Annotated in this window: 49 protein-coding genes, 2 tRNA genes, 2 other RNA genes and 1 pseudogene (2 of these 54 cut by a window edge); 27 read left to right on the top strand and 27 right to left on the bottom strand. The window is 63.9% G+C overall.

What is annotated here, in order from left to right; genetic code table 11:
* The 3 genes in view from XaFJ1_RS09775 to XaFJ1_RS09765 are tightly spaced (at most 32 nt apart) and all read right to left on the bottom strand, a layout consistent with a single transcriptional unit that may run on beyond the window.
* On the bottom strand, nt 1–1,148 hold the 5' end (the start) of the coding sequence (locus tag XaFJ1_RS09775; protein ID WP_155393678.1) for a fimbria/pilus outer membrane usher protein. 1,213 nt of this gene lie to the left of the window's left edge; the window shows 1,148 of its 2,361 coding nt (coding positions 1–1,148); the start codon lies at nt 1,146–1,148; the stop codon falls past the left edge of the window.
* Nucleotides 1,111–1,851, bottom strand: coding sequence for a fimbrial biogenesis chaperone (locus tag XaFJ1_RS09770; RefSeq protein ID WP_049887182.1), 741 nt, complete (start codon nt 1,849–1,851; stop codon nt 1,111–1,113). The genes XaFJ1_RS09775 and XaFJ1_RS09770 overlap by 38 nt, the downstream gene beginning before the upstream one ends.
* Before the next feature lie 32 nt (nt 1,852–1,883).
* Nucleotides 1,884–2,387, bottom strand: a complete 504-nt coding sequence (locus tag XaFJ1_RS09765) for a Csu type fimbrial protein (protein ID WP_012916505.1) — start codon at nt 2,385–2,387, stop codon at nt 1,884–1,886.
* Nucleotides 2,388–2,614: 227 nt separating this feature from the next.
* Here XaFJ1_RS09765 and map point away from each other — a divergent pair, with 227 nt between their 5' ends.
* The 6 genes from map to asnB all read left to right on the top strand — a co-directional run bounded on the left by map (nt 2,615) and on the right by asnB (nt 10,778).
* Nucleotides 2,615–3,391: a type I methionyl aminopeptidase gene (map, locus tag XaFJ1_RS09760; RefSeq protein ID WP_012916504.1), complete on the top strand. Its 777-nt coding sequence runs from the start codon at nt 2,615–2,617 to the stop codon at nt 3,389–3,391.
* Nucleotides 3,392–3,420: 29 nt separating this feature from the next.
* On the top strand, nt 3,421–6,027 hold the full coding sequence (locus XaFJ1_RS09755; protein WP_045757326.1) for a [protein-PII] uridylyltransferase: 2,607 nt from the start codon (nt 3,421–3,423) through the stop codon (nt 6,025–6,027).
* Complete coding sequence (dapD, locus tag XaFJ1_RS09750; protein ID WP_045756922.1) at nt 6,027–7,007, top strand: 2,3,4,5-tetrahydropyridine-2,6-dicarboxylate N-succinyltransferase; 981 nt, start codon at nt 6,027–6,029, stop codon at nt 7,005–7,007. The genes XaFJ1_RS09755 and dapD overlap by 1 nt, the downstream gene beginning before the upstream one ends.
* A 139-nt stretch (nt 7,008–7,146) precedes the next feature.
* Nucleotides 7,147–7,503 (top strand): Spx/MgsR family RNA polymerase-binding regulatory protein, encoded by a 357-nt coding sequence (locus XaFJ1_RS09745; RefSeq protein WP_012916501.1) that lies wholly within the window; start codon nt 7,147–7,149, stop codon nt 7,501–7,503.
* Between the two features lie 173 nt (nt 7,504–7,676).
* Nucleotides 7,677–8,807, top strand: a complete 1,131-nt coding sequence (dapE, locus tag XaFJ1_RS09740; RefSeq protein WP_012916500.1) for a succinyl-diaminopimelate desuccinylase — start codon at nt 7,677–7,679, stop codon at nt 8,805–8,807.
* A gap of 279 nt (nt 8,808–9,086) precedes the next feature.
* Nucleotides 9,087–10,778 (top strand): asparagine synthase B, encoded by a 1,692-nt coding sequence (gene asnB, locus XaFJ1_RS09735; RefSeq protein ID WP_012916499.1) that lies wholly within the window; start codon nt 9,087–9,089, stop codon nt 10,776–10,778.
* A 333-nt stretch (nt 10,779–11,111) separates the two neighbouring features.
* Here the strand turns inward: asnB and XaFJ1_RS09730 are convergent, their stop codons facing one another.
* A complete protein-coding gene (locus XaFJ1_RS09730) occupies nt 11,112–12,155 on the bottom strand; it encodes a right-handed parallel beta-helix repeat-containing protein (protein ID WP_012916498.1) in 1,044 nt (347 codons plus the stop codon).
* Between the two features lie 315 nt (nt 12,156–12,470).
* Here XaFJ1_RS09730 and bfr point away from each other — a divergent pair, with 315 nt between their 5' ends.
* Nucleotides 12,471–12,962, top strand: coding sequence for a bacterioferritin (gene bfr / locus XaFJ1_RS09725; protein ID WP_012916497.1), 492 nt, complete (start codon nt 12,471–12,473; stop codon nt 12,960–12,962).
* 97 nt (nt 12,963–13,059) lie between these two features.
* Here the strand turns inward: bfr and XaFJ1_RS09720 are convergent.
* From XaFJ1_RS09720 to XaFJ1_RS09710, 3 genes are all read right to left on the bottom strand, one after another.
* Nucleotides 13,060–13,135, bottom strand: a non-coding RNA gene (locus XaFJ1_RS09720) — sX9 sRNA.
* 61 nt (nt 13,136–13,196) lie between these two features.
* Nucleotides 13,197–15,440: a DNA topoisomerase IV subunit A gene (gene parC / locus XaFJ1_RS09715; RefSeq protein WP_012916496.1), complete on the bottom strand. Its 2,244-nt coding sequence runs from the start codon at nt 15,438–15,440 to the stop codon at nt 13,197–13,199.
* Nucleotides 15,441–15,768: 328 nt separating this feature from the next.
* Nucleotides 15,769–18,174 (bottom strand): penicillin acylase family protein, encoded by a 2,406-nt coding sequence (locus XaFJ1_RS09710; protein WP_230596776.1) that lies wholly within the window; start codon nt 18,172–18,174, stop codon nt 15,769–15,771.
* A gap of 251 nt (nt 18,175–18,425) precedes the next feature.
* On the opposite strand from XaFJ1_RS09710, the pseudogene XaFJ1_RS16195 reads away from it, so the two are divergent.
* From XaFJ1_RS16195 to XaFJ1_RS09685, 6 genes and pseudogenes are all read left to right on the top strand, one after another.
* Nucleotides 18,426–18,761, top strand: a pseudogene (locus tag XaFJ1_RS16195) (transposase); the annotation flags it as partial.
* A 269-nt stretch (nt 18,762–19,030) separates the two neighbouring features.
* Nucleotides 19,031–19,477, top strand: a complete 447-nt coding sequence (locus XaFJ1_RS09705) for a MarR family winged helix-turn-helix transcriptional regulator (RefSeq protein ID WP_012916494.1) — start codon at nt 19,031–19,033, stop codon at nt 19,475–19,477.
* Between the two features lie 8 nt (nt 19,478–19,485).
* A complete protein-coding gene (locus tag XaFJ1_RS09700) occupies nt 19,486–20,970 on the top strand; it encodes an efflux transporter outer membrane subunit (RefSeq protein ID WP_425476758.1) in 1,485 nt (494 codons plus the stop codon).
* A gap of 10 nt (nt 20,971–20,980) precedes the next feature.
* A complete protein-coding gene (locus tag XaFJ1_RS09695; RefSeq protein ID WP_012916492.1) occupies nt 20,981–22,162 on the top strand; it encodes an HlyD/EmrA/EmrK family protein in 1,182 nt (393 codons plus the stop codon).
* Between the two features lie 7 nt (nt 22,163–22,169).
* Entirely contained in the window at nt 22,170–23,744 is a 1,575-nt protein-coding gene (locus tag XaFJ1_RS09690) for a DHA2 family efflux MFS transporter permease subunit (RefSeq protein ID WP_012916491.1), read from the top strand.
* Between the two features lie 207 nt (nt 23,745–23,951).
* A complete protein-coding gene (locus tag XaFJ1_RS09685; protein ID WP_012916490.1) occupies nt 23,952–25,454 on the top strand; it encodes a GDSL-type esterase/lipase family protein in 1,503 nt (500 codons plus the stop codon).
* 186 nt (nt 25,455–25,640) lie between these two features.
* On the opposite strand, the gene XaFJ1_RS09680 is transcribed toward XaFJ1_RS09685, so the two are convergent.
* Nucleotides 25,641–25,988 (bottom strand): helix-turn-helix transcriptional regulator, encoded by a 348-nt coding sequence (locus XaFJ1_RS09680; protein ID WP_012916489.1) that lies wholly within the window; start codon nt 25,986–25,988, stop codon nt 25,641–25,643.
* Nucleotides 25,989–26,238: 250 nt separating this feature from the next.
* On the opposite strand from XaFJ1_RS09680, the gene XaFJ1_RS09675 reads away from it, so the two are divergent.
* Nucleotides 26,239–26,436, top strand: coding sequence for a hypothetical protein (locus XaFJ1_RS09675; RefSeq protein ID WP_012916488.1), 198 nt, complete (start codon nt 26,239–26,241; stop codon nt 26,434–26,436).
* A gap of 75 nt (nt 26,437–26,511) precedes the next feature.
* Here XaFJ1_RS09675 and XaFJ1_RS09670 read toward each other — a convergent pair.
* A tRNA-Leu gene (locus tag XaFJ1_RS09670) sits at nt 26,512–26,596 on the bottom strand.
* A gap of 89 nt (nt 26,597–26,685) precedes the next feature.
* Nucleotides 26,686–27,123 (bottom strand): VirK family protein, encoded by a 438-nt coding sequence (locus tag XaFJ1_RS09665; protein WP_012916487.1) that lies wholly within the window; start codon nt 27,121–27,123, stop codon nt 26,686–26,688.
* 356 nt (nt 27,124–27,479) lie between these two features.
* Between XaFJ1_RS09665 and XaFJ1_RS09660 the strand changes: the two genes are divergently transcribed.
* From XaFJ1_RS09660 to rlmB, 3 genes are all read left to right on the top strand, one after another.
* Nucleotides 27,480–27,564, top strand: a tRNA-Leu gene (locus XaFJ1_RS09660).
* Nucleotides 27,565–27,698: 134 nt separating this feature from the next.
* Nucleotides 27,699–30,134 (top strand): ribonuclease R, encoded by a 2,436-nt coding sequence (gene rnr / locus XaFJ1_RS09655; protein ID WP_012916486.1) that lies wholly within the window; start codon nt 27,699–27,701, stop codon nt 30,132–30,134.
* A 188-nt stretch (nt 30,135–30,322) separates the two neighbouring features.
* A complete protein-coding gene (gene rlmB / locus XaFJ1_RS09650; RefSeq protein ID WP_012916485.1) occupies nt 30,323–31,069 on the top strand; it encodes a 23S rRNA (guanosine(2251)-2'-O)-methyltransferase RlmB in 747 nt (248 codons plus the stop codon).
* Between the two features lie 171 nt (nt 31,070–31,240).
* Here rlmB and XaFJ1_RS16380 read toward each other — a convergent pair whose 3' ends face one another.
* From XaFJ1_RS16380 to pstS (XaFJ1_RS09595), 11 genes are all read right to left on the bottom strand, one after another.
* Nucleotides 31,241–31,369: a hypothetical protein gene (locus tag XaFJ1_RS16380; protein ID WP_268988871.1), complete on the bottom strand. Its 129-nt coding sequence runs from the start codon at nt 31,367–31,369 to the stop codon at nt 31,241–31,243.
* Between the two features lie 186 nt (nt 31,370–31,555).
* The gene (gene rnt / locus XaFJ1_RS09640) at nt 31,556–32,209 is read right to left on the bottom strand and encodes a ribonuclease T (RefSeq protein WP_012916484.1); all 654 of its coding nucleotides are present in this window, start codon (nt 32,207–32,209) and stop codon (nt 31,556–31,558) included.
* 74 nt (nt 32,210–32,283) lie between these two features.
* Nucleotides 32,284–33,030 carry an HvfC family RiPP maturation protein gene (locus XaFJ1_RS09635; RefSeq protein WP_012916483.1) on the bottom strand — a complete coding sequence of 249 codons (747 nt, stop codon included), beginning with the start codon at nt 33,028–33,030 and terminating at the stop codon, nt 32,284–32,286.
* Nucleotides 33,023–33,874: an HvfB family MNIO-type RiPP peptide maturase gene (locus XaFJ1_RS09630; protein ID WP_012916482.1), complete on the bottom strand. Its 852-nt coding sequence runs from the start codon at nt 33,872–33,874 to the stop codon at nt 33,023–33,025. The genes XaFJ1_RS09635 and XaFJ1_RS09630 overlap by 8 nt, the downstream gene beginning before the upstream one ends.
* A 4-nt stretch (nt 33,875–33,878) precedes the next feature.
* On the bottom strand, nt 33,879–34,220 hold the full coding sequence (locus XaFJ1_RS09625) for an HvfA family oxazolone/thioamide-modified RiPP metallophore (RefSeq protein ID WP_012916481.1): 342 nt from the start codon (nt 34,218–34,220) through the stop codon (nt 33,879–33,881).
* A 180-nt stretch (nt 34,221–34,400) separates the two neighbouring features.
* Nucleotides 34,401–35,111: a phosphate signaling complex protein PhoU gene (gene phoU / locus XaFJ1_RS09620; RefSeq protein WP_012916480.1), complete on the bottom strand. Its 711-nt coding sequence runs from the start codon at nt 35,109–35,111 to the stop codon at nt 34,401–34,403.
* Between the two features lie 124 nt (nt 35,112–35,235).
* Nucleotides 35,236–36,063, bottom strand: a complete 828-nt coding sequence (gene pstB, locus XaFJ1_RS09615) for a phosphate ABC transporter ATP-binding protein PstB (protein ID WP_045757323.1) — start codon at nt 36,061–36,063, stop codon at nt 35,236–35,238.
* A gap of 19 nt (nt 36,064–36,082) precedes the next feature.
* The gene (gene pstA, locus XaFJ1_RS09610; protein ID WP_012916478.1) at nt 36,083–36,952 is read right to left on the bottom strand and encodes a phosphate ABC transporter permease PstA; all 870 of its coding nucleotides are present in this window, start codon (nt 36,950–36,952) and stop codon (nt 36,083–36,085) included.
* Between the two features lies 1 nt (nt 36,953).
* Nucleotides 36,954–37,928, bottom strand: coding sequence for a phosphate ABC transporter permease subunit PstC (gene pstC / locus XaFJ1_RS09605; RefSeq protein ID WP_012916477.1), 975 nt, complete (start codon nt 37,926–37,928; stop codon nt 36,954–36,956).
* 232 nt (nt 37,929–38,160) lie between these two features.
* Complete coding sequence (gene pstS / locus XaFJ1_RS09600) at nt 38,161–39,261, bottom strand: phosphate ABC transporter substrate-binding protein PstS (RefSeq protein ID WP_012916476.1); 1,101 nt, start codon at nt 39,259–39,261, stop codon at nt 38,161–38,163.
* A 249-nt stretch (nt 39,262–39,510) separates the two neighbouring features.
* Complete coding sequence (gene pstS, locus XaFJ1_RS09595) at nt 39,511–40,524, bottom strand: phosphate ABC transporter substrate-binding protein PstS (protein ID WP_012916475.1); 1,014 nt, start codon at nt 40,522–40,524, stop codon at nt 39,511–39,513.
* Nucleotides 40,525–40,780: 256 nt separating this feature from the next.
* Here pstS (XaFJ1_RS09595) and XaFJ1_RS09590 point away from each other — a divergent pair, with 256 nt between their 5' ends.
* Nucleotides 40,781–42,031, top strand: coding sequence for a porin (locus XaFJ1_RS09590; RefSeq protein ID WP_045756919.1), 1,251 nt, complete (start codon nt 40,781–40,783; stop codon nt 42,029–42,031).
* A 107-nt stretch (nt 42,032–42,138) separates the two neighbouring features.
* Here XaFJ1_RS09590 and nth read toward each other — a convergent pair whose 3' ends face one another.
* Genes nth through XaFJ1_RS09575 form a run of 3 tightly spaced genes read right to left on the bottom strand, consistent with a single transcriptional unit; the run spans nt 42,139 to nt 44,001 of the window.
* Nucleotides 42,139–42,828, bottom strand: coding sequence for an endonuclease III (gene nth / locus XaFJ1_RS09585; protein WP_012916473.1), 690 nt, complete (start codon nt 42,826–42,828; stop codon nt 42,139–42,141).
* Entirely contained in the window at nt 42,825–43,205 is a 381-nt protein-coding gene (locus XaFJ1_RS09580; RefSeq protein WP_012916472.1) for a hypothetical protein, read from the bottom strand. The genes nth and XaFJ1_RS09580 overlap by 4 nt, the downstream gene beginning before the upstream one ends.
* A 13-nt stretch (nt 43,206–43,218) precedes the next feature.
* Entirely contained in the window at nt 43,219–44,001 is a 783-nt protein-coding gene (locus tag XaFJ1_RS09575; protein WP_012916471.1) for an enoyl-CoA hydratase-related protein, read from the bottom strand.
* A gap of 162 nt (nt 44,002–44,163) precedes the next feature.
* Between XaFJ1_RS09575 and XaFJ1_RS09570 the strand changes: the two genes are divergently transcribed.
* The 4 genes from XaFJ1_RS09570 (at nt 44,164) to XaFJ1_RS09555 (ending at nt 47,673) form a co-directional block, all read left to right on the top strand.
* Entirely contained in the window at nt 44,164–44,865 is a 702-nt protein-coding gene (locus XaFJ1_RS09570) for an FKBP-type peptidyl-prolyl cis-trans isomerase N-terminal domain-containing protein (protein WP_012916470.1), read from the top strand.
* 114 nt (nt 44,866–44,979) lie between these two features.
* A complete protein-coding gene (locus XaFJ1_RS09565; RefSeq protein ID WP_012916469.1) occupies nt 44,980–45,780 on the top strand; it encodes a CoA pyrophosphatase in 801 nt (266 codons plus the stop codon).
* Nucleotides 45,777–46,658, top strand: coding sequence for a sulfurtransferase (locus XaFJ1_RS09560; protein WP_012916468.1), 882 nt, complete (start codon nt 45,777–45,779; stop codon nt 46,656–46,658). The genes XaFJ1_RS09565 and XaFJ1_RS09560 overlap by 4 nt, the downstream gene beginning before the upstream one ends.
* Nucleotides 46,659–46,761: 103 nt before the next feature.
* A complete protein-coding gene (locus XaFJ1_RS09555; protein WP_155393741.1) occupies nt 46,762–47,673 on the top strand; it encodes a DUF1684 domain-containing protein in 912 nt (303 codons plus the stop codon).
* A gap of 78 nt (nt 47,674–47,751) precedes the next feature.
* On the opposite strand, the gene XaFJ1_RS09550 is transcribed toward XaFJ1_RS09555, so the two are convergent.
* A complete protein-coding gene (locus XaFJ1_RS09550; protein WP_012916466.1) occupies nt 47,752–48,330 on the bottom strand; it encodes an N-acetylmuramoyl-L-alanine amidase in 579 nt (192 codons plus the stop codon).
* Nucleotides 48,331–48,352: 22 nt separating this feature from the next.
* Between XaFJ1_RS09550 and XaFJ1_RS16190 the strand changes: the two genes are divergently transcribed.
* From XaFJ1_RS16190 to rlmKL, 5 genes are all read left to right on the top strand, one after another.
* Nucleotides 48,353–48,844, top strand: a complete 492-nt coding sequence (locus tag XaFJ1_RS16190; protein WP_012916465.1) for an MOSC domain-containing protein — start codon at nt 48,353–48,355, stop codon at nt 48,842–48,844.
* A complete protein-coding gene (locus XaFJ1_RS09540) occupies nt 48,841–49,368 on the top strand; it encodes a YqiA/YcfP family alpha/beta fold hydrolase (RefSeq protein ID WP_012916464.1) in 528 nt (175 codons plus the stop codon). The genes XaFJ1_RS16190 and XaFJ1_RS09540 overlap by 4 nt, the downstream gene beginning before the upstream one ends.
* Nucleotides 49,365–49,886, top strand: coding sequence for a GNAT family N-acetyltransferase (locus XaFJ1_RS09535; protein ID WP_012916463.1), 522 nt, complete (start codon nt 49,365–49,367; stop codon nt 49,884–49,886). The genes XaFJ1_RS09540 and XaFJ1_RS09535 overlap by 4 nt, the downstream gene beginning before the upstream one ends.
* A gap of 148 nt (nt 49,887–50,034) precedes the next feature.
* Nucleotides 50,035–50,111, top strand: a non-coding RNA gene (locus tag XaFJ1_RS09530) — sX9 sRNA.
* A 205-nt stretch (nt 50,112–50,316) separates the two neighbouring features.
* Nucleotides 50,317–52,497, top strand: a complete 2,181-nt coding sequence (gene rlmKL / locus XaFJ1_RS09525; RefSeq protein WP_012916462.1) for a bifunctional 23S rRNA (guanine(2069)-N(7))-methyltransferase RlmK/23S rRNA (guanine(2445)-N(2))-methyltransferase RlmL — start codon at nt 50,317–50,319, stop codon at nt 52,495–52,497.
* 21 nt (nt 52,498–52,518) lie between these two features.
* On the opposite strand, the gene XaFJ1_RS09520 is transcribed toward rlmKL, so the two are convergent.
* Both XaFJ1_RS09520 and XaFJ1_RS09515 read right to left on the bottom strand, forming a co-directional pair.
* Nucleotides 52,519–53,562, bottom strand: coding sequence for a response regulator (locus XaFJ1_RS09520; protein ID WP_012916461.1), 1,044 nt, complete (start codon nt 53,560–53,562; stop codon nt 52,519–52,521).
* A 45-nt stretch (nt 53,563–53,607) separates the two neighbouring features.
* Nucleotides 53,608–55,733, bottom strand: the 3' portion of a protein-coding gene (locus XaFJ1_RS09515) for a CHASE domain-containing hybrid sensor histidine kinase/response regulator (RefSeq protein ID WP_012916460.1). Its footprint extends 1,987 nt past the window's final position; 2,126 of the gene's 4,113 nt are visible here — the last part of the coding sequence; the start codon falls outside the window, past its right edge; it ends in the stop codon at nt 53,608–53,610.

Genomic DNA, 55,733 nt, shown 5'->3' with positions numbered 1-55,733 from the left:
ACCCCAGCGCCGGCTTCGGCGTGGGCTTCGGCGGTGAGTTGTGGACTGAGGCCACGGCGCCAGCTGGCGCTGCCGACAGTGTCGCTGGCATAGGAGAAATTGGCGCTACCGTACCCTTGGCGGACGCGGCCCAGTGCCAGCGACCAGTCGTTCAGGCTGGTGGCAAGCAGTTGCTGCGTGGCGTAAAACGGGAAGGAGATCGAACGCGTCCGGCCGTAGGCGTCGGTGATGACCACCTGCGCATTGCCGGCGCCGTCCACGCCTGGCGCGGCCGATAGCTGGAATCTGCCGGCCGGCAGTTGCGCGCCGTATTGGCGGATGCCGTTGACGTACAGGTCCAGGCTCGATGGCACAGTGACCTCGCCGAGGAATTCCGGCAGGGGCGAGGTCACGCGGTATGGCTGTAGGCCGAAGTCGCTGCCGACCCGCAGCCCGCCCAGGCGCAAGGCGCGGCTCCAGTTGGTGCTGCTGCTCAGGGTATCGCCCAGCACCACGCTGGTCATGCGGTCGGGGAGCGACCATTGCCATTGCGTGTCCAGGCGGATCGCCTGGTTGTGCCAGTCTTGCTGGGGGTCGTGGGTCAGCCGGCCGACGAACGATTGCCGCAACAGACCACGACCGAGCACGCCATTGCCCAGCCCGAATGCGCGTACTTCGCCACTGGCGGTGAGATTGCTGGCATCGCCTTGGTGGCTGGCGTACAGGTCGTAGTTGAGCAGGGCGCCGGGAGAACTGGTCGCCGGTAGCGCGGGTGTGTTGCCTTGCGCGTCGATGTGGGTCACTGGCGCGTCGAGCAAGGCCACCGGTGCGTCGATGGCCAACTTTTGCAGACTAGCATCGTACTGGAAGCGCACTCCTTCCAGATCGCTCAATGACAGTGTCGCCGCGCTGTCGCTGGCGTCCACGCGCAGGCCGAGTTGGCGCAGGGTAGCGACGTTGGTACGTAACTGCGCGCCGTCGCGTTGAAATTGGAATAGGCCAGGTTTGCGGGTCTGGTTCACGGTGACTTCCAGATACAGCGTTTCCTGGGAGGGCGGGGTGCTACTGGGCTGGGCGACGGCGACGTCGATCGCGGCGGCGGCGGCGCAGGCACACAGTGCCAGCAGCACCTCAAGGAGCCGCTGCATCCAATGCAAACGGCTGCGCAAGGGGGGCTCCGTTGATCTTTGCTTGGAACGTTCCTTTCGCGTGCGCGAGCGTTGCCGGTAGCGGCCAGCGCTTGTGCTGGCCCGGCAGGATGTAACCCGCCAGGCCATTGGTGATCGCGATATGGCGGCCATCGCTGGCGACGAAGTCCAGGTCCACCACTTGCGCGTGTTCGTTGCCTTGGTTGGCGACTTCCAGCATCTGGGCGGCCCCATCGTGGATCAGCCGCGCATGCAACACGGGTGCGACACTGGCGACCGGCTTGACGAAGATCGGCAGCGAATAGCGCAGGATGAATTGCAGGCCGGTGTTGCTGCCGGTGTCGGCATCCTTTGCCGGCAATTCGTCCACCAAGATGCGATACGTTTCCTCGGTGGCGTTGGGCGCAGCATCCAGGCGGATGATGCGTACTAGCTGCTGCGAATGCGGTTCCAGTTCAAGCATTGGTGGACTGATCGCGATCTTGTCGCTGGGGTCGAGCAGGTCTTCGCCATTGCGTTGGTGCCAGCGAAATGCCCGCACCTGCGCATGCAGCGGCTTATCGCCGCTGTTGCTGAGCCAGATACCTTGAGCGGAGTCTGCGGCGGCCAGCGTCACCGAGGTCGGCGCCACCTGCAGGCTGGATGCCGTGCAGGTGGCAGTTGCCGTCAGCCACAGGAGCCCGATGGCCGGCAGGCGCAACATGGGATGCGATGGCGAAAACATGCAGGCAGGCGCTCCGATGAGTCACTACTTACTTACCAGGTGACGGTGGCAGTGACGATGTCACTGTACGAATCGGCAGGATAGTTGGTGCTGGCGACTTGGCCGTAGACGGTGACCGGCTGCACATTGCCGTTGCCGGTGCCGGCCTGGGTATCCAGGCCAACGGTCGAGCCCCAGTTCTGGGTCATCGCCGAGTCGCGGTACAGCGCGTATGGGACCCGTGAGGTGTTGCTGGCATTGGCGCTGCCCATGGTGCGCGTGAGTACCGTCGCACCGGTGGTGCTGCCGGCATTGAGTGCGATGTTGTAAGGGGTGCCTGAAGTGCAACGCACGTTCAAGGTGCCGGTGCTGGTGATCGAGGTCTGGGCCGAGTTGACGCTACCGAAGTTGACGTCGGTCGGGGCGGTCTGGATGTTGCAGACGCTGTTGATCTGGATCTTGACGTTGAAGGTGCGCGAATCGGTCTGGGCCGATGCCAGGCCGGTGGTGGTGGTGAACAGCACAGCGATGGCGAGGGCACGGTGAAAGGCTTGCATGGCACGGTTCTTTGGTGAAATGACGGATGACCGCCGGTGCCCGTTAGGAAGCAAAATGTGCGCCATTACGCTCGTTTTTAGATACTGATCGTGATCGTGGGTTTGATGTATGTCGCGCTTTCTTCTGTTTATATTTGTGAGGATGCGCCTCCTGCTACGCGGGTGCCGAAAAACCGCCGGACTCACGCTGCCCGTTCAGGAAGCGTCGGATGAGCGATAATGGGCACATGACCGTCAATCTGAAATCTCCCCAGGACATCGAGAAGATGCGCGTCGCCGGCCGCTTGGCTGCCGAGGTGCTCGACCTCATCGGGCCGTATGTCAAGCCGGGCGTCACCACCGCCGAGCTGGATCGGCTCTGCCACGACCACATCGTCAACGTGCAGCAGGCGGTGCCGGCCAACGTCGGTTACCGTGGCTACCCGAAGACCGTGTGCAGCTCGGTCAACAACGTGATCTGCCATGGCATTCCCAGCGACAGCAAGGTCTTGAAGGACGGGGATATCGTCAATATCGACGTCACCGTGATCAAGGACGGTTGGCATGGCGACACCAGCCGCATGTACTACGCCGGCACGCCGTCGGTGATGGCGCGGCGCCTGGTCGAGACCACCTACGAAGCGATGTGGCGCGGCATCCGCGCGGTGAAGCCGGGCGCCACGCTGGGCGACATCGGCCATGCGATCCAGCAGTACGTCGAAAACCAGCGTTTCAGTGTGGTGCGCGAGTACTGCGGGCACGGCATCGGCAAGGTCTACCACGACGAGCCGCAGGTGTTGCACTACGGTCGTCCCGGCGAGGGGCTGGTGCTGAAGTCGGGCATGACCTTCACCATCGAGCCGATGGTCAACGAGGGCTCGCGCCATACCCGCGTACTGCCGGACGGCTGGACCGTGGTGACCAAGGACCGCAAGCTTTCGGCGCAATGGGAGCACATGGTGGCGGTCACCGAGGATGGGGTGGAAGTCCTCACCCTGTCGCCAGGCGGCCTCGGCGCGCCGTGACCCTATTGTCGGTCGGTGCCGATGCCATCATGCCGGGTGCCGGCGTGGACGACGCAGCGTGGGCGCTGGCGATCCGGCAATTGCTGGCGCAGGCCGATGCGCGGCTGAGCAAGCGCTTCGATCAGGGCGAGGAGATCGATCGCTTGCTGGCGCTGCGCGCGCGCGCGCTGGATCACGTCATCCGTGATGCCTGGCGGCGTTGCGTGCCGCCCGAGGCGGGGCTGGCCTTGTTCGCGGTCGGCGGCTACGGCCGCGGCGAACTGTTCCCGCGTTCGGACATCGACCTGCTGGTGTTCGGCGAATGTGCTTGCCATGGGGTGCATGAACAGGCACTGGCGCGGCTGTTTCCATTGCTCTGGGATGCCGGCGTGCCGGTGAGCCATGCGGTGCGTTCGGCCGTGCAATGCACGGCGGCTTGTGCGGACCAGACCGTGCTGACCGCGCTGATCGAAGCACGTCCGTTGCTGGCCGATGCCGCAGCCACGGCGGCGTTGGCGGCAGCGATCGCGTCCCAGCCACGCTGGCCGCCGCGCGTATTTTTCCAGGCCAAGCGCGAAGAATTGCAGGCTCGCCACCAGCGTTTCGGCGACACCGCCGACAATCTGGAACCGGATATCAAGGACGGCCCCGGCGGGTTGCGCGATCTGCACACCCTGGGTTGGATGGCGTTGCGCGTCTTCGGCGTGCGCGACCTGGAGCAGCTGGTCGGGTTGGGCCATGTCGGTGGCGACGAGGCCGCGGCCTTGCGTCGCGAACGCTGTGAACTGTCGCGGCTACGGTATGGCCTGCATCTGCTGGCCAACCGACCGGAAGAGCGCTTGCGCTTCGACTATCAGAAGGCCTTGGCACAGCGAATGGGCTTTTCCGACGATCCCGAGAGCCTGGGAGTGGAGAAGATGATGCAGCGCTTCTATCGCAGTGCGGCGATCGTGCGCCGGATCAGCGACAGGTTGCTGCAGCGTTTGGAGGAACAGTTCGACGGCGAAACGCAGCCGCAGCCGCTCGGGGGTGGATTTTCGCTGCGTCGCGGATATCTGGCCGCCGATGCCGAGAGCTGGCCGCAGGCCGATCCGGTGCAGGTGTTCGCGTTGTTTGCAACCTGGGCCGCGCATGGCGAGGTGCGCGGCCTGCATTCGCTGACCGCGCGCGCGCTGGCTGAGTCATTGGAGTTCCTGCCGTCCTACGACAGCGCCAGCGCGCTGGCGCGCGAGCGTTTCATGGCGCTGTTGCGCGGTCCACGTGCGGTACAGACGCTGACCCGGATGGCGCGTCTGGGCGTGCTTGGGCAGTGGATCCCCGCGTTCGCGCAGGTGTCCGGACGCATGCAATTCGACCTGTTCCATGTCTATACGGTCGATCAGCACACGCTGATGGTATTGAATAACATCGAGACGTTCGCCAGTGCGCGCGCTGACGAGCGTTTTTCGATCGCACGCGAAGTCTGGCCGCGCTTGCGCAAGCCAGAGTTGCTGTTGCTGGCCGGTCTGTTCCACGACATCGCCAAGGGGCGTGGTGGCGATCATTCCGAACTAGGGGCGGTGGATGCGCGTGCGTTTTGCGCCTGTCACGGCCTCATTGCCGCCGACACCGAACTGGTCGCCTGGTTGGTGCAGCAGCATCTGCACATGTCGGTGACCGCACAAAAGCAGGACATCACCGACGCGCAGGTGATCCATCGCTTTGCCACTCTGGTGGGCGACCGCGAGCGCTTGGATTATCTGTATCTGCTGACCTGTGCCGACATCGCCGGTACCAGCCCCAAGCTATGGAACGCGTGGAAGGATCGCTTGCTGGTGGATCTGTATTTCGCCGCGCGGCGCGCGTTGCGCGAGGGTCTGGAGCATCCGCTGCCGGTGGCGGAACGGTTGCAGGAAGCGCGCGATGCCACGCGTGCGCTGATGCACTTTCAGGGGCACGACGATGCCATCATTTCGCGTCAGTTCGCCGGGATGCCGGACGAGAGTTTCCTGCGCTTTCGTCCCGAGCAACTGGCTTGGCAGGCCACCTCGCTGATGGAGGTGGAATTGGGCGGCACCCTGGTCCGGGTGCGTCCGGTCACGCCCGACGATGCTGCGCTGGAAGTATTCGTTTATTCGCCCGATCGCGACGGTTTGTTCGCCGGGATCGTGATGACCTTGGGCCGGCTCGGCTACGGCATCCACCGTGCACGCCTGCTCGACGCACCGCAAGGGGCGATCTTCGACACTTTCGAGGTCGTGCCGGGTGATGCGTTTGCCAGTAACGACACCGTGCAACTGGAAGCGGCGCTGCGCGAAGCGCTGGCCGGGGACCTGACGCGGTTGCGTCCGGCGCGGCGTGCGGTGCCGCGGCAACTGCGGTATTTCCGTTTTCCGCCGCGCATCGAGTTTCCCGACAGTCTGGACGAGCGCCTGACCCGTTTGAGCCTGATCGCACCGGACCGTCCTGGTTTGCTGGCGGACGTGGCGTTGGTGCTGCGCTACCAGCGTTTGCGCGTGCATGACGCGCGCATCGCCACCTTCGGCGAGCGCGTCGAGGACATGTTTCACATTACCGACGAGTACAACCTGCCGTTAACCGAAGCATCCCGCCAAGCGCTGCATGCCGCGTTGCAGGCATGCCTGGATCCCGATACCCCGCCTGGAGAAGTCCACTGATGGCTACCAAGAAGTCCGCTGCCAAGAAAAAGCCCGTTGCCGCGAAGAAGACGGCCAAACGCGCCACTGCCGCCAAGCGCGCTGCGCCCAAGTCGGCGTCGAAGTCCGCATCTAACATCGCGCATGCCAAGCAGGTCGCGACGCCCAGTGTCGATGAGCTGAAGTTCATGATCGACAGCGCCTTCGAACGTCGCGCCATGTTGACCCTGGACGAGATCGAGGGCTCGACCCGGCCTGTGGTCAATCGTGTCATCGATGGCTTGGAGACAGGCGAATTCCGTGTCTCCGAACCGGATGGACACGGTGGCTGGAAGCTCAACGAGTGGCTGAAGAAAGCCGTGCTACTGTACTTTCGGGTCAATGAGATGGCGGTGGTCGAGGCGCAGCCGGCGCCGTTCTGGGACAAAGTGGAATCGCGCTTCGCCGGTTACCACGAAGCCGAATTCCGCAAGGCCGGGGTGCGCGTGGTGCCTGGCGCGGTTGCGCGACGCGGCAGTTACTTCGGCAAGGACGTGGTGCTGATGCCCAGTTTCACTAACATCGGCGCACACGTGGGCGAGGGCACCATGGTCGATACCTGGGCGACGGTCGGTTCCTGCGCGCAGATCGGCAAACATTGCCATTTGTCCGGCGGCGCCGGCATCGGCGGTGTGCTGGAGCCGTTGCAGGCCAGCCCGACCATCATCGAGGACCACTGCTTCATCGGCGCGCGCTCGGAAGTGGTGGAGGGCGTGGTGGTCGGCCATCACAGCGTGATCGGCATGGGCGTGTTCATTGGCCAGAGTACGCGCATCTACAACCGCGCCACGGGCGAGATTTCCTATGGCTACGTTCCGCCATACAGCGTTGTGGTGTCTGGCCAGTTGCCGGCCAAGGACGGTTCGCATTCGCTGTACTGTGCGGTGATCGTCAAGCAGGTCGATGCCAAGACGCGTAGCAAGACCAGCGTCAACGAACTGTTGCGCGGCCTGGCCGACTGAGGCCACCGCTTCGGCAATGGCGCGTCGCAGCGGATGTGTGTGGACGGCGGTGTGCGAACCTGTATCGCGGCGCGTTTGTCCTCACCCCAGGCACCTGATGTGTTGTAACAAGCGCGGCGCGCAAGAGTGAGATTTCGAGATGACGACGATCTACGGATTGAAAAACTGCGACACCTGCAAGAAGGCGATCAAGTGGCTGGAGCGTTTCGGCATCGCCCATACCTTCGTCGATTACCGCGCCAACACCCCCACGCCCGACACCCTGCTGGAGTGGGCGGGCAAGGTCGGAGGCTTCGACGCGCTGGTCAACAAATCCTCGACCACCTGGCGGCAACTGCCGGAAAACAAGAAAACGCCGGGTTCCGATGCCGAGTGTAAGCTGCTGTTGCGCGAATATCCGCAACTGATCCGACGGCCGCTGGTGCTCACTGCCGATGGCCGGATCAGTCAGGGCTTTTCCGATCATGCGTTCAAGCAGCGTTTTGGCGTCGGGTGAAGACGCAATGCGCGTGTGGTTGCGGCGTCTGAAGTGGGCCTTGGATCAACGCGCCGCCTGCCTGCCCATGTATGCGCAAATCGTTTGCGCGCAGCCGCGATGCTGCATGTTTCCATCTCTCTGCGGCGGATGGCTAAAGCCACGCAACGCCGCGCTTATCGTGATGACCGACCATGTCCGATGTGATTGAACTTGCCTGCGACCTGATCGCCCGCCCCTCGGTGACGCCGGAGGATGCCGGCTGCCAGGAACTGATCGCACAACGGTTGGCGCATGCCGGCTTCGCCATCGAACGCCTGCGTTGCGGTCAGGTCGATAACCTGTGGGCGACCCACCGCGGTGGCGACGGTCCTGTCCTCGTGCTGCTCGGTCATACCGACGTGGTGCCGCCTGGACCTCGCGAGGCCTGGACCAGCGATCCGTTCGTGCCGCAGATGCGCGACGGCGTGCTGTACGGCCGCGGTGCCGCCGATATGAAAGGCAGCGTGGCCGCATTCGTGATCGCGTGCGAACAGTATGTCGCGGCGCATCCGCAGCACCCTGGCACGCTGGCGGTACTGCTGACCAGCGACGAGGAAGGCCCGGCGATCGACGGCGTGCGCCACGTGGCACGCCTGTTCGCGGAACGTGGCGAACGCATTGACTGGTGCATCACCGGCGAACCTTCCTCCACCGAACGGCTCGGCGATCTGTTGCGCGTCGGGCGCCGTGGCAGCCTGTCTGGTACGTTGACGGTGCGCGGCGTACAAGGCCATGTGGCCTATCCGCACAAAGCGCGCAACCCGATTCATCTGGCCGCCCCAGCGCTGACCGAACTGGTCGCGCGGCATTGGGACGACGGCTACGAAAGCTTCCCGCCGACCAGCCTGCAGATTTCCAACGTGCACGCCGGGACCGGCGCCAACAATGTGATTCCCGGCGAGTTGCAGGTCGCCTTCAACCTGCGCTACACCCCGCATTGGGATGCTGCGCGGCTGGAAGTGGAGATCGCCGCGCTGCTCGAACGCCATGGCCTGGACTACAGTGTGCAGTGGCATCGCAGCGGTGAACCTTTCTATACCCCTGAAGGCACCCTGCGCCGAGTAGCGCGTGAAGTACTGGGCGTTTTCGCCGGCGCGCCGCCGGAAGAGAGCACCGGCGGCGGCACCTCCGATGCGCGCTTCATCGCGCCATTGGGGGCGCAGTGCATCGAGGTCGGTCCGGTCAACGCCAGCATCCATCAGGTGGACGAACATGTGCGTGTGGCCGACTTGGAAGCGTTGCCGGGGCTCTACCTGCGCTTGATCGAACGGTTGCTGTCGTAACAGTTGCACTGGCTTGCGCACCGGGTTACGTTCGATGAATGAACGCGCTGACTGCCTTCCGCCCGATTCGCGCCAACGCTCGCAACCATGCGCTGGCGAATAATCCTACGTGGCCGATGCGGGTCTGCGACTAGGCGTTACCAGTAACATCACGCCCAGCCCTCAGAAAACCCGCATCGGCCGATGCGGGTTTTTTTTGTGCGTGCATGACCTTTTGCAATCACCCGGTGCGCCATGGCCGGGGACAATCCTCACCGGCCCCACGATCAGGAGTTTCCCATGTGTTCGATTTTCGGCATCTTCGGCCTGCAACCGGGCGACGATTTGCAGGCATTGCGTCGGCAGGCGCTGGATTGCTCGCAACGGCAGCGCCATCGCGGTCCTGATTGGAGCGGTGTGTATGTCGACGCGGGTGCGATCCTGGTGCATGAGCGCCTGGCCATCGTTGATCCGGCTGGTGGCGCGCAGCCCTTGCTGTCCGATGACGGCCAGTTAGCCCTGGCGGTTAACGGTGAGATCTACAACCATCGCGAACTGAAACAGCAACTGACGCAGCCCTATGCGTTCCAGACCGGTTCGGATTGCGAGGTGATCAACGCGCTGTACCGCGAGCAGGCACCAGTCGCGTTGCTCGACCGGCTCAATGGTATCTTCGCTTTCGCGTTGTGGGACAAGGCCGCAGGCCGCGTGCTGATTGCGCGCGATCCGATGGGCGTGTGCCCGCTGTACTGGGGCCATGACGCGCAGGGGCGCTTGCGCTTGGCCTCGGAGATGAAATCGCTGGCCGACAGTTGCGCCGACGTCGCCCAATTCCCGCCAGGCCACTACTACGACAGTGCCAGTGGCACGTTGGTGCAGTACTACCGCAGGCCGTGGCGCGATTACGCCGCCGTGCAGGGCGTGGAGGTGAGCAAGCAGGCACTGCGCGAGGCGTTCGAGCGCGCCGTGCATCGCCAATTGATGACCGACGTGCCCTATGGCGTGTTGCTGTCCGGCGGCCTGGATTCCTCGCTGGTGGCGGCGGTGGCCGCGCGCTTTGCGCGCAAGCGGATCGAGGAGAACGACCAGGCCGAGGCCTGGTGGCCGCGCCTGCATTCCTTCGCGATTGGCCTAAAGGGATCGCCCGATTTGGCCGCTGCCGCGATTGCCGCCGAGGCGCTGGGCACCGTGCATCACGGCTTCGAATACACCTTCGAGGAAGGTCTTGATGCGCTGCCGGAGGTCATTCGGCATATCGAGACCTACGACGTCACCACCATCCGCGCTTCCACTCCGATGTTCCTGTTGGCGCGGCGGATCAAGGCGATGGGAGTGAAGATGGTGCTGTCCGGCGAGGGCAGTGACGAAATTTTCGGTGGCTATTTGTATTTTCACAAGGCACCGAACGCGCGCGAGTTCCATGAAGAGCTGATCCGCAAACTCGACGCGTTGTACAACTACGATTGCCTGCGCGCCAACAAGTCGATGATGGCCTGGGGCGTGGAGCCGCGCGTGCCGTTTCTGGATGTGGAATTTCTGGAGGTGGCGATGCGCATGGACGCCCAGCACAAAATGGCGGGCACCCGCGCCGATGGCAGCAAGCGCATCGAGAAGGCGGTGTTGCGCGAGGCGTTCGAGGGCTATCTGCCGGAGTCGATCCTGTGGCGGCAGAAGGAGCAGTTCAGCGATGGCGTCGGGTATGGCTGGATCGATGGGTTGAAGGCGCATGCCGACACGCAGGTCAGCGACCGCGAACTCGCCGCGGCCGATAAGCGCTTCTCGGTGAATCCGCCGCAAACCAAGGAAGCCTATTACTACCGTAGTCTGTTCGAACGCGCTTTCCCCACGCCAGCGGCAGCCGAGACCGTGCCCGGCGGCAAGTCGATTGCGTGCTCCTCGCCAGCGGCGATTGCCTGGGACGCGAGTTTCGCTTCGATGGCCGATCCCTCCGGGCGGGCGGTGGCCGGCGTGCACGAACAGGCGCTGACCTGATCGATGCGGCGGGGCGTGCCGTGCCGTGGTATTCCCCGCCTGCCGTTCGAACCGACGCGATTGTGCGCGAGGGCCTATAGAGTGCCGATCGCACAAGGAAGCACATTATTTTGTCGGAACGGACAGATTGGGCGATCATGCATCCGCGATTGGCCGTGTTTCTACGGGCCAGTTGCAAGGGAAAGGATCAAGTCGATTTCAATCATCGTCGCTGAGGCATCCGTTTCCGGAGATTTCCCTGATTCTGGAGAGGAATGCCCTTCGATAAGGATCCTGGTTATGCGGAAAGCATAGCGGAACAAAAATGGCTTGATCGCCATGGCTTTCCAGCGGTTATTCGAATCGCATGCAGTGCCCGTAGCGTTCGGGTTGGATGTCCACGCCGGAGGCTTCGCCTTCGTTGTTGCGCCATAGGTTCCGGTGGAAGTCGGTACCTTTGCAGTTGGCGGCGCGGTCCACGCCGACCGTGTAGGTGTGCGGATTGCCGCGGAAGATGTTGTGTTCGAAGGTGTTGTCCTGGCTCATGCTGTTGTCCCAGCACAGGATCTCTGGCGTGCGATGGCGGATCGAACAGGTCAGGTAGAGGCCCGCGCCCTTGTTATTGAGGAATTGGTTGCCGGTAAACAGGTTGCCTCGTGCATCTGCCAAGTACACGCCCTGGCTGCCATTGCGCTCCAGGCGGTTATTCCGGATTTCGCTGTCTTCCAGGTGCTCGGTGGTGATGCCGGCGGCGACATTGTCATGAATCGTGTTGTCGAGTAGTTTGATCTTGGCGCTGCGGTTGAACGACACCCCGTCCCAGGTCGCGCCGGAGATGTCGTTGTGGGCGATCAGTAGGTCGTGGCTGTCGTATTCGCTGAGCAGGCAGGCGCTGCGGCATTTGCTCACCCGCAGATGGGTGAGCTGGATGTCCTGTCCGTTGCGTACCACCACCAGGCTGTTGCTCAGGTACGGGAGTTCGGGCATGAATTCCTTCTGGGCGTCGCCGCCGACGATCTGCAATCGGGTGATCTGGACGTCGCGGATCGGCCGCAGCGGGCGTTCGTGCTGATAGTCGCCGAGCACGATGGTCGGTTGTTGCACGCCATCGCGCATGCGTAGCACCGTCGCATCGCCCTGGCCGCGCAGGCGCAGACCGTTGCGCTGGATCGACAGCAGTTTGTTCAAGTGGAACTCGCCGGCGCTCAGGCAGAGCGTTGCTGGTTTGCCATCGTTGGGTAGGCGGTCGATCACGGTCTGCAGATCGTTGCCGGGTTCTGCGCGCACGCTGCAATCGGTATCGGCCTCGGCCTCGGCGCGAGACGGCGCAGCGTGGGCGGCAGACGCGAGGGCCGCAGCCAGCGGCAGCAGCAGGGTGAGCATGGGGCGATGCTTCATCGGGTGCGGACTCCACGTGGGGTAGGAGAGGCGGGGTTGTCGGTGTACGCTACGTTACCGGCATGGTGGTAGGGCGTCATTGTCGTGCCGGTGAGCTTAATATCAGCGTGTGGAGCGTCGGTGGAGTCTAGACGCTGCGCGTGTCGTGCTTACGTGGTGGTGGACGCAGGCTGTGCGCTTTATCACGTATGGATGCGATGGCGCGCAGACCGGCAGTGCCATCTATGGAGTCGGGATGTGAATGATTCCGATTGGAACGTGGCAGCGCCGTCTCGTGCATTATGGCGGCTTCAATCGAAACCATGGAGCCCGCTCATGAAGGGACACCCCGACGTCGTTCACTGCCTCAAGGAATTGCTGCGCGGTGAACTAGCCGCGCGCGACCAGTATTTCATTCACTCGCGGCGCTACGAAGATCAGGGCCTGCTGGCGCTGTACGAGCGCATCAATCACGAGATGGAAGAGGAGACCGAGCATGCCGATGCGCTGCTGCGGCGCATCCTGTTCCTGGAGGGCGACCCGGACATGCGTCCGCTCGCGTTCGAGCCCGGTCGCACGGTCGAGGAAATGTTGGAAAAGGACTTGAAGGTCGAATACGAGGTGCGCGCGAATCTGGCTGCGGCTATGAAGTTGTGCGAGCAGCATGGCGACTACGTCAGCCGCGACGTGCTGCTGGCGCAATTGCGCGACACCGAAGAGGACCATGCCTGGTGGCTGGAGCAGCAATTGGGGTTGATCAAACGCCTGGGCCTGGCGCTGTACCAGACCGCGCAGATCGACGCGCGCACCTCCGGCAACGATGCCTGAGCGCGATGCCTCCCGTGCGCGGGAGGCATCGCACATGTGGCCGGATCGTGTCGATGCGCGGCCCTGGCTTGCGCGTTCCTGCTTTCCGGCGAATCGCTACTAACAAAGCGTCGCCAGCTGCTGTCGGGTGGGCGCGTACAGCGCGCAGAAACCGCAGTACACAGCGGGTACATGAGGATTCCGAGTACTGCCCACGCCCGTCCGGCGGCGACGCAGTCGTTTTGTCAGCTACTTTTATTCCACCGCCAGCTCGTCCACCTTTTGCCAGCCACGCGGCAGCAGGCCGCCGCGGCTGGCGCGCGCGCCCAGATAGGCGTCCAGGTCTTTGAACGACAGCGACATGGTGCGCTGGCCGCTCTTCACCAGCAGGGTGTTGCCCGGCGTCACCGCCGCGATCGCCACCACTCGCTCGGTGCCGAGCTTGGCCTTGGGGATGTCGATGATCTTGTTGCCTTTGCCCTTGTCCAGCTCGGGCAGGTCGGCGACCGGGAAGGCCAGCAGATGGCCGGCGCTGGTGACCGCGACGATGCGGTCGGTGTCTGCATTGCCAACCGTGGCTGGAGCCAGCACTTTGGCGTTCGGGGTCAGGTTGAGCATGGCCTTGCCGGCCTTGTTACGGCTGGTCAGGTTCTCGAAGCGGGTGATGAAACCGTAGCCGTGCGAGGACGCCAACACCACTCGGGTGTCGTTTTCGCCGGTCGCCAGCGCTTGGAACGCCGCGCCGGCCGCGGGCGAGAAGCGCCCGGTCAACGGTTCGCCGTTGCCGCGCGCCGAGGGCAGGGTATGCGCCAGGGTCGAATAGGCGCGGCCTTCCGAATCCAGAAACGCCACCTGCTGGGTGCTGCGACCGCGCACCGCCGCCAGCAGGCTGTCGCCGTCGCGGTAGGCGAGGCCGGCCGGGTCCACGTCGTGGCTCTTGGCCGCGCGAATCCAGCCCTTCTCCGACATCACGATGGTCATCGGTTCGCTCGGTACCAATTCGGTCTCGTCGATGGCCTGCGCTGCTTCGCGCTGCACCAGCGGCGAGCGCCGCGCGTCGCCGAACTTCTTGGCGTCGGCGATCAGTTCGTCCTTGATCAGCTTCTTGAGCTTGGTCTTGCTGGCCAGCACCGCCTGCAACTGCTCGCGCTCCTTGGCCAGGGCGTCCTGTTCGCCGCGGATCTTCATCTCTTCCAGCCGCGCGAGCTGGCGCAGGCGGGTTTCCAGGATGTAGTCGGTCTGTTCCTCGCTGAGTGCGAAGCGCGCGATCAACGCCGGTTTCGGCTCGTCTTCGCTGCGGATGATGCGGATCACTTCGTCCAGGTTGAGGAATGCGACCAGCAGGCCTTCCAACAGGTGCAGGCGCCGTTCCACCTTCTCCAGGCGGTGATTGAGCCTGCGAACCACGGTGTCGCTGCGAAAACGCAGCCATTCCTCCAGCAGGGTCTTGAGGTTCTTGACCTGCGGGCGGCCGTCCAGGCCGATCACATTGAGATTGATGCGGTAGCTGCGCTCCAGGTCGGTGGTGGCGAACAGGTGGCCCATCAGGTGTTCTGCGTCGACCCGGTTGGAGCGCGGCACCAGCACCACGCGCACCGGATTGGCGTGGTCGGACTCGTCGCGGATGTCTTCCAGCCAGGGCAGCTTCTTGGCGCGCATCTGTTGCGCGATCTGCTCGATCACCTTGGACGGCGAGACCTGGTAGGGCAGCGCGGTGACCACGATGTTGGCGTTTTCCTTCTCGTAGGTGGCGCGGGCGCGCACGCTGCCGTGCCCGGTTGCGTATATCGTGCGCAGGTCGGCGATTGGGGTGATGATCTCGGCGGTGCTCGGATAGTCCGGTCCACGCACGTGTTCGCACAGATCGGAGATGCTGGCGTCGGGGTCGTCGAGCAGGCGGATCAGCGCGCTGACGATCTCGTTGAGGTTGTGCGGCGGTACGTCGGTGGCCATGCCCACGGCGATGCCGGTGGTGCCGTTGAGCAACAGGTGCGGCAGCCGCGCCGGCATCCAGGTCGGTTCGTCCATGGTGCCGTCGAAGTTCGGCGACCAGTCCACCGTGCCCTGGCCGAGCTCGCCGAGCAGCACTTCGGCGATCGGGGTTAGCTTGGATTCGGTATAGCGCATGGCCGCGAACGACTTCGGATCGTCGGTGGAGCCGAAATTGCCCTGGCCCTCGATCAGCGGATAGCGGTAGGAGAACGGCTGCGCCATCAGCACCAACGCTTCGTAGCAGGCGCTGTCGCCGTGCGGGTGGTACTTACCGATCACGTCGCCGACGGTGCGTGCGGACTTCTTCGGCTTGGCCGCCGCGTTCAGGCCTAGCTCGCTCATCGCGTAGACGATGCGCCGCTGTACTGGTTTCAGGCCGTCGCCGAGAAACGGCAGGGCGCGGTCCAGTACGACGTACATGGAGTAGTCCAAGTAGGCGCGTTCGGCGTATTCGCGCAGCGGTAACTGTTCGAAGCCATGGAAGACGGGGCGGGGAAGATCGGTCATGCGCAGCAAACACCTTAGTAAGGGAAGGCGGCGAGGGACGCCGCAGAGCAACTGGTCGATTATCCGGATGCGGCCGTTAATGCCAAGCCGTGCGTGCGGTTGCCGCGGGTCTTTGATGGCCAGAGCGCGTGCCGGTGCAGGCCGTATGGTCGCGACGAAGTGGGTATTGCCGGGGTTGTGAGCCGGATCCATGCAGCGAGATCGGCGCTGCTGGTGTTGCCGCTAGGCAGGCGCATAGTCTGTGAAACGCCTAGGCCACTGGTGACCCAGGCGCTGATGTGAGGGGCGCAAGGTCTTCCCTTGCTGACGCTTGCCGCCGGGTTCAGCCCTACGGTTGGAGTTGCAGTGTGTACACGGTGGGGCCGGGCAAGAACGGCGTGGGTTTGCCCAGTACCCAGGCATCGTGGCCAGCGCCCCAGAACGGCGAGAGCGGGTCGCCGCTCTGGCCACCAGGCATCTCTGTGATGCCTTGTTCTTCGTGGCCAGGTGACACCACCATGCGCTCGGACGCGCCGAAGTCGGGAGTCTGTACGCGCGGCATGTTGGTGTCGCCGGGCAGCTTGTTGGCAGGCATGCACAGCAACGGCTGCAATATGGTCGGCAACGCCGCCGCCAGCGGATGACAGATCGCCGCCTTGTTATAGCTGCTTTGATCCAGTGGCCCCAGCCTTCTCAAGGTATCGCGGACCTGCATTGCCGCATCCTCCAAGAGCGCTTGCCAATTGGCATAGTGCCGCGGCAGCAAATTCATCGGTCGTTGTTGCAACAGTGGCCACGTCACGCCTTCCAATTGCGACAGATCAGGTTCGATGTAGTTCTTACCCAGCGCAACTTGTGCCGGAGCAGTGAGGCCATCGGCGATGCGGCTGTTTACGGCGTTGCGCCAATTGCTCACGATCCAGTAGCTGACCGAATCGATGGATGCGGCACCATTCCAGTTGGCTGCCGCAGTCGCAAGTGCCTGCAATGCCGGATGCTGGGCATCGCTGCGCGCGCCTTCGCTTTGCAGCAACTGCCACCAGCGACGTAGGAACAAGGCACGGTCGTCGAGTTGGATGCCGAGCATGTCGCTTTCGACGAAGTGGTCGCTGGCGAGCAGATCGTTGCGGATCTGCTGTGCACGTGCGCCTAGCGCATAGCCGCCGTCGCCTAGCCGGCGCAGTTTCGAGCCGTCGACTGTACGCGCGTTGGCGGTCCAAAGGCGGTCGCCGACCGGGTCGACGAGGCGTGGCGACAATCTGGTGGAAATATCCCACGGCGGGCAGTCGTAAGCGCTACCGGTACTGGCGGTGTTATGCACCAATTCGTTGGCCGGGGAGCAGTGGTTGCGTACGGGTAGCGGGCCAAGCACGCGCCAGGCGATGTGTCCGGCGCTGTCGCTCACGATCCAATTCAGCGCGGGTATTGCTATGTCTTCGCCATTTTTCAATGCTTCATCAAGATCTTGGGTGCGGGCGAGATTGGCGATATTCAGGTTCAGCGCGCCTGGCAGTTGTGCGACCCAGCGCAGCGCCAGTGCGCTGCCGTCCTGGTTCTGGTACAGGATGGGGCCATAGCGGGTGTCTTGTACATTCAGTGTCACTGGCGCTGCGCCGGCCACGTTGATCGTCTCCACGTGTGTGGTGACCGGCTCGCAGGCAGTACTGGGGTTGCTGTAGGTACAGGGCTTGATCCGGTACCAGTCGGCGGTGTCTGCGTAACTATTGGTGAAGCCCCAGGCGATGTGTTTGTTGCTGCCGATCAGTATTGCTGGCACACCCGGCAAGGTGAAGCCGGTGACATCGACCCGTCCACCGGGTGCCTTCGGGTCCGCATAGCGTAAGCGAGCGCGGAACCAGATGTTCGGCACGGTCAGGTTCAAGTGCATGTCGTTGGCAAGAATGGCTCGACCGTCATTCGTCAGGTGCCCACTGACCGCCCAGTTGTTGCTGCCTGGGGCGTTCGGCTTGGAAAGCCTGGTGTGGCCGACTGCGCTGGTGTCAGGTGCTGGCAGTGTGCGCAGGTCAACCTTTGACGGCCCAGGCAATACTGCGTCGCCGCGCGGGGCGCCTTCCAGCGGTGCGTCCCAAGTGCTGCCGTCGTGACGTAACAGCGCCAGCAGGGCCGGTGGCAGCACGGCTTGCATCCGTGCCAGTGCCAGTTCGTCCAAGTTTTGGCTGTCCTGTAGTAAAAAGTACATCGCAGCGGCGCTCAGTTGCGAATCCTCTGTCTGCCACGCGCGTGGGACCTGTTTGAGTAGCAGGTAGGTCCATGGTGGCCGCTTCAGGTTGCTCAGGCCGCGGTTGACACCATCTGTGTAGGCTTGCAGTTGTGCCAGGCGATCACCGGCGAAGTTGCTGAGTTGGGCTTGTGCGCGTGCACGCATGCGATGCACACGGCTCTGTTCATCGCTAGCCAGCTGGCTGGGGCCAATGAGTTCGGCCAACTCGCCGGCTGTTGAGCGGCGTAGCAGATCCATGTCGAAATAGCGCTCTTGCGCATGGACGTAGCCGAGCACGCGCATGGCATCGGTTTCGTTAGCAGCATCGATGGTGACAACGTCCTGGGCATCACGGCTGATGGTCGCCGGTGCGGATAGGCCGGGCAGCGTCAGGCAGCCGTCTAGCTTTGCATGGCCACCTTCCAACAATCCCGATTCGAAAAGTCTTGAGTCCAGGGGGCTCGCTGAGAGTGCAGTGCTCAGGAGTAACGACAACACCAGTCCAATCACCGTGGTTTTCTTATTAACTTTCACAGCGACTCATCTCCGATGATCAGTAAGGCATAGGTGAGTATTTATAAATTAAAGTGGCTGGGCCTGGAGGTAGACATTGCAGCTCCTTTCTTTAAATAATGTCAGCGAGTTGCACAGGCCGCTCATTCGCAGCATCTTGCACGGTGTTGTGGCGGCAATTGCCAATATGTGGCAAGGCCAAGAGCGGCGAAAAAATTTTTGAATGCTGTATCTCAGATGGAAAATTGTCAATATCAAAGCGCAAATGAGGTATATATCCCAATTTTAAAGCGCAACGCATTGAATCGCTGATTCGGCAAATCAAGCCTTATTCCCAAGGTCGTGCGACTTCGGGTCAGTGATTGGCAGTCCCGCAACGGCATCGTCTATGTCTTGCGCACCGGCATCGCGTGGGAGGAGCCGTCTCTGAAGCGTGGTGATGGCAGCGGCATGATCTGCTGGCGGGCGGCTGCGTGATCGGCAAGCCAGCGACGTGTGGCATCGTCTGCATCATGGTGTTGCTGACCGAGCTACGTCGCGCCAAGAAACTTGATCTGAGCCGAGCGAGTTCGGACGCCGCCTCAGTTGCCTTGACCCCCGATCAGCCGATAGCGCTAGGAAAACGGCTGCGCCATTAGCACCAATCCCTTCGTCGCAGTGGCTCTGGTCGGTTATCCGGATGCGGCTGGTAATGCCAAGCCGTGCGTGCCGCGTGGCCGGCTGTGGGCGATCCATGACACGGGTCGAGCCAGGCGTGGCGGCCCCCATGTGTCGGGATGGGTCTCCCATGCGGCGGCATAGCCTGCTTTCATGGAATGCTTAATTTCATAAGCAATATTTTCTTGACAAATATTTTTATGTGAAAATAATTGACCCCATGAGCACCTTCTCCTCCCCTGACCGTCCCTCGTTCGGCTTGCTCCTGCGGCAGGTGCGCGATGCTCTGATGCGTCGCTTGGATGCCGGGATGGCCGAGTTACAGCTCGGTTTAGGTGCCAGCCATTACATCGGCATGAAGGCTTTGGCCCACATGTCGCCGTGCAGTGCCAACGCCTTGGCTCAGGCAATCGACCAGAACCCCAGCGCGGTCACCCGCCTACTGGACAAGTTCGAGGAACTTGGATGGGTGCGCCGCGAAGCACACGCGCATGATCGGCGTGCCTTGCGTATCGTCCTAAATGATGACGGCCGCGCCATGTGGGAGCAACTCAGGCTGCGTGGCGACGAGGTCATCGCCAGCGCGTTGGGCGACCTTTCCGCTGAGGAGCGTGAGCACCTCACTTCGCTGTTGATCCGCGTTCGCGATTCTCTCAATTCCTTATGAATATGCTCATGAAGCCATCCATCACGTCCCCTCGTCTGCGTTCGCTGGTGGTCGCGGCACTTCCCCTGGCGCTGGCCGCATGCGCCAGCAGTCGTGGGCTGGAACCCCTTGGCCACCGGCTCGATGCCGATCGCCAGTTGCATCTCGATCAGACCTTGCATACCGACGTCCTGGCGCCTGCGCCGTGGCCGCAGCAGGACTGGTGGAAGGCGTTGGGCGATCGGCAACTCGACGCGCTGATTGCCGAAGCCCTGCAGGGCACGCCGAGTCTGGAGGCGGCCGACGCGCGCCTGCGTCTGGCGCAGGCGCAGGCCGGTGCCGCCGATGCCGATCGTGGCGCCAAATTGTCGCTGTCGGCCGGTTACACCGGGCTGCAACTGCCTAAGGACTTGGTCGGCGACAAGATCGGCGGCAAATACCTCCACGACGAGCAGGCGCTGCTGGATTTCAGCTACGGCGTCGACTTGTGGGGCGGCAAACGTGCGGCGTGGGAGGCGGTGGTGGATCAGGCGCATGCGGCGCAGGTGGATGCGCAGGCCGCGCGTCTGGAGCTGTCCGCCGCTGTTGCCCGTGCGTATGTGCAACTCGGTTACGCTTGGCAGTTGTACGACCTTGCCGGTGCGGAACTGGCGCGCGCCGATCGCAGCCTGAAACTGGTGCGACAGCGGCGCGATGCCGGGATCGACAGCACGTTGCAACTGCGTCAGGCTGAGGCGCGCCTGCCGGTGGCGCGCCAGCAGCAGCAGGCGGCGCAACAGCAGATCGACGAAGCACGGATCGCGCTGGCTGCCTTGCTCGGCCGTGGTCCCGATCGCGGGTTGCAGATCCAGCGCCCGCGCCTGCTCGACCCACAGGCGGTGTCGCTGCCGTCGGTGCTGCCGAGCGACCTGATCGGCCGTCGTCCCGACGTGGTCGCCGCGCGCTGGCGGGTCGATGCCGCTGCGCAGGGGATTCATGCGGCCAAGACGCAGTTCTACCCCAGCATCAATCTCACGTTTCTTGGCGGCCTTGTCTCGAGCAACCCGAGCGACTTCTTCAAGAGCGGGTCGGTGCTGGGCATTCTCAGTCCTGGGGTGAGCCTGCCGTTGTTCGATAGCGGCCGATTGCGCAGTCGGCTTGCCGAACGCGATGCGCAGTACGACCTGGCGGTGGCCAATTACAATCAGGCGCTGGTGGCAGCGCTGCGCGAAGTGGCCGATCAGGTCAGTGCGGCGCGCTCGCTTGCGCAGCAGGCCCAGCAGCAGGCGCAGGCGGTGGACACCGCGCAAGCCGCCTTCGATCTGGCCCAACAGCGCTACCACGCCGGCATCGGCAACTATCTGGACGTGCTCAGCGTCCAGCAGCAATTGTTCGAGGCGCAGCAGCGTCTGGCCTCGCTGCAGACAAACCGAATCCTGGTCTCGGTGCGCCTGAATCAGGCGCTGGGCGGTGGTTACGAAGCCACTTCCGCTGCCGATGCACCAAGGTCTTCTTCCGCTTCTTCGCATTCCTGAGATCGTTGCAATGAATCAGACAACCACTCCCGCTTCCTCAGTCGTCGCCTCCAGCCGGCGCGGCAAACTGCTGCGCGGCCTGGCCGTCGTCGTGGTGCTGGCGCTGATCGTCTTCGCGATCTGGTATTTCTGCATTGGTCGCTGGTACGAGCACACGGACGATGCTTACGTGCAGGGCAATCTGGTGCAGATCACACCAATGGTCGCCGGTACCGTGGTGCGGATCGACGCCGACGATGGCATGCGCGTGGAGCGCGGTCAGCCGCTGGTGACGCTCGATCCGGCCGATACCGAGGTGGCGCTGCAGCAGGCCGAGGCCAATCTGGCGCGCACTGTGCGTCAGGTCCGCGGCTTGTACCGCTCGGTCGACGGCGCACAGGCCGAACTGTCCGCGCAGCAGGTGATTTTGCAGCGCGCCCGCGCCGACGTCGCCCGCCGTACCGGCCTGGTGGCCAACGGTGCGATCTCCGCCGAAGAACTGGCGCATGCCCGCGACCAGTTGGCCGCCGCCGAAGCGGCCGTCAGCGGCTCGCGCGAAACCTTGGCGCGCAGCAGCGCGTTGATCGACACCACTGGCATCGATCAACAACCCGACGTGCAGGCCGCTGCCGCGCAGATGCGTCAAGCCTTCCTCAACAACGCGCGTACCGCCATTCTGGCGCCGGTTTCCGGCTACGTGGCGCGGCGTTCGGCGCAGGTCGGCCAGCGCGTGCAGCCTGGTACCACGTTGATGGCGGTGGTGCCGCTGAATCAGGTCTGGGTGGATGCCAATTTCAAGGAAACCCAGCTCAAGCATATGCGTCTGGGCCAGCCGGTGGACATGGAGTCGGACGTGTACGGCAGTGCGGTGGTCTACCATGGCACGGTACAGAGCCTGGGAATTGGCACCGGCAGTGCGTTCTCGTTGCTGCCGTCGCAGAACGCCAGCGGTAATTGGATCAAGATCGTGCAGCGCGTGCCGGTGCGCATCGCCATCGATGCCAAGCAACTGGCGGAGCATCCGCTGCGCATCGGCCTGTCGATGAAGACCGAGGTCGACATGCACCAGCAGAACGGCAATGTGCTGCCGATCAAGCCGGCTGCCGGCCCGCTGTTGGGCACCGATGTTTACGCGCAACAGTTGCAGCAAGCCGACGCGGCGGTCGCGCAGATCATTCGCGCCAACCTGCCCGCTGTCGCCAAGGCGAATTGAGCCCGCCATGTCCAACCAAGCTGCCGCTCCTGCCGCGCCCGGGATGCCGGGCGCACCGGGCGCCGGATTCCGCCCGGCCAGCGTGGCGTTGTGCACGTTTGGCCTGGCCCTGGCCTCGTTCATGCAGGTGCTCGACACCACCATCGCCAATGTGTCCTTGCCGACGATCGCCGGCAATCTCGGCGCCAGTTCGCAACAGGCGACCTGGGTCATCACTTCGTTCGCGGTGAGCAATGCGATCGCGCTGCCGTTGACCGGGTTCCTCAGCCGCCGGTTCGGCGAGACCAAGTTGTTCGTGTGGGCCACGTTGGCCTTCACCATGGCCTCGTTGCTGTGCGGCCTGGCGCAGAGCATGGGCATGCTGGTGGTGTCGCGTGCGTTGCAGGGTTTCGTCTGTGGCCCGATGTATCCGATCACCCAGAGCCTGCTGGTTTCCGTGTATCCGCGCGAAAAGCGCGGGCATGCGCTGGCGCTGCTGGCGATGATCACCGTCGTGGCGCCCATCGCGGGGCCGATTCTCGGTGGCTGGATCACCGATAACTACAGCTGGGAGTGGATTTTCTTCATCAACGTGCCGCTGGGCATCCTCGCCGCGACGGTGGTCGGCGGGCAGTTACGCGACCGTCCCGAACCGGTCGAGCGTCCGCGCATGGACTATGTCGGCTTGATTACCCTGATCATCGGGGTGGGATGTCTGCAGGTGGTGCTCGACCTGGGCAACGACGAGGACTGGTTCAACTCGACCATGATCGTTGTGCTGAGTGCGATTTCGGTGGTGGCGCTGGCAATATTCGCGATCTGGGAGTTCACCGACAAAGATCCGATCGTCAACTTGCGTCTGTTCCGTCACCGCAACTTCCGCAGTGGCACCATGGCGCTGATCGTGGCTTATGCGGGATTTTTTGCCGTGTCGCTGCTGATCCCGCAGTGGTTGCAGCGCGACATGGGCTACACCGCGATCTGGGCCGGCCTGGCCACCGCACCGATCGGGATCCTGCCGGTGATCATGACCCCGTTCGTCGGCAAGTACGCCTCGCGTTTCGATCTGCGCCTGCTTGCCAGTATCTCCTTTGTCGTCATGGCGATCACCAGTTTCATGCGCTCGGATTTCAATCTGCGCATCAGCTTCGAAAGCGTGGCCGGTGTCCAGTTGTTGATGGGGATCGGGGTGGCGCTGTTCTTCATGCCGGTGTTGCAGATCCTGTTGTCGGATCTGGACGGGCGCGAGATCGCCGCCGGCTCCGGTTTGGCGACGTTCCTGCGGACCTTGGGCGGTAGCTTCGCGGCCTCGTTGACCACCTATCTGTGGGCTAAGCGCACGCAATTGCACCATGCACATATGACCGAGCATATCTCCGCATATTCGCCCAGCACGCAGGAACAGATACAAGCGATGGGGGGGGGCAGTCTGCAAAACGGTGCGGCGCTTCTCAACAACAGCATCAATCATCAGGCATCGCAGATGGGGTTCAACGACATCTGCTATCTGTTGGGCTGGGCGTTCTTGGCGATCATCTTCCTGGTGTGGCTGGCCAAGCCGCCGTTCGGTGGTGGGGGCGGAGCGGCGGCGGGAGGCCACTGAGGGCGGTTGCCCGCTGCGGTGCGTCGTCTCCTGCGTTGGCGTTGGCGATGACGCTGCCGTGGCGTTTGGCTGCATGGCGCATCGATGGCCGGCATGCAGGCGCGCGGTTGCGTGTCCAGTCGTCCTCTTGCACGCTGCTGTGCTTGCCGTTGCCGTGGGCGATGAAACAGAATGCGGTTCCCTCCGCATGCGTTGGCAGGTTCGGATATGCAGCGTTTTCTGCACGCCTTGTGCTGTTGTTTCGCACATGTCCGGCCGTGGCGCGCCTGCGCATACGTGCTGTCACTGACCGTGGTCATCGTTGCCGGCGCCAGCGTATCGCAAGCATCCATCGTCGCTGCGGCCACGCCGACCGAGCGCGTGGACGCCGCCGGATGGATGCAGCACCACCGGCAGATCCTCGCGCAGGTACGCGCGCATGCGCAGACTCCGCTGCTGCTGATCGGTGATGCCATCTTCCGCAGCAGCGGTTCGGATGCTGCGGGTGCATCGGGCTGGCAGAGGTTTTACGGGGTGCGCGGTGCGCTCGATCTGGGTGTCGATGGCGATGCCGCCGAACATGTGCTGTGGCGCTTGCAACACGGTGAACTCGACGGCATCCAGCCCAAGGTGGCGATGTTGTTGCTACGGACTGCCGCGGACGATCGCGACATGCGCAGCGCCGACGACACCGTGCTCGGGATCGATGCGCTGGTGGCCACGCTGGAACAACGCTTGCCGAAGACGCGCATCCTTTTGCTTGGACTGCTGCCCGGCAGTGGGTCGGCGCAGGCGCGTGCGCGCGTGGACGAAGTCAATCGCATGCTGGCCGTGCGCTACGGCGAGCATCCGCGCGTGACCTATCTGGATGTCGGCGCGGCACTGTCCGCGTCCGCGTCGCAGCTCACCGAGTCGCTGCGTGCATCGGCTGCTGTGGCACCGTTCGCGACGCCGCAGGCGCAACAGCGTCTGGCCGAAGCGATCGAGCCGACCCTGGCGCGTCTGCTCGACGAACCGCCGCAGATTCCGCTGAGCGCGATGAGCGACCTCAATACCGCGCTGATCCCGGTGCCGTGGTTGGAGCAGGATTCCTACGACTGGTACGCGCGCCACCATGCCGTGCTTGCGCAGGGCAGGCGGTTGCAGCCGCAGATCGTGTTGCTGGGCGATTCGATCACGCATTTCTGGGGCGGACCGCCGTTGGCGACTCGGGTCGGCGGGGCGCAGGCCTGGCGGCGGACCTTCGGGAGCGCGCGGGTGCTGAACCTGGGGTTTGGCTGGGACCGCACCCAGAACGTGCTCTGGCGTCTGCGTCAGGGCGAGCTGGACGGGCTGGCGCCGCGTTGGGTGGTGATCAATATCGGCACCAACAACCTTGCGGGTACCGATCATGCGCGCACCAACACGCCGCAGGAAACCGCCGACGGCGTCGCCGCGGTGGTGGCCGAGGTGCGGCGCCGGCTGCCGCACAGCAAGATTGTCCTGATGGCGATCCTGCCGCGCGGCTTTGCCGCCGATGGGCCGCTGCGTGCGCCGATCCTGGCGACCAACCGTTTGCTGGCCGCGCGCTTCGGCCACGATGCGCAAGTGCGCTGGCTCGACATCGGTGCGCGTTTTTTGCAGCCCGATGGCAGCTTGCCGGCGGCGTTGATGCCCGACAGCACCCATCCCAGTGAGGATGGCTATCGCATTTGGGGCGATGCGTTGCGCGCGGTCGGTGTCGGCGGCTGAGCACACCTCGGTGCGTGGCGCATGGCCACTCGCGCCGGCTCACAGCGTGGCCAATAAAACGTCGCGAATCGTTGTCGGGTTGCCACGGGCACCGCACAGGGGCCGCAGTGTACAACGTGGCACACGAGGATTCGCCGCGCTGTCCGGGTCCGCCCGGCGGCGCCGCGGTCGTTTTGTCAGCGACTCTCAGCCTTTGTCGGGTTTGAGCAGTTCCAGCACCGCTTCGCGACGGCGGGCCGGCATGTTGCGGTAACGGGTCAGCAAGGCTTGCTCGTGCGGATCGCGCGCTTGCAGGGCGTAATCGGGTGAGGCCTCCTGTAGCCGCGCGCTCGGCACATGCCCGCAGACCAGGTCGTCCAGCGAGCGCTTCAGTACCACGCGCAGCATCGGCAGTAGCCGGAAGCTGGGTGTCTCGCGATCGTTTTCCCAGGCCGAGATCGACGACTTGGTCACGCCCAGGGAAAAACCCAGTTGCTCCTGGGTGAGGCCGGCGGCTTTTCTGGCTTCGCGCAAACGGTCGCCGAAGCTTTTCATCGCGGTGGCCCTTGCATAGACGACGGGCTTACCAAGATATGGAGCATCCGCCAACTTGTCGTACAGTCACGCTTGACTCTGAATGTTCTGAAATTCAATACTTCGGTGGTGCGGGCGCGCTGATGCGCGTGGGCACGCAAGACACGGATGCCTCAGGAGTGGAGATGTCGCATTTTCGTTTCATTGCCGCCGTCAGGTGGCCTGCAGCCGCGCAGCGTGCTGTGCGCGTGTGCACAAGGGAGGGCGGTGCATGGCCAAATACGATCTGAAACTCAAGCCGATTGCGCAATTCAAGCCGTCTTTGCAAGTGTTGGTGCATGCTGCCAATGCCTACGTGGCCGCATCTGCGGCCGAGCGACGCAACCCTGGCTACCGTGCCTATGTGGTGGCGGTGTGGGTGGATGGCGTCCGCGTGGAGACCGGTCCGTTTCGCCCATTGCAGCGTTGAGCGCGATGGTGCGCGCGGCGCCAACAAAAAACCCGCCGCAGCGGGTTTGTTTGATCCAATGCGACCTGTCGGTCGTGGTGCCCAGGAGAGGACTCGAACCTCCACGGTTTTACCCGCTAGTACCTGAAACTAGTGCGTCTACCAATTCCGCCACCTGGGCAACTCAGAACGACAATTGTCTGTGTGGCGCAGGGGGCTGTCAAGCGGTGTGGCGACGGCGGCCGGTCGCGTTGTCGCCCTGGTGGATCCTCAGTGGCTGGCGTTGAAACGCAGGCCCTGGTTGATCGCGCAGCGGTAGCCGAGCGTCTGGCCGGTTTGCTCGTAGCTGGGCAGGGCGAAGATGAACATGGTGAAGTCGATGCTGTTGTCCGGATGCACCTGGTAGCGCAGGAACTGCTGGATCGGTTTGCCGTCGCGACCGACGGTCATGTGATCGTCGGCGAAGGACAGGGTGCCGTCGGCAGTCACGCGGTAAGAACCGATGCGCAGGCCGCCATGGGTCTGGGTCGGCGTGGCGCCACCGGACGTGGGGGTGCACTGACTCAGATCGACGGCCACGGCGACCGAGTTACCGCTGTCCAGGGCATGTTCGATGTCGGCAAGCGAATTGAGTGGTGCGTGAGCGGAGGCCGCCGTTGCACTGGCGAACAAGACCATGGCGAGGAGTGGAAGATGCAGGGGTTTCATTGTGTGCAAGCTCCGGAGCATGGGGGAGGGCGACGGATCATGCGCTGCACGCTAGCGTTTTGTCGGCTGGAGTCAACCGACAAAATCGCGATTTTCCGGTGCCGTCACACTGAGTTCGAGGTAGGTGGTGTCCGCCGCGCTATGTCCGAATCGGTATGCAAACCCCGTCTTTCCGCCGAAGACGCGGGCTGGTCGGCGAGGCGAGCCTGGGGCAGGTGGTTGCGCAGGTGCTGTTGCGACAGTGCAGTTTGGGCGATCAGATCGCGCGCGATGCCCATGCGTTTGTCCGTGGCGTGTGCGGGCGGCGGGCGCGTTGACAAGCACGATGCCGCCACGCAGAATGCGCGGCCTTCAGCGCCCAGGTGGCGGAATTGGTAGACGCACTAGTTTCAGGTACTAGCGGGTAAAACCGTGGAGGTTCGAGTCCTCTCCTGGGCACCACAGGCAAGACGCGAGAGCGCTGAACTCTCGCTGCGACCGGCCCGCTGACGCGGGCTTCGTCGTTTATGCGGTAGGGCGATGTTCGCGTTGCGCGGTTCCGGTGGTGGCACCCGCCATGCGAGTACCATGAGCGGATGACAACTCGTAAAAGCAAGTCCGGCAAGTCCGGCAAGTCCGCGTCCAACGACGCACCCGCCAGCAAACATGCTCCCGCCGCCACGCCGAAGCCATCGCGCCTGCCTGCCTGGATGCCCAGTTTCCTGCGCCGTGGTCCCAAGCCGCCGTTGCAGCCCCTGCACCCCGAGCCGCCTGCGGCCGCCCCTGCCGGCGCTCCGCCGATCCACGATCCTCACGCGGCGCGCGAGGCCGAACGTTACGCCGAGCCGATCGCCAGCCGCGAGGCGATTTTGCAGTTGCTGCATCGCTGCGACGGTCCGCAGACGTTGCACGAATTGGCTGCACAGCTCGGCTTGACCGAGCCTTCGCGTATGGAAGCGCTGAGCAAGCGTCTGGGGGCGATGCTGCGCGAGGCCCAATTGGTGCAGAACCGCCGTGGCGGCTATGCGCCGCTGCAGCAGACCAACCTGATTCCCGGCGTGGTGATTGCCAATCCCGATGGCTTCGGCTTCCTGCGTCCGGACGAGGGCGGCGATGACCTGTTCCTGCCGCCTTACGAAATGCGCAAGGTGTTGCATGGCGACCGCGCTTTGGCCAACGTCACCGGCATCGACCGCCGTGGCCGTCGCGAAGGCAGCATCGCGCGGGTGCTCGAACGCGGCCTGAGCCGCTTGATCGGCCGTTTCAGCATGGAGGCGGGCATCGCCTACGTGGTGCCGGACGACAAGCGTATCCAACGTAACGTGCAGATTCCTCCCGATGCCATCGGCGAGGCGCGCGACGGCCAACTGGTGGTGTGCGAACTCACCTCCGCGCCCGACGCGCGACGTCCGCCGATCGGTAAGATCATCGCGGTGCTGGGCGACAAGTTGACCCCGTCGTTGCTGGTGGAAGCGGCGATCCATGGTCACGAGCTGCCCTACGCCTTTCCGCAGGAGGTGTTGGACGAGGCGGCGGCGGTGCCGTTGACGGTAGCGCCGGAGGCGATCCAGGGCCGGGTGGATCTGCGCCACACGCCATTGGTGACTATCGACGGCGCCGATGCCAAGGACTTCGACGACGCGGTGTTCTGCGAGTCGAACGCGGACGGTTTTCGCCTGGTGGTGGCGATCGCCGATGTCTCCCACTACGTGCGTCCGGGCACGCCGCTGGATACCGAAGCGGTTAAGCGTGCGACCTCGGTGTACTTTCCCGGGTTCGTGGTGCCGATGCTGCCGGAGACGCTGTCCAACGGCATCTGCTCGCTGAATCCGAAAGTGGACCGCATGTGCTTCGTCTGCGACATGCAGATCGATCGTCAGGGCGAAGTGGCCGGCGCTCGTTTCTACGAGGCGGTGATGAATTCGCATGCGCGGCTCACCTACGACCAAGTATGGCAGGCGGTGGGCGAGCGCGATGCGCAGGTGCGCGGCGCGCTGGCGGCGGTCCTTCCGCACTTGGAACGTTTGCACCAGCTCTATCAGGTGCTGGCCAAGGCGCGTGCGCGCCGTGGCGCGATCGAGTTCGAATCCTCGGAAGTGCGTTTCGTGCTCGACAACACCGGCGAGGTCACCCAGGCCGGGATGCTGATGCGCAACGATGCGCACAAGTTGATCGAGGAATGCATGATCGCCGCCAACGTGGCGGCGGCCCGCTACTTGCTGGAGACGCGGATTCCGGCGCCGTTCCGCGTACACGAGCGTCCACCCGAATCCAAATATGCCGATCTGCTGGAGTTTCTCAAGGAGTTCAAGCTGAGCCTGCCGGCGTGGAGCAAGGTGGTGCCGGGCGACTTCACCAAGCTGCTGAAGAAGGTGCGTGAGCGCCCGGATGCGGCGCTGTTGGAGTCGGTGTTGCTGCGCAGCCAGAGCATGGCGGTGTATTCGCCGGACAACGCCGGCCATTTCGGTCTGGCGCTGGAGGCGTATGCGCACTTCACCTCGCCGATCCGGCGCTATCCGGACTTGCTGGTGCATCGTGCGATCAAGTATGCGTTGACGCGTGGCGCGCCGGACAAGTACCTGTATGCACCGCGCGCGATGGCGGCGCTGGCGCTGCAATGCTCCGAGCGCGAACGCCGTGCCGACGAGGCCGAGCGCGAAGTCGACGAGCGCTATCGCGCGGCGTGGATGGAAAAGCACGTTGGCGGCCAGTTCGATGGCGTGGTCAGCGGCGTCACCAGCTTCGGTCTGTTCGTCGAACTGGACCAGTCCAAGGTCAATGGCCTGATCCACGTGACCCAGTTGCCGCAGGACTATTATCAGTTCGATGCCACCCGCAAGACCTTGACCGGTGAGCGTCGCGGCCGCCAATTCCGGCTTGGCGACCGGGTGCGCATCCTGGTCCTGAAGGCCAGCATGGAAGAGCGCAAGATCGACTTCCGCTTGGTCGAGGAGGGTGGCTCTTCGCACGAGGAGTTGCCACCACTGCCCGCGCGCGGGCAGCCGGCCAAGCGCAAGAAAAAGAAGTACTGATAGCGCATGGCGCGGCACGCGCAGCGTGGTGATTGCCGTGCAGCGCCGCTTCTCGCCGATCGCCCAGGATGGCCGCGACGGCGCGCGGACGTTTGTGCATCCAGCCGATCGTTTCGCGTGGCCGACGATGTGACGCGAGCGCCCGCAGCGCCTACCATGCGCGCTTTCCTTTCGTGTAGTCCGGTGGCATGAGCAAGCAGAACCAGTGGATCGTTGGCGTCAATGCCGTGGCTTCGTCGATCGAGAACGATGCCGACAACGTGCGCGAGGTGCTGGTCGAAGCGGGCAGCAAGAATCCGCGATTGCAGGAGATCGAGGAGAACGCACGGCGCAAGGGCATCGAGGTGCGGCGGGTGAACACCCAGGCGCTGGACGGTGTCGGCGGTTCGGTGCGCCACCAGGGCGTGGCGGCGCGTTATGCGGCGGCGCGCACCTGGGCCGAGAGCGAGCTGGAGGGTCTGGTGGCCGCCGCGCAAGGGCGCGCCCTGCTGTTGGTGCTGGACGGCGTGCAGGATCCGCACAACCTCGGTGCCTGCCTGCGCAGTGCGGCGGCGGCGGGCGTCACCGCGGTGGTGATCCCCAAGGACAAGTCCGCACCGGTCAACGCCACCGTGCGCAAGACCTCCGCTGGCGCCGCCGACCGCCTGCCGATCGTGGCCGTGACCAATCTGGCGCGTTGTTTGCGCGAGCTGCAGAAGCAGGGTGTGTGGATCTATGGTCTGGCCGGCGAGGCCGAGACCTCGCTGTATGCGCAGGATCTGCGTGGCAATGTGGCGCTGGTGCTGGGCGGCGAATCGGACGGTCTGCGTCGGCTGACCCGCGAGCATTGCGACGGTTTGGTCCGGATTCCGATGCCCGGCGAGATCGAGAGCCTCAACGTGTCGGTGGCCGCGGGTGTTACCTTGTTCGAGGCGGTGCGGCAACGCATGGGCTGAGTGTTGCTGCGCTGCGTTGAGTGAGGGCTGCCGCAGTTGTCAGTCGCTGTTGTTGCGACGCTCCAATCGCAGCAGTGTGGGCGATGGTTGCGTGTGCAAGCTGGAGTGGCGATTCTGAGGTTCTCGTCGAGCGTGGTTTAGTGCTCGACGATGGGGCGTTTGCCCAACTGGTTACGCTGGCAGCCTGCGCTGCAGCGTCTGCGCCAGCACGAGGCTCATCGCCACTGCAAACAGGTTCAGACCAAAAAAGATCGGTCTTCCGGTTTGGAATAGCGAGTACAGGAAGGTGCTGCCGAGCATGAAGTTGGCGTCGAACCTGACGGGCGCGAACTGCAAACCGACGGTGATATGGAAACCACACGAAAAAGCGCCGGGGTTGCAAGCGTGGCGTGTGATTGGATCAATCGGTGACGATGACAGCACCGCACAAGACCACGGAATGCGTTGCTGACGTCGCCCTGCCGGTGACTGGGCAGCGGCACTGGTTCATGCAGGCGATCCGGTCTGCGCCGCGGGCCAAGCATTGGCGATCTTGCAGAACAGGCGCGCAGTTTGTTCGGTGTCGTACACCGCGCTATGGGCGTCGGCGGCGCTCCACTCGAAGCCGGCAGCCTGCACCGCACGTGCCAGCACGGTTTGTCCGTAGGCGATGCCGGCCAGGGTCACGGTGTCGAACACGCTGAAGGGGTGGAACGGGTTGCGCTTGTGGCCGCAGCGCGCCACGGTGGCGTTGAGGAAGTTCAGGTCGAAATGCGCGTTGTGCCCGACCAGGATCGCGCGTTGGCAGCCGTATTTCTTCACTGCCGCTCGCACCGGGGTGAACACGTGTTCCAGTGCTTCGCGTTCGGGCTTGGCGAGGCGGAACGGGTGATCCAGGACAATGCCGGTGATTTCCAGCGATTTCGGGTCGATGACGGTGCCAGGGGCCGGCACCACGTGCGCGCTGGCGGTGTCGCCGGGGGACAACTTGCCGGCGGCGTCCATTTCGATCGGGATCACCGCAATCTCCAGCAGCGCGTGCCGGTTCCAGTCGAAGCCGCCGGTTTCCACGTCCACGACCACCGGCAGATAGCCGCGGAAACGTCGCGACATCGCGGTAATGGCGGGAGCTTGGGAGTGCGTTTCGATTGGATCGTTCATGCGACAAGGGTAGCAGAGCGGAGCCCGCTGCCCGCTGCGGCGATGTGTGCGGGCGTGGTGTGGCTCAGCGTATGTCAGTGTGGCAGGCGAGTACCGAGCACGCTGCCCTGCGCACGCAGGCGCTCGAGCAGGGCGGCACCATCACGCAGCAAGGTGACCGGGTCGTGGTCGTGCGCGCCGGCCAGTTCCAGCAGCAGTGCGCGTCCGCTGCGCGTACCGGCTTGCAGCGCGCTCAGTACCGCATAAGTGAGCGGCGCCAGTTCGGCGAAGCGGACTTGACCGTCGGCTTGGCGTCGCGCCAGCAAGCAGGTCGGTGCGGGCGGTGCCGTGTCGGGTTGCCACGCCGGGCCGATGCGCTGCACCGGCCAGCGGTAGCGCAGCAGGCGCAGCCAGGGCGAGAGTTGCGGCACGCCATCGAGCAGGTCGCCGTGTGGATCGTGCGGCGGCAGTGCGCTGTCGTCGATTTGGACGTCCAGTTCGACAGTCTCGTAGTGGGCCAACTCCGCCAGCCAGGGCCGGTGTGGATCCGCCGCGCGCTGTTCCAGGAACCGCACCAGTTCGCCACCCAGGCGCGGGAACAGTGGGGTGCGCGCGCGATGTTCGGCACAGAACGCCCGTAGCAGTACATCCCAGTCGGTTGCGCCGAGGGTCGCGTGCAGTACCGGGAACTGCGCGCTCAGTAGCTGCGCGAGGTTGTCGAAGAACAGCGCGCGGTAGACCGCCAGGCGGTGCGGTTCGATGTCCGCCGGTGGCGCGTGTCGCTGAGGATCGCGCAGGTGCAGGGTCAGTGCGAGTTGCTGGGCGCGCAACGTCTCACCCATGTGCGCTGCGCCGCGAGGGGAGTGCGTGTTGCTGTAGATCGCGAATGCGCTGGATTTCGCTCAGTAGATCCGTCAGCGGCGGGAACTGGCCGTCGCGCTCCAGCAGGGTCGGGCGCACGCCGTGCAGACGATAGGCGGCGGCCAGCAGATGCCAGACAGGGTCGGTGACCGCTGCGGCATGGGTGTCGATCTTCAGGCCGCTGGCGGCATCGTCGCGATGTCCGGCGACGTGGTACGAGGCGATTCGCGCGCTGGGCATGGCGGCGAGGAAGGCCTGGGCGTCGTAATCGTGGTTGTGAGCGTTGACCTGGACGTTGTTGACGTCCAGCAGCAGGTCGCAGTCGGCTTCGCTCAGCACTGCGTTGACGAATGCGGCTTCGCTCAGCGCCTGCCCTGGCGCGGCATAGTAGGAGACGTTCTCCACGGCGATGCGTCGACCGAGCGCGTCCTGTGCCTGGACGATGCGCGCGGCCACATGACGCACGGCTTCGTCGGTGAAGGGGAGCGGCAGCAGTTCGTAGAGTTGGCCGTCGTCGGCGCTGTAGCTGAGGTGTTCGCTATACAGCGCGACCCGGTGCCGGTCCAGAAATTGGCGGGTCTGTCGCAACAGCACCGCGTCCAGGGGGGCGATGCCGCCGAGCGACAGCGACAGACCATGGCAGCTGAGCGGATGGCGCGCGCTCAGCGTCTCCAGCATCTCGCCGGGGCGGCCGCCGACGCCGATCCAGTTATCGGGCGCGCATTCGAGAAAATCGAAGGCATCCGTGGGTACGTGGAGCAGGTCCGGCAACAGGCCACGGCGCAGCCCGAGTCCGGCGCTGGCCGCGGCCAGGGGCCGCGACATGGCTTCAGCCGCCGCCACCGCATTTGCCCTCGCCGCATTTGCCTTCGGTCATGGCCTTGCCGTTGTGCTTGTTGGTGGCGTGGCTTGCTTTCTGTTTGCTGTCGGCGTGCGCACCGCACTTGCCTTCGGTCGCCTTGACGGTGTCCTTGGCGTGCGTGGCGGGTGGCGTTGGCGTAGCGGTTGGTGGTGTCGCCGTGTCTTCTGTTTGCGGTGGCGTGCTCGGTTGGGCAGCGAGTGCGTAGCCCTGGGGGAGATCGGTCATCGTCAGAGCAGAGGCGGACAGGCTCAGTCCGCCGAGCAGGGCCGCACCGGCGAGGGCAGGGAATGGGCGTGGTGATCGGGACATGCGCAGACTCCTGGCGAAGGGATGGGCGCCGGCGTCGCGTGCCGGTGCTGTGCCAAGCCTACTCGCTGCCGGGCGAGGTTGCATGCGGCGGCGTGTGCGCCACGAAAAACTCCGCTGCGAACGCAGCCAAAAGTGCCCACGGTCGTGGCTCCGGCGCATGCCGCAGCCGGGCGGATCCGTTCAGATACTGCTGGTGGAGCTGGTTTCGTCGCGTTTGTCGCGTCGCGGCAGCGGTTGGTCGCCATGCACCAGGAACCACACGTTCTCGGCGATGTTGGTGGCGTGGTCGCCGATCCGTTCCAGGTTCTTGGCCATGAACAGCAAATGGGTGCATGGGGTGATGTTGCGCGGATCCTCCATCATGTAGGTCAGTAGCTCGCGAAACAGCGCGGTGTACTGTGCGTCCAGTTGCGCATCGTCCTGACGCACATGCAGTGCCATGTCGGCGTCGTTGTTCTGGTAGGCGACCAACGCCGCCCTTACCTGTTGCGCGGCGAGTTTGCCGAGTTGACGCAGGCCCAGGGTCTGCGGCATCGGCGGGGACATGTTCAATGCGATCGAGCGCTTGGCGACATTGGCGGCGTAGTCGCCAATGCGTTCGATGTCGGAGGGAATGCGCAGGCCGGCGAGGATCTCGCGCAGGTCGCGCGCCATTGGTCCGCGCAGCGCCAGACGCATCACGTCGTGGCTGATGGATTGCTCCAGCGCGTCGATCGCCTCGTCGTTGACGACGATGCGTAGCGCGGCGTTGTCGTCGCGGCGTTCGACCACATCCAGTGCCGCTTCCAACTGCGCCACCGCGGTTTCGCCCATGCGCACGATTTCTGTGGTGAGGCGATGCTGTTCTTCGTTGTAGCTCTTCACGATGTGCTCGTTGGGCTGAGTATTCATGGCGTAGGTCCGTTTGATCCGGTGGTTTCGCCGCTGTCATTGCAGGCGTTGCGGGGCTGGCGTCGGTGGCGGTGCTGTCTGCGCGGAGGAGGTGTCGCGGCGAGAGGGCTGCCGTCGTCGGCACTCAGCCGAAGCGGCCGGTGATGTAGTCTTCGGTTTGCTGTTTGCTGGGTTGCGAGAAGATGGTTTCGGTACGGTCGTGTTCGATCAAGTCGCCCAGGTACATGAAGGCAGTGTAGTCGGACACGCGCGCAGCCTGCTGCATGTTGTGGGTGACGATGAGAATGGTGTAGTCGGTCTTGAGTTCTTCGACCAGCTGCTCGATGCGGCTGGTGGAGATCGGGTCCAACGCCGAGGTGGGTTCGTCGAGCAGCAGCACATCCGGGCGCAACGCCACCGCGCGGGCGATACACAGGCGCTGTTGCTGGCCGCCCGACAGGCCCAGTGCGCTCTGCCCGAGTTTGTCCTTGACCTCGTCCCACAGCGCGCCTTGGCGCAGTGCATGTTCCACCCGTTCGGCCATTTCCGCCTTGGACAGTGTTTCGTGGTGGCGAATGCCGTAGGCGACGTTCTCGAAAATGGTCATCGGGAACGGCACCGGCTTCTGGAACACCATGCCGACCTTGCCGCGCAGGCGGTTCATCGGATACTTCGGCGAGAGGATGTTCTCGCCGTCCAGCAGCACTTCGCCGCGCGCTTCTAGCTTCGGATACAACGCGTAGATGCGGTTGAAAACGCGTAGCAGGGTGGATTTACCGCAGCCCGATGGGCCGATCAACGCGGTGACGCGCTTCTCCGGCACCTGTAGGTTGATGCCCTTCAGCGCGTGGTACTTGTCGTAGTAGAAGTCCAGGCCGCGCGCGGCGATCTTGACCGGTGAGGGCGCCAGCGCGGTGTGCCCGGTGGGCATGGCGATGCGGTGCATCGGTGCGGCGTTGTGGTGATCGTTCATGGCCTGTTCCATAGGGGGATCAATCGTTGGAAATCTTTTTGCGCAGGAGCAGGGCGCGCGCGCCGAGGCTGACCAGCAACACGAACACGGTGAGTACCAGTGCGCCGGACCAAGCCAGCAACTGCCAGCTCGGATACGGACTGCCGGCGAAGGAGTTCATCACCACCGGGACGCTGGCCATCGGCTGCATGATGTTGTTGTTCCAGTACTGGTTGCCGAAAGCGGTGAACAGCAGTGGCGCGGTTTCGCCGCTGATCCGCGCCAGCGCCAACAGTATGCCGGTGACGATGCCGGCCGAGGCGCTTCGATACAGCACCTGCATGATGACCTTCCATTGCGGGATGCCCAGCGACAGCGCCGCTTCGCGCATCTGCGCCGGCACCAGCCGCAGCATTTCGTCTGTGGTGCGCACGACCACCGGCAGCACGATGAAAGCCAGCGACAGCGCGCCGGCCATCGCCGAGAAGCGGCCACCGGTTTGCATCACGTACAAGGTGTAGACGAACAGCCCGAGCACGATCGAGGGCGCCGACAGCAGGATGTCGTTGACGAAGCGCACCACCTGGCCGGTCTTGCGCGCATTGCCGTACTCGGCCAACCAGGTGCCGGCAGCCACACCGATCGGGGTGCCGATCAGCAGGGCCAGGGCGCACATCACCGCGCTACCGAAGAACGCGTTGGCCAAGCCGCCTGCTTCCTCGCCAGGCGGCGGGGTCATGCGGGTGAACAGATCGAAATTGATGCCCGAGATGCCCTTACCCACGAGCGTCCACAGGATCCATGCCAGGAATGCCAGCCCGAACAGTGCGGTCAGGCAGGACACCGTGACCGCCACCGCGTTGATCATGCGGCGGCGCTGGTACAGGCGGTGCGCGAGGTCGGCGGCCATTTCAGTTGCCCTCCCTGCGCGCTAGCTGCGCCAGCATCAGGCGGGCGATCGCCAGCACGATGAAGGTCACGATGAACAACACGAAGCCCAACAGCAGCAGCGCGGAGCGGTAGGTGTCGGTGGCTTCGCCGAAATCGTTGGCGATCAGTGCGGCGATCGTGGTGCCGGGTTCCAGCAGCGATGGCGATAGTCGCACCGTGTTGCCGACCACGAAGGCCACCGCCATTGTTTCGCCGAGCGCGCGTCCCAGGCCAAGGAAGATGCCACCGATCACCGCCGAACGGGTGTAGGGCAGCACGATATCCCAACTTACTTCCCAGCGGGTGGAGCCGAGCGCGTAGGCCGATTCCTTGAGCCGGGTCGGCACGGTCAGGAACACCTCGCGCATGACCGAAGAAATGAATGGGATCACCATGATCGCCAGGACGATACCGGCGGTGAGCAGACCGATGCCCAGTGGCGGTCCCTGGAAGATCGGCCCGATCAGCGGCAGTGTGCCGAGGTGATCGTTGAGCCAGGGCGTGACGTAGTCGGTCATCACCGGTACCAGCACGAACAGGCCCCACATGCCGTAGATGATCGAGGGGATGCCGGCCAGCAGTTCGATCGCGGTTCCGATCGGGCCGCGCAGCCAGCGTGGTGCCACTTCGGTGAGGAAGAAGGCGATGCCGAAACTCACCGGCACCGCGATCAGCATCGCGATCAGTGCGGTCACCAGGGTGCCGTAGATCGGCGCCAGCGCGCCGTACTTGTTCTCGACCGGATTCCACTCGCTGGAATAGAAGAAACTCAGCCCTTGTAGTTGCAGCGCCTGGCGGCCACCCCACAGCATCGACAGTGCTGCGCTTGCCAGGGCAACGAGGACGAATACGACGGTGGCGGTCAGGATCCAGCGGAACAATCGGTCTGCGCGGGCGTCACGCAGATCGCGTTTGCGGGGCACCGTCATTGTGTCGGGAATGGCAGGGGCGTTCATGGCTCGAAACTCGCCGGGACGCGCTTGCGCACGTCCCGATGGTGGCTGCGGCGGGGGGCGTCGCGCGCGGCGGGTGGCTGAGTCGGTTGCTGCGCTGATCGGAACAGGAAAGTCCAGATCACAATGTGCGCAGACGGCGTCGGGGGACTTGTAATATACAGACGTGGTTGGTTGGAGCGGGCGCCGCATCGAACGTGTCGTAGCGTGACCGCGCCGTATGGCAGTTCGGCGCCTATTTGAATTCCTCGTTCCAGTATGCTTCGATCTGTTGTACCAGTGCCGGAGGCAGCGGCACGTAGTGCAGTGACTCGGCTTGCGGCTGCCCCTTTTCGAACGCCCATTTGAAGAACTCCAGGGTCGCCTTGCTGCGCGCTGGGTCCTTGGCCTGCTTGGGTATCAGCATGAAATTGGTGCCGGTGATCGGCCACGCTTGCGCGGCGGTGGAGTTGGTGATGACCAGGTTGAAGTCCTTGGCGCTGGACCAGTCCGCCGCAGCTGCCGCTGCAGTGAAGCTCTCCGCATTGGGCTGCACCCAGTTGCCAGCGGCGTTCTGCAACGAAACATAGGGCATTTTGTTTTGTAGCGCGTAGGCCAGTTCAACGTAGCCGATCGCTCCCTTGATCTGTTGAACATACGAGGCCACTCCTTCGTTGCCTTTGCCACCAATGCCGCCTGGCCACTGCACCGAAGTGCCTTCGCCGACTTTGCTCTTCCACTCCTGGCTGATCTTGGACAGATAATTAGTAAAGTTGAAGCTGGTGCCCGAACCGTCGGAGCGGTGAATCAGGTTGATCTTGCCGTTGGGCAGGCGCACGCCGGGGTTCAGCGCGGTGATCGCCGGGGCATTCCATGTGGTGATCTTGCCGAGAAAAATGTCGGCCAGCAGCGCGCCGGTCAGTTTCAACTTGCCCGCTTCCATGCCCTCCAGATTGACCACCGGCACCACACCGCCGATCGCCGATGGGAATTGGCCGAGGCCAGCGGCGGCCAGTTCTGCGTTGGTCAGCGGCTTGTCCGAAGAACCGAAATCCACGGACCTAGCCTTGATCTGGGCGATACCGCCGCCAGAGCCGATCGACTGATAGTTGATCTTGTTGCCGGTGGCCGCGTTGTAGTCGGCCGACCATCTTGACAACAGTGGGTAGATGAAAGACGCGCCGGCGCCGGAGATTTCCGCGGCGTTCCTGGCACCAGCAGCTGGAGCGGCGGTGGGCGTGCCGCCAGCGCGATCGGCTGCACCTTGCGATGTGCCGCCATTGCCGGGCTGGCAGGCAGAAATGGCAAAGATCAGCGCCGAGGACAGGACGGCAACACGCGCCTGCTGCAGTTTCATCGACTCACTCCTTAGCGAAGAGCGCCGGTGCGTCCGGCAGACGCGCGCTATGAAATGATAATTTTGTTACAAAGTCGTGACTTGCACATTCGTTTGCGGGGTTGGGAGCTGGTTCTACCCGCGCGAAGCGGATGCCCACGCCCTGCCGCATGGAGGTTGAGCGAAGACGAAAACGCGGACCTTACGGCCCGCGTCGGTGGGTGTCGCAGGCGCCGTCGTATGTTGCGACGGCGCCTGCGGTGCGCCCGGTTACTTCAGGTTCTGCGCCCAATAGGCTTCGATCTGCTGGACAAGCGGCTCCGGTAGCGGCACGTAGTCCAACGCTTTGGCCTGCGCCTGGCCCTGCTCGAAGGACCACTTGAAGAACTCCAGGGCCGCCTTGGAAGAGGCTGGCTTCTTGGCTTTTTTGTACATGATCGCCCAAGTTGTGGCGGTGATCGGCCATGCGTCCTGACCCGGCGCGTTGGTCATGATCAGGTTGAAGTCCTTTGCGGACTTCCAGTCGGCGGTCGCGGCCGCAGCGGAGAAAGCCTTGTCATCCGGTATGACGAAACGGCCGGCGGCATTCTTCATGCCGGTGTAGCTGAGTTTGTTCTGCAGTGCATAGGCATACTCGACATAGCCGATGCCACCACGGATTTGCTTGACGTAAGCGGCCACGCCCTCGTTGCCCTTACCGCCGATGCCGGCTGGCCACTGCACCGCCGTGCCTTCGCCGACCTTGCTCTTCCACTCCGGGCTGACCTTGGACAAGTAGTTGGTGAAATTGAAGCTGGTGCCCGAACCGTCGGAGCGATGCACGATGGTGATCTTCATGTCCGGCAGGGCGAGGCCCGGATTGAGCGCGGCGATCGCCGGGTCGTTCCACTTGGCGATCTTGCCCAGGAAGATGTGGGCCAGCACGGTGCCGTCCAACTTCATCGCGCCAGGCGCCACGCCGGTCACGTTCACCACTGGGACGATGCCGCCGATCACGACTGGGAACTGACCCAGGCCGAACTTACTCAGCTCCGCAGCACTGAGCGGTTTGTCGGACGCGCCGAAATCCACCGTCGCGGCCTCGATCTGGGCGATACCGCCGCCGGAACCAATGGACTGATAATTGATGCGGTTGCCGCTTTTCTCGGCATAGGCCGCCGACCACTTCGACAGCACCGGATAGACGAAGCTGGAGCCTGCGCCAGTGACATCAGTGGCTTGCGCCGCCAGCGAAAACGAAACGACCGCGGCGGCTGCCAGCAGTCGGAGCTTGAGGGAACGCATCGGGAGAACTCCTGAGAAGGGTGAGATATCGGCACCCCTGCCGACATTCAGTGGAATTTCAAGGCTTTTTTATGAAAGCCTGAAGAAGGAAATGTTTCATCTTGGTGACAGGTCGGCATGGCGTTTAACTTTTTTTCGACATGGATTTGACTTAAAAGCGCAATGAATTTGACGGAATCTTTACAACTGGTCAGACTGTTGCTTGCCCCCGCCATATCACATCGTTGTCCAACCACCCATCTGGAGACATCCTCAAATGCGTTCTCATCTACTCGCTTCGGCGATCCTTGTCAGTCTAGGTCTGATGTCGGCACCGCAGGCGTTCGCTGCGGCCAAGACCAAGACCAAGACCAGCCCTCCCGCAGTGTCCGCAGCCCAGTTGCAGCAACTGCAGGCCCAGATCGAAGCACTGCAGACCCAGGTTCAGCAGTTACAGACGCAATCGCAAGCGTTGCAGGCGCAGTCCGATGCCCAATCGGAAGTGAATGTCACCCAGGCTCAGGCCACCGAGGCGGCGCAGGCCAGTGCCAGCAAGGTCGACAAGCTCGCCAAGTTGGTCGACAACACCAAGATCGGTGGGCGGATGTTCTTCGATCTGAGCGACGTCGACAGGACCAGCAGCGGTGCCAAGACCGCCGCCAGCGGTGTCGGTCTGGACGTCAAGCGGTTTTATCTGACTGTCGACCACTCCTTCAACGACATCTGGTCGGCCAACCTGACCACCGATTTCCAGTACAGCTCGGCGATCTCCAGCACCGAACTGTTTGTCAAGAAGGCGTATGTGCAGGGCAAGTTCGACGACGCTTTCGGTCTGCGTATCGGTGCGGCCGATATGCCGTGGCTGCCGTTGATCGATAAGTACTACGGCTACCGTTACGTCGAAAACACCTTGAACGACCGGATGAAGACTGCCAACTCCTCCGACTGGGGTCTGCACGCCTTCGGTGACCTCGGCACGCAGGTCAACTATGCGTTCTCGGTGGTCAACGGTGCTGGCTACAAGACCCTTGCGCGCAGCAAGGGGATGGACGTGGAAGGCCGCGTCGCCTATACGCCGATTCCGAACCTGGCCATTGCGCTGGGTGCCTACTCGGGCAAGTTGGGTAAGGAAACCGATATCCTCGAGGCTCACCACACTTACAACCGTGCCAACGCGTTGGTGGCCTACGCGGATTCGAGATTCCGCCTGGGTGGCGAATATTTCGTGGCCAAGAATCTCAATAATGTGTTGACCGTTGCCACCGACAAGATCTCGGGCTGGTCGACGTGGGGCAGCATCGCGTTGGGCGACAACGGCATCAGCTTGTTCGGGCGTTACGACAGGGTCGATCTGAGCAAGACCTTGGACCCTTCGCTCTACGACAAGTACTGGAACGTCGGCGTCGAGTTCCCGGTGCTGAAGAACCTGAAGCTGGCGACGGTCTACAAGTACACGCGCCAGCAAGATATCAGCAAGATCGATGTGAAGACCAAGGAATTCGGCATCTGGGGCGACATGTCGTTCTGATTCGCCGATCACCGATGTTTGTCCGTTCGACCGGAAGGCGGCGCATTTGCGCCGCCTTCTTCGTTTGTGGATGCGGGCGCGCTACGTCATCGTGCTACGGGATCGTTTCAGCGCTCGGCTGCCGGTGTCTTGTCCTTGAACCGACACAGGTCGCGGATCACGCATTGCGGACAGTCCGGTTTGCGCGCCTTGCACACATAGCGGCCATGCAGGATCAGCCAATGGTGGGCGTCATAGAGGAATTGCGCCGGCACCCGCTTGAGCAGGGCATCCTCGACCGCACGCACATCCTTGCCCGGCGCAAGCCCAGTGCGGTTGGCAACGCGGAAAATATGCGTGTCCACGGCCATGGTCGGCTCGCCGAAGGTGGTATTGAGCACCACGTTGGCGGTCTTGCGGCCGACCCCGGGCAGGGCTTCCAGCGCATCGCGTTCGCGCGGCACCTGCTCCCCGTATTGCTCGACCAGGATGCGGCAGGTGGCGATGACATTCTTGGCCTTGGCGTTGAACAGACCGATGGTGGAGATGTAGCGCTTCAGTCCTTCCTCGCCCAGCGCCAGGATCGTGGCCGGCGTGTTCGCGACCGGGTACAACCGGCGGGTAGCCTTGTTGACGCCGACATCGGTGGCCTGCGCCGACAGAATCACCGCGATCAGTAATTCGAACGGGGTGCTGTACTGCAATTCCGTGGTCGGCGTTGGATTGAGCGCGGCCAGGCGCGAGAACATCTCGTGGATTTCCTCCTTGCGCAGCGTGCGTCCGCCTCGCGCGCTGCGGGTGCTCGTACTCGCACTCATGACGGGCTCCGTGTGGCTTTGGCTTTTGCGCGGGCCAGGATCGCCGCTGCGGCTGCGGGAAGTGGTGGGGTGGCCGTGGCGGCGCTTGCCGGTGCGACACGGCGGGCCTGGCGTGCTTGCGCGCGCAGTGCCAAGCGCGCGGTACGCGCACGGTAGCGCGCGCGTGCGGCCCAGGCGATGCGCAACCGCTGCTGTGCATCCAACAACTGCGCGCGTAACTGTGGGTGCGCAGGATCCAGGGCGTCGTGGTCGGGATCGTCGCCGACATAGTCCATCAGACCACCCTCGATTGCGGCATCGAGGTTGTCGTCGAGAATCCAGCGCAGCAGCTGTAGTGGCGGGGCGGTAGCGGTAGAAGGGGCGCAGGCGTGTGGCATCGGGCAGGGGTGCTCAACGGTTTTGAAACTGCGGCGCGCGTCGTTCCAGGAACGCCTGGGTGCCTTCGCGCATGTCCGCGCTGGAAAACAGCAGGCCGAATTGCGCGGTCTCATACTCCAGTCCTTGCTCGATCGCGGTTTCGCCGCCGACCTGGATCGCATCGAGAATGCCGCGCAAGGCCAGGGGTGCTGCGTTGGCCAGTTGTTGCGCCATTTGCAAGGTCGTCTGGCGCAGCTCGGCGGCGGCCACCACGCGGTTGACCAGGCCCAGTTGCAGGGCGCGTGCCGCGTCGATCGGCGCACCGAGTAGGCACAGTTCCAACGCCGCGGCGCGACCGGCCAGCCGCAGCAGGCGCTGGGTGCCGCCGAATCCGGGGATGAGCCCGAGGTTGATTTCCGGTTGGCCTAGCCGGGCGCTGTCGGCGGCCAACCGCAGATGGCAGGCCATCGCCAGTTCCAGCCCACCGCCGAGCGCAAAGCCGTTGACCATCGCCAGTACTGGCTTGGACAGGCGTTCGATGCGGCGCATGAGGCGTTGGCCCAGTTGCGAGAAATCGCGGCCCTGCATCGGTGTCAATACGTTCATTTCGGCGATGTCTGCACCGGCCACGAAGGCTTTTTCGCCAGCCCCTGTCAGCACCACCACGCGGATCTGCGGGTCGTCCTCTGCTGTGGCGAAGGCTGTATCCAGCGCGAGTAATATCTGCCGATTCAATGCGTTGAGCTTGTCGGCCCGGTTGACGGTGAGGATGCGGATCGCCCCCTGGGTATCGGCGAGGACTGGTGTGCCTGACATTCTCATTCCTGGTTGTAAAGAAATTGTTAGAGGGAACTCCGCGCCGTCTGCTTCTGTCTGATACAGCGTCGCCGGTGGCGGTTATGCGCCGCGGCAGCTATCCTAACGCGTCATCTCAGGCGGCATTGGCCGTCCTGTGCCACCACCCTGGAGAATTGTTTGATGAAGTTGCGTTCTATTGCGGTCGCTGTCGCGGCCCTGGCCCTGAGCGGCAATGCGTTCGCCCAGGACACCTCGTCCGAAAAGGGCAAGCTGAGCTATTACTTCGGTTACGACTACGGCAACAATCTTGCCGAACTGTCCGGCCGTGGCGAGCAGCTGGATATCAATGCGGTGGTGAAGGGCTTGCAGGATGCCTACGCCAAGAAGCAACCGGCGGTCACCGCCGATCAGTTGAAGCCGGCCGTCGAAGCGTTCCAGGGTCGCGAGAAGGCCCGTGCCGAGCAGGCCAAGCGCGACTATGAGAAGGCCGCCGCCGAGAACAAGGCCAAGAGCGAAAAGTTCATGGCCGAGAACAAGGCCAAGACGGGTGTGCAATCGCTGCCGAGCGGCGTGCAGTACCGCGTGATCGAAGCCGGCAAGGGGGCCAAGCCGACCCAGGCCAGCACCGTGCAGCTGGAAGTGTCTGGTCCGTATCCATTCGGTCAGCGTCCGCCGCAGGCGCGTCCGCCGCAGCAGATTCCGGCGATCAAGGTCAGCGAAGTCGAGATGCAGGCCATGCGCGAGACGCTGCTGCAGATGCCGGTTGGTTCCAAGTGGGAAGTGACCTTGCCGCCGGATAAGGCCTACGGTGCCGATCCGCGTACCCCGTTCCCGCCGAACGTGGCCGTGCAGTTCGAAATCAAGCTGGTCAGCGTCAAGTAAGCGCGACGCTTCAGTGTAAGATGATTGCGCCGGCAGTGATGCCGGCGCAATTTTTTTGTCGGGCAAACGGCGGCGGCGTGGTGAATCGCGCTAGGCTGTAAGGTGTCCAATCCGATGGATCCTGTCTCCCATGCCGTGCTCACGCCGTGTATCGGTCTGTGTTGCCTCGATGCAGGCGGTTATTGCGTGGGCTGCCTGCGCAGCGGCGAGGAGATCGCGCGCTGGCGCGACATGAGCGACGCCGAACGCCGCCGTTACATGTTCGATGTATTGCCTGCACGCGGTTGGTCCCCGTCGCCGGCGCAGCGTCTGGCCGAATGCGCCCAACTGCAGTGCGCGCTGCATCCGCTGCAACGTCCACCGCTCGGGCCGGGTTGGAATCAGCATGAGTTGCAGAATCTGCTGCCCGCCGAGTCGTCGGTGGAGGCTGCGGTGCTGGTCGGGCTGGTGCCGCGCGCCGATGGCACCCGGGTGCTACTCACCCGGCGCACCGACAGTCTGCGCCACCACGGTGGACAGGTCAGTTTTCCCGGTGGTCGTATCGACCCCGGCGACGCCGATGCGGTGGCGGCGGCAATCCGTGAAAGTCATGAGGAGATCGCACTGGCGGCCAGTCAGGTCGAACCGTTGGGTTATCTGGATCCGTTCCTCACCATCAGCGGTTTCCGGGTGATGCCGGTCGTCGCGGCGATCGACCCGGCGTTCGTGCCGCAGCCGCATCCGGACGAGGTGGCGGAGGTGTTCGAAGTGCCGCTGGTTTACCTGATGGCGCCGGAAAACCTACGCGGCATCGAGATCGATGACCGTGGGCAGTCGAGAGTTGTGCTGGAATATGTTTGGCCCGAGCAGCGGATTTGGGGCGCGACGGCGGCGATCCTGCTCAATTTGCGTCGACGACTGGAGCAAACTGCATGAATTCACCGTTGCCCGAATGGCAGCACCTGGTGGCCGCGCCGGCGTTGGCCGCCGCGCTCGATCACCCCGACCTGCGCATCGTCGATGCGCGTTTTGCGCCGGCGGCGTTGCTCGATCCGAGTGCCGCGGACGTGATGCGCCAGGCTTATGCGCAAGCGCATCTGCCCGGCGCGGTTTACGCCGATCTCAATACCGATCTTTCCGATCTACGCCGCCCCGGCCTGGGCCGGCATCCGCTGCCGGAGGATGCGGTGTTCGCGCGCACCTTGGGGCGGTGGGGCATTGCACCGCACACTCAGGTGGTGGTCTACGACGCGGCCGACGGCAGCATGGCGGCCGCGCGGCTGTGGTGGATGCTGGGTCTGCTGGGTCACCGTCGCGTTGCCGTGCTCGATGGCGGACTCGCCGAATGGCGCCGGCTGGGCTTGCCGGAGACGGATGCGGTTGTATCGCCGTCGCCGCTCGCGCCGTATCCGCAGCGTTTCGATGTCAGCCGTATCGTCGCGGCCGATGAGGTGCTTGCGCGGCTGCATGAAGCCCCGGGCTGGTTGCTGGATGCGCGCGCCGGCGAGCGCTTTCGTGGCGAGGTCGAGCCGATCGATGGCGTGGCCGGGCACGTCCCTGGTGCGGTCAATCGACCGCTCGGCGAGAATCTGCGCGATGGGCGCCTGCGTGCGGCGCACGAATTGCGTGCGGAACTCGAGCCGCTGTTGTGCGGGCGCGATCCGCGTGAGGTGGTGGTGATGTGCGGTTCCGGCGTGACCGCCTGCCATCTGCTATTGGCGTTGGAACATGCTGGTTTGCAAGGTGCGCGGGTGTATGCCGGTTCCTGGAGCGGCTGGATTGCCGATCCGGCACGGCCGTGCGCCAGCCGATAGCACGGGTGGCGACGAGGCGCTAGCGCGGTTGCGGTCAACAGGACAAGGGAGAAGGCGAGAGTGGGACGAAACAATGCGTTGGCGTGAAGCATATGCGCTAGTCATGATGTCGGCGCTGGTGGCCTGCGGTGGAGGAGCGGACATGTCCGGTGCAATCGGTGCTGACGCCTCGCCTCACGCGCAGGCGGTCGCGGATTACCGGGCGTTGGTGCAGCAACGTCGAACGCAACGTGTGGCGTTGTTGCGTGCGTCCTCCGGCTGGCTCAGTTATATCGGCTCCGGTCGCCTGAGCGATGGCGTACACCGTGTTGGCAATGCGGCCGACAACGATGTGCAGTTGCCGGGCGGTCCGGCGCATCTTGGCATGCTGAGGGTGGACCCGCAGGACGGGGTGTATTTCGAGGCGGAGGATGGTGTGGCGGTTCGTGTGGGGGGGCGCCCGTTCGTTGCCGGACGTCTGAACACCGATGCGGCGCACGATACGGAAACCCGCCTTGACCTGGGGGGCCAGGAATTCTATGTGGTACGTACCGGCAATCTGTTCGGTTGGCGTTTCCGCGATCCGCATGCCGCCGCGCGCTACGCGTTTCCGGGTATCGATTACTTCCCGATCGATGTGCATTGGCGCGTGGTCGCTGAATGGCATCCGCAGCCGACGCCGCGTGCGGTCGTGTTGCTCACCTCGATTGGAACTCCGGAGCCGTTGGTCTTGGCCGGTAGCGCCGAGTTCGTGTTGCAGGGGCATCGTTATCGCTTGCAGGCTTTGCGCGATGAGAGCGATAAACGTCTGTTCTTTCCATTCTCCGATCGCACCAGCGGCCGCGAGAGCTACGGCGGGGCGCGCTATCTATTCGTCGAATTGCCGCAGGGTCGTCACATCGTGTTGGATTTCAATCTGGCGCAAAATCCGCCTTGCGCGTTCACGCCGCATTTGGTGTGTCCCCTGGCGCCGTTCGGAAATCTTATGGATCTGGCGGTGACCGCTGGCGAGAAGAACTATATGGGCCCACGTTGATACACGCTGGTGGCCGAGCGTTGTCTCGGAGCGGCTGGCCGCGCATCGTCATTCGAGCGTGCAGGCCGCGCTTGCCGGTCATTGCACAGACGGTGCATACGGTGTCAATGCCACCGCCGCCAGAACTTGCGTCCACGGGAAGAGCGGCCCGGGATCGCGCTTGCGTCGAACCTGCAAACGCGGGTCGTCGCTGGCTGGTTCCAGGCTCAGGTCCAGCGTTTCGTGTCCGGCGATGCGGCGCAACTGCGGCAGCTCCGCTTGCAGTTGCCGCATAAGTGCGATCAGCGCCTGGATCTGCGCCAATGGATAGGGGTCTTCCATCGCCTGGTGGCGCGAGTCCAGCCAGTGCGGGTAGCGTCCGCGGTTGACCAGTTCGATGCCAAGCGATTGCCGGTTGTAGCCGCGCACGTGATGGGCGACGCGTTGTAGCGGCACGTAGCGATACACGCTGCCGTCGCGGTCGATGTAGAAATGGCCGCTATTGCCGGTGCCCGAGGGATACAGCACGCGTTCGCCGTAGGCCCGCGCGCTGGCCAGGTCCGGCAGTTCGGTGCAGTGGATCACCGCCAGTTCGATGGCGTCCAGCGCACGCGCTTCCAGTCGCTCGACATAGGGCAGGGGTGTATCGTGGATGGACGGTGGTGGGATTTGCGGCATGCGCGGATGCTAGCATTCGCCGATGAGTCTGAATTCCGAAAGCCCGCTGGCGGCCCTGTTGTCCACCTTCCCGCATGCCGGACGCGTGGAGTGGATTGGCTTGCGTCCGGCGCGTGACGTGCCGATGCGCGCGGTGAACGAGGTCGTTGCACAAGCGGCGGCCGGCCTGTCCGGCGACCGCTATGCCGGGCGCAACGGCAAGCGTGGCGTGACCCTCATCCAGGCCGAACATCTGCCGGTGATCGCTGCGCTGGCCGGGCAGGCCGAGGTTGCGCCAGCGACGCTGCGGCGCAATCTGGTGGTCTCCGGCATTGCGTTGATTGCACTGAAAGGATGCCGTTTCCGCATCGGCGAGGTCGAACTGGAAGGCATCGCGCCATGCGATCCGTGCTCGCGCATGGAGCAGGCATTGGGCGCGGGCGGCTACAACGCGATGCGCGGTCATGGCGGCCTGTGTGCGCGGATCGTCCATGGCGGCACCTTGCGCGTGGGCGATGCGGTGGTGGCGCTGTGAGTCGCGGTCACTGCATCGTGTCGCATGGTTTCGAGAGTGGGCCCCAGGCGGCCAAGGCGAGTGCGCTGGTCGAGGTCGCACAGCGCATGGGCTGGAGCCACGAGCGCCCGGATTACACCGATCTGGATGCGCGCCGCGAGGTCAGCCAACTCGGCGATGTGCCGGCGCGGCTGCGGCGTCTGCTCGAGCGGGCCCAGCATGCGGCGCAGCGCGGGCCGTTGGTGCTGGCTGGTTCAAGCCTCGGCGCTTATATCGCCGCGCAGGTGTCGTTGCAGGTGCCGGTGCGTGCGCTGTTCCTGATGGTGCCGCCGACGCGGATGGGGCCGTTGCCGCCGCTGGATGCGGCAGCGGTGCCGATCTCGATCGTGCATGCCTGGCGCGATGAATTGATTCCCGCCGCCGAGGTCATCGGCTGGGCAAAAGCACGCGCGGCCCGGCTGCTACTGGTCGACGACACGCATCGTTTGAACGATCACGTTGATACTGCGGCGCAGGCATTCGCCGAATTGCTGGCGGGTCTGTGAGCGATACGCCAGAGCTGTTGCTGCGAGCCGAGCGCGCGGCCGATACGGCGGCAATCGAGGCGCTGACCCTGGTCGCGTTCTTTCGTGTCGCGCACAGCCGCCACGATGAGCAGCGGGTCATCGAACGCCTGCGTGCGGACGCCGCGCTGACCGTATCGTTGGTGATCGAACACGAGGGCTACATCGTCGGCCACATCGCGGCGTCCCCGGTGACTCTGTCCGATAGTAGTCGCGGTTGGTACGCGCTAGGGCCGCTGTCGGTGGGGCCGGGGCATCAGCGACAGGGCTTGGGTACGCGACTGGTGCGCGAGGCGCTGGCACAGTTGCAGGCCCTGGGCGCGGCTGGTTGCGTGGTGCTGGGCGAACCAGCGTTCTACGCGCGCTTCGGTTTCCGTCAGGAGCCGGGGTTGATCCTGCCGGGCGTGCCAGTGGAGGGCTTCCAGGCGCTGTGCTTCGGCGACCGTCTGTTGCCGGTGGCCGAGGTGGCGTATCACCCGGCGTTTGCAGTCGATGTCTGAGCATTGCGTGGGCGCGTAGTCTCGTTCTGAACGATGCAAGAGAGGATTGGCCGCTGCATGCTGTCGATGCCGCAGCGGCTGCACTTTAGATTGGCTAACAAAAGGACTGCGTTGCCGCCGGACAGGCCGGGCAGTGTTCGGAATCCTCATGCGCCCCCCTGTACACTTCGGTTCCTGCGCGCTGTCCGCCTCCACCCGACAGCGACTGGCGAGGTTTCGTTAGCCACTCTTAAGGCGAACTTCAGCGCATGCTGACATCTGCTCCAGGGAGTGCGGTGCTTTTCGATCGGGCTGGTAATACGCGGCGCGATGGCCGACCATTGCCGCCTCGTCCGTCCGCTGTGCTCGGCCGTTACCGGCGGCGTTGTCATGCGCAGGGCGGCGCGACGCCGGTCGCGCCCTTCTTCTGTCCGCTGTGGTCCGCATTGCCGTGAAATTTTTCGTCTCCTGCGCCAAGGGTCTGGAATACCTGCTTGTCGATGAACTGCTTGCGTTTGGTGTAGCGCAGGCGACGGCCACCGTATCCGGGGTCAATGTCGAGGGCACGTTGCGCGATGCGCAGCGCGCAGTACTTTGGTCGCGTTTGGCCAGTCGTGTGCTGTGGCCGCTGCACGCCTTCGAGTGTCCCGACGAGGCGGCGCTGTACGCCGGCGTGGCCGTCGTGCCATGGTGCGAGCACCTAACGCCCGAGCACACCTTGGCCGTGGACGCGCATGTGTCCGGTGCCGGAATCACCCATGCGCGCTATGCGGCGCAACGGGTCAAGGACGCGGTGGTGGACACGCTGCGCAATGCCGGTTTGGAACGTCCGTCGGTGGATGTGGAGCATCCGGATCTGCGTTTGAACCTGTCGCTGCGCAAGGGGCGCGCCACCGTGTCGGTGGACCTGGGCGGCGGCTCGCTGCACCGGCGCGGCTGGCGCCAGGCGCAGAATGAGGCGCCGCTGAAAGAGAATCTGGCTGCGGCGTTGTTGTTGCGTGGACAATGGCCGGCGTTGTATGCGCAGGGTGGCTGTTTACTCGATCCGATGTGCGGTAGCGGTACGTTGCTGATCGAAGGGGCGCTGATGGCTGCCGATGTCGCTCCGGGCCTGTTGCGTGTTGCGTTGACCGCTGCGCGCCGCGGCGATGCGGTGCCCACGGCGTCCAGTGCCGCGCCGAGTCGCTGGCTTGGCTTCGACCTGACGGCATGGGACGAATTACTGGCGGAGGCGCGACAGCGCGAGGCCGCCGGCCGTGCTGCACTGCGTCCGGTGCTGTACGGTGGCGATATCGATCCACACGCGATTCGTGCCGCGCGCGAGAACGCGCAGGCGGCTGGAGTCGCCGTGGCAATCACGTTCGAGGTGCGCGACGTCGCCGATTTGCGTGCGCCTGTGTCGGCGCTGGGCGCTGTGGTTTGCAATCCGCCCTACGACGAACGCCTGGTTGCCGATGCCGCGCTGTATCGGCGCCTGGGCGAGGCGTTGAAGCGGGCGGTGCCGCAGTGGCGTGCCAGTGTGCTGTGCGGCAATGCGGATCTGGCCTATGCCACCGGCCTGCGTGCGGCAAAAAAATACCAGATGTTCAACGGTGCGCTGGAGTGCCCGTTGATCGTTTGCGATCCAATCGCGGTCGCGCCGCGTGCAAGTGCCGAGGCGTCGCACGCGCTCAGCGATGGGGCGCAGATGGTGGCGAACCGTCTGCGCAAGAACCTGCGCAAGTTCAAAAATTGGCGCATGCGCGAGCAGGTCGGTTGTTTTCGCGCATACGACGCGGATCTGCCCGAGTACGCGGCGGCGATCGATGTGTACCAGGAAGACGCTGGCCAGGCGCGCACGTTCTTGCATGTGCAGGAATATGCGGCGCCGGAGAATATTCCCGATGCCGACGTGCGCCGCCGTCGCAACGAACTGCTGGCCGCCGCGCGCGAGGTGTTCGCGGTGCCGGCCGAGCAAGTGGCGCTGAAGACGCGCGAGCGCGGTAAGGGCGGTAGCAAGTACGGCCGCTTCGAGCAGCGTGGCGAGTTCCTGGTGGTACGCGAACACGATGCGCTGCTGCGGGTCAACCTGTTCGATTATCTGGATACTGGGCTGTTCCTGGATCACCGCCCGTTGCGCGGCGCCATGGCACAGCAGGCGCGCGGTAAACGTTTCCTCAATCTGTTCTGCTACACGGGTGTGGCCAGTGTGCAGGCGGCGGTGGCCGGGGCCGATTCCACCACCAGCGTGGACTTGTCCGGCACCTACTTGCAGTGGTGTGCCGACAACCTGGCATTCAACGGCAAGGGGGGCGCTCAGCATCGTCTTGTGCAAGCCGATGCGCTGACCTGGTTGGAGGCGGAGAAGAACCGTTACGATGTGATTTTCTGCGATCCGCCGACCTTCTCCAACTCCGCGCGCGCGGAGGATTTCGACATCCAGCGCGAGCATGTGCGGTTGTTACGCGCAGCGGTAACGCGGCTCACGCCGGAGGGCGTGTTGTACTTTTCTAACAATTTCCGCCGGTTCAAGCTGGAGGAAAATGCGCTGGCCGCATTCGCCAGTTGCCAGGAGATCAGCGCGCAAACCATCGCGCCGGATTTCGAACGCAACCCGCGCATTCACCGCGCCTGGCGTCTGCAACGGCGTTGAATCCGGCGGCGTGGCCGCGTGTCAGCACGGCGTAGTCAGCGCTACCGGTGCGACGAGCGGATGCGGAGCGGCGGCGGTGTCCGGCTTGTGTTCGTTCCAGTGCTCCTGGATTTGCATGATCTGCGGCAGGATCGTGCCGAATAGCTGCACCAGACGCGGCTCGAATTGGTTGCCGGAGCGTTCTTGGAACAGGGCCATCACCTTGTCCAGCGACCAGGGTTGCTTGTACGCGCGGTGTGAGGTCAGCGCATCGAAGACGTCGGCGAGCGCGACGATTCTGGCCGATTCGGGAATATGTTCGCCGGAGAGGCCGGCCGGGTAGCCGCTGCCGTTCCAGTGTTCGTGGTGACACAGCGCGATCTCGGCGGCGAGCCGGAACAGCGGTGCGTTGCTACGGCTGAGGATGTCGTAGCCGATCTGTGGATGTTGTTTCATTACCTCCCATTCCTGGGGATCCAGCGGGCCGGGTTTTTTCAGCACGGCATCGGGAATGCCGATTTTGCCGGTGTCGTGCATCGGTGCGGCCTGTTCGAGTAGCTCGGCATCCTCGCGCGACCATCCGGCGGCCAGTGCCAGCGCCCGTGCGTAGGCGGCCATTCGCCAGATATGGTTGCCGGTGTCCGTATCGCTGTAGTGGCCGGCCATGCCCAGCATCTTGATCGCGTCGCGGTGGCTGTTGGCCAGGCTGGCGTCGCTGACCAGCGACAGGTGCGTGCGCACGCGCGCGCGCAGGATGCTGGGCGAGTACGGTTTTGTGATGTAATCGACGCCTCCGGCGTCGAAGCCGATGCTTTCGTCGGTTTCATTGTCCTTGGCGCTGACGAAGATGATCGGGATCGACGCACTACGCGGTTCTAGCTTGAGCGTGCGTGCGACGCTGTAGCCGTCCATGTCGGGCAGTTCGACGTCCAGCAGGATCAACGCAGGATGATGCTTGGCGACGCCGCTTAGCGCATCGGTGCCGTTCTTGGCGAAGACCAGCGTGTAGTCTTCGCGTAAGATCTGGCGGATCAGCGCCAGATTGCTGGCCTCGTCGTCGACGCAGAGTAGGGTTGGTTTGAACATGGGGTTCCTTGGCGGCGCGCAACGAGACCGCACCTGAAGTGCAGCTCAGGAACTAGCATCGGCCAACCATTGCCTGACTTTAGCCTCGGCTTCGCGGAAGGAAAAATTCTCTAAAAGTTGATTCAGTTCCGTGGCTCTGGGCTCTGACAGCCAGGGGGCTAGGCATTGGGTCGCATGCTCGATGCGGTCCAGATCGTCGCTGTCCAGTGCCTGCAGCAGCAACTGCCAGGTTTCCGGCGGCGCTGGCGGTGAGGCGGCGCTGGCGGTAGGCGGCGGTGCCGGTGCAGCCGCTGCTGCTGTCTCGGCGTCGATCGCGGCGACGAAGCGCCGCACTTCCGCGATAGTGGCTGCCATGGTCGTTGCCAATGCCGCGATTTCGGTATCGGCCTGTGTCGGGTCCGTGTACAGCCGTTCCTCGAGCACCCCGCTTGCGGCGGTCAAGGCTGGTAACGCCAGCGATCCTGCCGATCCGCGCAGTGTGTGCACGTGGAAGATGGCCTGCTCTAACATCTGATCATCCAGAAATGCTTGCACGCTTGCCGCTGGATCTGGATGTTCCTGCAGCAGTTTCAGCAGGTAGCGCTGGTAGGGCGCGCGTTCGCCCCAAAGCTGCTGCGCCTGGGCGATGTCGAGCAGTGCCGGATCGGCTGCTGGCCAGGTGACACTTGCAGCCGCTGGCGTCGGTTCAAGCGGTTGAGATGTCATGGGCATGGTAATGGGGAGGAATTGGCGGATGATCGCAATCAGGTTTTCGACCTGAAAAGGCTTGGCAATGAATCCGTTCATGCCGCTTGATAGAGCGAGTTCCTGTTGTTGACGGTAAGCGCCAGCGGTCAGTGCAATCACCGGCAGGGCAGCCAGACGCGGGTCTGCCCGTAATTGACGGGTGGCTTCGTAGCCATCCATGTTCGGCATCTGTACGTCCATCAGGATCACTTGGAAGCGGCTTGGCTCTTGCCGCAGCCGCTGCAGCGCTTGTTCGCCATCGTGGGCCAGTTCCACTATCGCGCCTTCGCCTTCGAGGATGCGTTGCGCCACCTCGCAGTTGATCTGGCTGTCGTCGACCACCAGCAGCTGCGCACCGGCCAGGCGTAAGGTGCTGTCGCCACAGAGCAGCGGAGTGGGGCCTTCGCCGCGGCGGCGCGCCAGTAGTGTGGCAATGGTTCTGTAGAGGGTGGGGGCGGTGACTGGTTTGGTCATGAGCGCATCCACGTCCACGTCGATTGCCCCCTGGTTGCGTTCTTCGAGCAGACGCCGTTCGTAAGCGCTGACCATGACAATGATCGGTTGCCGGTCCGAGGTCGTCTGCGCACGTATGCGGTGCGCCACGCTAAATCCGTCCAGATCGGGCATGCGCCAGTCCAGCAGGAGCACATCGAAGTCCTCGTGTTCCGGCGTGGCTGCGGCTGCGAGCGCGTCGGTGCCGTTGGCGACGGCCTCCACCTGCCAGCCGAAGCCGCTGACAATGGTGGTTAGGTTGCGCCGGGCCAGCTCATGGTCGTCGGCGATCAGCACTCTGGGCGGTTCGGATAGTTCCGGCTCGGCGGTCGGCGCTGGCAGCATCGCGAAGGTGATGGCGAAATAAAAATCGCTGCCACGATTGGGAGTGCTCTGCACCTCGAGCTGCCCGCCCATCAATTCCACCAGGCGTCGGCTGATGGTCAGGCCCAGGCCGCTGCCGCCGTAACGACGGCTGGTTGAGGTGTCTGCCTGCAGAAACGGCGAGAAGATCAGGCTCTGTTTTTCCCGAGGAATACCGATGCCGGTATCGCGCACCGAGAACATCAATTTGATCTTGCCCACCTCGGGGCTGGGGAAGGCGCGCACGGAGAGCGTCACTTCGCCCTGTTCGGTGAACTTGATGGCATTGCCGACCAGATTGACCAGTACTTGGTTGAGTCGCAGCGCATCGCCACGCAGCCAACGGCAACCTTTGGGCAACGGCTCGACGATCATCTCCACTGGTTTGGCGCTGATCGCCGTGGTCATCAGAGTGGCGATGTTTTCCAACAACTGGCTCAGGTCGAACGGTTCCGATTCCAGGTCGATACGCCCGGATTCGATCTTGGAGAAGTCGAGGATGTCGTTGATGATGTCCAGCAATGCGCGCGCGGAGATGTCGGTCTTCTGGATCATGTCCTTGGCTGCTTGCGGCAACTCGCTGTTTTGCA

Origin of the sequence: Xanthomonas albilineans, from assembly GCF_009931595.1 — a bacterium.
GTDB classification, from domain to species: Bacteria; Pseudomonadota; Gammaproteobacteria; order Xanthomonadales; family Xanthomonadaceae; genus Xanthomonas_A; species Xanthomonas_A albilineans.
The sequence above is the reverse complement of the archived record's forward strand: the minus strand, read 5'-3'. Positions and strand labels throughout refer to the sequence as shown.

What these genes read in the sequence shown, in the direction of transcription:
- XaFJ1_RS09560 (WP_012916468.1), top strand. Translation starts at nt 45,777, where the DNA reads ATGAATTCACCGTTGCCCGAATGGCAGCACCTGGTGGCCGCGCCGGCG.
- dapE (WP_012916500.1), top strand. Translation starts at nt 7,677, where the DNA reads ATGTCCGATGTGATTGAACTTGCCTGCGACCTGATCGCCCGCCCCTCG.
- XaFJ1_RS09550 (WP_012916466.1), bottom strand. Translation starts at nt 48,330, where the DNA reads ATGCCGCAAATCCCACCACCGTCCATCCACGATACACCCCTGCCCTAT.
- XaFJ1_RS09555 (WP_155393741.1), top strand. Translation starts at nt 46,762, where the DNA reads ATGATGTCGGCGCTGGTGGCCTGCGGTGGAGGAGCGGACATGTCCGGT.
- parC (WP_012916496.1), bottom strand. Translation starts at nt 15,440, where the DNA reads ATGACCGATCTTCCCCGCCCCGTCTTCCATGGCTTCGAACAGTTACCG.
- pstB (WP_045757323.1), bottom strand. Translation starts at nt 36,063, where the DNA reads ATGAACGATCACCACAACGCCGCACCGATGCACCGCATCGCCATGCCC.
- XaFJ1_RS09665 (WP_012916487.1), bottom strand. Translation starts at nt 27,123, where the DNA reads ATGAAACCCCTGCATCTTCCACTCCTCGCCATGGTCTTGTTCGCCAGT.
- XaFJ1_RS09680 (WP_012916489.1), bottom strand. Translation starts at nt 25,988, where the DNA reads ATGAAAAGCTTCGGCGACCGTTTGCGCGAAGCCAGAAAAGCCGCCGGC.
- pstA (WP_012916478.1), bottom strand. Translation starts at nt 36,952, where the DNA reads ATGGCCGCCGACCTCGCGCACCGCCTGTACCAGCGCCGCCGCATGATC.
- rnt (WP_012916484.1), bottom strand. Translation starts at nt 32,209, where the DNA reads ATGAACGATCCAATCGAAACGCACTCCCAAGCTCCCGCCATTACCGCG.
- XaFJ1_RS09635 (WP_012916483.1), bottom strand. Translation starts at nt 33,030, where the DNA reads ATGGGTGAGACGTTGCGCGCCCAGCAACTCGCACTGACCCTGCACCTG.
- pstS (WP_012916476.1), bottom strand. Translation starts at nt 39,261, where the DNA reads ATGAAACTGCAGCAGGCGCGTGTTGCCGTCCTGTCCTCGGCGCTGATC.
- XaFJ1_RS09675 (WP_012916488.1), top strand. Translation starts at nt 26,239, where the DNA reads ATGGCCAAATACGATCTGAAACTCAAGCCGATTGCGCAATTCAAGCCG.
- rnr (WP_012916486.1), top strand. Translation starts at nt 27,699, where the DNA reads ATGACAACTCGTAAAAGCAAGTCCGGCAAGTCCGGCAAGTCCGCGTCC.
- pstS (WP_012916475.1), bottom strand. Translation starts at nt 40,524, where the DNA reads ATGCGTTCCCTCAAGCTCCGACTGCTGGCAGCCGCCGCGGTCGTTTCG.
- XaFJ1_RS09685 (WP_012916490.1), top strand. Translation starts at nt 23,952, where the DNA reads ATGCAGCGTTTTCTGCACGCCTTGTGCTGTTGTTTCGCACATGTCCGG.
- map (WP_012916504.1), top strand. Translation starts at nt 2,615, where the DNA reads ATGACCGTCAATCTGAAATCTCCCCAGGACATCGAGAAGATGCGCGTC.
- XaFJ1_RS09575 (WP_012916471.1), bottom strand. Translation starts at nt 44,001, where the DNA reads ATGTCAGGCACACCAGTCCTCGCCGATACCCAGGGGGCGATCCGCATC.
- XaFJ1_RS09695 (WP_012916492.1), top strand. Translation starts at nt 20,981, where the DNA reads ATGAATCAGACAACCACTCCCGCTTCCTCAGTCGTCGCCTCCAGCCGG.
- XaFJ1_RS09705 (WP_012916494.1), top strand. Translation starts at nt 19,031, where the DNA reads ATGAGCACCTTCTCCTCCCCTGACCGTCCCTCGTTCGGCTTGCTCCTG.
- XaFJ1_RS09755 (WP_045757326.1), top strand. Translation starts at nt 3,421, where the DNA reads ATGCCGGGTGCCGGCGTGGACGACGCAGCGTGGGCGCTGGCGATCCGG.
- XaFJ1_RS09700 (WP_425476758.1), top strand. Translation starts at nt 19,486, where the DNA reads ATGAAGCCATCCATCACGTCCCCTCGTCTGCGTTCGCTGGTGGTCGCG.
- XaFJ1_RS09580 (WP_012916472.1), bottom strand. Translation starts at nt 43,205, where the DNA reads ATGCCACACGCCTGCGCCCCTTCTACCGCTACCGCCCCGCCACTACAG.
- XaFJ1_RS09770 (WP_049887182.1), bottom strand. Translation starts at nt 1,851, where the DNA reads ATGTTTTCGCCATCGCATCCCATGTTGCGCCTGCCGGCCATCGGGCTC.
- asnB (WP_012916499.1), top strand. Translation starts at nt 9,087, where the DNA reads ATGTGTTCGATTTTCGGCATCTTCGGCCTGCAACCGGGCGACGATTTG.
- XaFJ1_RS09730 (WP_012916498.1), bottom strand. Translation starts at nt 12,155, where the DNA reads ATGAAGCATCGCCCCATGCTCACCCTGCTGCTGCCGCTGGCTGCGGCC.
- XaFJ1_RS09745 (WP_012916501.1), top strand. Translation starts at nt 7,147, where the DNA reads ATGACGACGATCTACGGATTGAAAAACTGCGACACCTGCAAGAAGGCG.
- rlmB (WP_012916485.1), top strand. Translation starts at nt 30,323, where the DNA reads ATGAGCAAGCAGAACCAGTGGATCGTTGGCGTCAATGCCGTGGCTTCG.
- XaFJ1_RS09690 (WP_012916491.1), top strand. Translation starts at nt 22,170, where the DNA reads ATGTCCAACCAAGCTGCCGCTCCTGCCGCGCCCGGGATGCCGGGCGCA.
- XaFJ1_RS09590 (WP_045756919.1), top strand. Translation starts at nt 40,781, where the DNA reads ATGCGTTCTCATCTACTCGCTTCGGCGATCCTTGTCAGTCTAGGTCTG.
- XaFJ1_RS09625 (WP_012916481.1), bottom strand. Translation starts at nt 34,220, where the DNA reads ATGTCCCGATCACCACGCCCATTCCCTGCCCTCGCCGGTGCGGCCCTG.
- XaFJ1_RS09570 (WP_012916470.1), top strand. Translation starts at nt 44,164, where the DNA reads ATGAAGTTGCGTTCTATTGCGGTCGCTGTCGCGGCCCTGGCCCTGAGC.
- XaFJ1_RS16190 (WP_012916465.1), top strand. Translation starts at nt 48,353, where the DNA reads ATGAGTCTGAATTCCGAAAGCCCGCTGGCGGCCCTGTTGTCCACCTTC.
- XaFJ1_RS09630 (WP_012916482.1), bottom strand. Translation starts at nt 33,874, where the DNA reads ATGTCGCGGCCCCTGGCCGCGGCCAGCGCCGGACTCGGGCTGCGCCGT.
- bfr (WP_012916497.1), top strand. Translation starts at nt 12,471, where the DNA reads ATGAAGGGACACCCCGACGTCGTTCACTGCCTCAAGGAATTGCTGCGC.
- XaFJ1_RS09565 (WP_012916469.1), top strand. Translation starts at nt 44,980, where the DNA reads ATGGATCCTGTCTCCCATGCCGTGCTCACGCCGTGTATCGGTCTGTGT.
- dapD (WP_045756922.1), top strand. Translation starts at nt 6,027, where the DNA reads ATGGCTACCAAGAAGTCCGCTGCCAAGAAAAAGCCCGTTGCCGCGAAG.
- XaFJ1_RS16380 (WP_268988871.1), bottom strand. Translation starts at nt 31,369, where the DNA reads ATGCTCGGCAGCACCTTCCTGTACTCGCTATTCCAAACCGGAAGACCG.
- phoU (WP_012916480.1), bottom strand. Translation starts at nt 35,111, where the DNA reads ATGAATACTCAGCCCAACGAGCACATCGTGAAGAGCTACAACGAAGAA.
- XaFJ1_RS09765 (WP_012916505.1), bottom strand. Translation starts at nt 2,387, where the DNA reads ATGCAAGCCTTTCACCGTGCCCTCGCCATCGCTGTGCTGTTCACCACC.
- XaFJ1_RS09520 (WP_012916461.1), bottom strand. Translation starts at nt 53,562, where the DNA reads ATGTTCAAACCAACCCTACTCTGCGTCGACGACGAGGCCAGCAATCTG.
- pstC (WP_012916477.1), bottom strand. Translation starts at nt 37,928, where the DNA reads ATGAACGCCCCTGCCATTCCCGACACAATGACGGTGCCCCGCAAACGC.
- nth (WP_012916473.1), bottom strand. Translation starts at nt 42,828, where the DNA reads ATGAGTGCGAGTACGAGCACCCGCAGCGCGCGAGGCGGACGCACGCTG.